The organism is Gluconobacter sp. P5H9_a, from assembly GCF_018812085.1.
Lineage (GTDB): Bacteria > Pseudomonadota > Alphaproteobacteria > Acetobacterales > Acetobacteraceae > Gluconobacter.
Map to the genome: position 1 here is coordinate 1 of NZ_JACRVW010000016.1, position 57671 is coordinate 57671.

General features: G+C 55.2%; 52 protein-coding genes, 1 tRNA gene and 1 riboswitch (1 of these 54 running past the window's edge). Of the genes, 26 read left to right on the forward strand and 27 right to left on the reverse strand.

The window, feature by feature from the left end; genetic code table 11:
• The 8 genes from KP708_RS12705 to KP708_RS12735 all read left to right on the forward strand — a co-directional run.
• Nucleotides 1-1121: ABC transporter ATP-binding protein (locus KP708_RS12705; protein WP_252348099.1), on the forward strand; the 1121-nt coding region annotated here is incomplete at its 5' end.
• 42 nt (nucleotides 1122-1163) lie between these two features.
• Complete coding sequence (locus tag KP708_RS12710) at nucleotides 1164-2351, forward strand: extracellular solute-binding protein (protein ID WP_252347519.1); 1188 nt, start codon at nucleotides 1164-1166, stop codon at nucleotides 2349-2351.
• A complete protein-coding gene (locus KP708_RS12715) occupies nucleotides 2348-2779 on the forward strand; it encodes a hypothetical protein (protein ID WP_215750985.1) in 432 nt (143 codons plus the stop codon). The genes KP708_RS12710 and KP708_RS12715 overlap by 4 nt, the downstream gene beginning before the upstream one ends.
• Nucleotides 2776-3264: a YcgN family cysteine cluster protein gene (locus KP708_RS12720; RefSeq protein WP_215750984.1), complete on the forward strand. Its 489-nt coding sequence runs from the start codon at nucleotides 2776-2778 to the stop codon at nucleotides 3262-3264. The genes KP708_RS12715 and KP708_RS12720 overlap by 4 nt, the downstream gene beginning before the upstream one ends.
• A gap of 4 nt (nucleotides 3265-3268) precedes the next feature.
• On the forward strand, nucleotides 3269-3952 hold the full coding sequence (locus KP708_RS12725) for a M48 family metallopeptidase (protein ID WP_215750983.1): 684 nt from the start codon (nucleotides 3269-3271) through the stop codon (nucleotides 3950-3952).
• A 7-nt stretch (nucleotides 3953-3959) separates the two neighbouring features.
• Nucleotides 3960-4045: transfer RNA gene (locus tag KP708_RS12730), tRNA-Leu, on the forward strand.
• 94 nt (nucleotides 4046-4139) lie between these two features.
• Nucleotides 4140-4469 carry a DUF6538 domain-containing protein gene (locus KP708_RS16055; RefSeq protein ID WP_371822776.1) on the forward strand — a complete coding sequence of 110 codons (330 nt, stop codon included), beginning with the start codon at nucleotides 4140-4142 and terminating at the stop codon, nucleotides 4467-4469.
• 1012 nt (nucleotides 4470-5481) lie between these two features.
• Entirely contained in the window at nucleotides 5482-6288 is an 807-nt protein-coding gene (locus tag KP708_RS12735) for a hypothetical protein (RefSeq protein WP_215751032.1), read from the forward strand.
• A gap of 668 nt (nucleotides 6289-6956) precedes the next feature.
• On the opposite strand, the gene rfaE1 is transcribed toward KP708_RS12735, so the two are convergent.
• The 3 genes from rfaE1 to KP708_RS12755 all read right to left on the reverse strand — a co-directional run bounded on the left by rfaE1 (nucleotide 6957) and on the right by KP708_RS12755 (nucleotide 11266).
• Complete coding sequence (rfaE1, locus tag KP708_RS12745) at nucleotides 6957-8393, reverse strand: D-glycero-beta-D-manno-heptose-7-phosphate kinase (protein ID WP_215750982.1); 1437 nt, start codon at nucleotides 8391-8393, stop codon at nucleotides 6957-6959.
• Nucleotides 8394-8768: 375 nt separating this feature from the next.
• A complete protein-coding gene (locus KP708_RS12750; protein ID WP_252347529.1) occupies nucleotides 8769-9767 on the reverse strand; it encodes an alpha-E domain-containing protein in 999 nt (332 codons plus the stop codon).
• 26 nt (nucleotides 9768-9793) lie between these two features.
• A complete protein-coding gene (locus KP708_RS12755) occupies nucleotides 9794-11266 on the reverse strand; it encodes a circularly permuted type 2 ATP-grasp protein (RefSeq protein ID WP_086633387.1) in 1473 nt (490 codons plus the stop codon).
• 261 nt (nucleotides 11267-11527) lie between these two features.
• Here KP708_RS12755 and KP708_RS12760 point away from each other — a divergent pair, with 261 nt between their 5' ends.
• Both KP708_RS12760 and KP708_RS12765 read left to right on the forward strand, forming a co-directional pair.
• Nucleotides 11528-12376 (forward strand): transglutaminase family protein, encoded by an 849-nt coding sequence (locus KP708_RS12760; protein ID WP_215750980.1) that lies wholly within the window; start codon nucleotides 11528-11530, stop codon nucleotides 12374-12376.
• 39 nt (nucleotides 12377-12415) lie between these two features.
• Nucleotides 12416-13498, forward strand: coding sequence for a putative zinc-binding metallopeptidase (locus KP708_RS12765; RefSeq protein WP_215750979.1), 1083 nt, complete (start codon nucleotides 12416-12418; stop codon nucleotides 13496-13498).
• Here the strand turns inward: KP708_RS12765 and KP708_RS12770 are convergent.
• Nucleotides 13495-14427, reverse strand: coding sequence for a LysR family transcriptional regulator (locus tag KP708_RS12770; protein ID WP_215750978.1), 933 nt, complete (start codon nucleotides 14425-14427; stop codon nucleotides 13495-13497). The genes KP708_RS12765 and KP708_RS12770 overlap by 4 nt on opposite strands.
• Before the next feature lie 107 nt (nucleotides 14428-14534).
• Between KP708_RS12770 and KP708_RS12775 the strand changes: the two genes are divergently transcribed.
• Nucleotides 14535-15557 carry an isocitrate/isopropylmalate dehydrogenase family protein gene (locus tag KP708_RS12775; RefSeq protein ID WP_215750977.1) on the forward strand — a complete coding sequence of 341 codons (1023 nt, stop codon included), beginning with the start codon at nucleotides 14535-14537 and terminating at the stop codon, nucleotides 15555-15557.
• Nucleotides 15558-15589: 32 nt separating this feature from the next.
• Nucleotides 15590-18280, forward strand: a complete 2691-nt coding sequence (gene acnA, locus KP708_RS12780) for an aconitate hydratase AcnA (protein WP_215750976.1) — start codon at nucleotides 15590-15592, stop codon at nucleotides 18278-18280.
• Between the two features lie 58 nt (nucleotides 18281-18338).
• On the opposite strand, the gene KP708_RS12785 is transcribed toward acnA, so the two are convergent.
• Entirely contained in the window at nucleotides 18339-20024 is a 1686-nt protein-coding gene (locus KP708_RS12785) for a Hint domain-containing protein (protein WP_215750975.1), read from the reverse strand.
• 161 nt (nucleotides 20025-20185) lie between these two features.
• Between KP708_RS12785 and KP708_RS12790 the strand changes: the two genes are divergently transcribed.
• Nucleotides 20186-21256, forward strand: coding sequence for a LuxR family transcriptional regulator (locus tag KP708_RS12790; RefSeq protein WP_215750974.1), 1071 nt, complete (start codon nucleotides 20186-20188; stop codon nucleotides 21254-21256).
• Between the two features lie 64 nt (nucleotides 21257-21320).
• Here KP708_RS12790 and KP708_RS12795 read toward each other — a convergent pair whose 3' ends face one another.
• The 6 genes from KP708_RS12795 to KP708_RS12820 form a co-directional block, all read right to left on the reverse strand.
• On the reverse strand, nucleotides 21321-21653 hold the full coding sequence (locus KP708_RS12795; protein WP_211516554.1) for a YegP family protein: 333 nt from the start codon (nucleotides 21651-21653) through the stop codon (nucleotides 21321-21323).
• Nucleotides 21654-21763: 110 nt separating this feature from the next.
• The gene (locus KP708_RS12800) at nucleotides 21764-22426 is read right to left on the reverse strand and encodes a LysE family translocator (RefSeq protein ID WP_252347518.1); all 663 of its coding nucleotides are present in this window, start codon (nucleotides 22424-22426) and stop codon (nucleotides 21764-21766) included.
• Between the two features lie 35 nt (nucleotides 22427-22461).
• Entirely contained in the window at nucleotides 22462-24024 is a 1563-nt protein-coding gene (ahpF, locus tag KP708_RS12805; RefSeq protein WP_215750973.1) for an alkyl hydroperoxide reductase subunit F, read from the reverse strand.
• Between the two features lie 98 nt (nucleotides 24025-24122).
• Nucleotides 24123-24686 (reverse strand): alkyl hydroperoxide reductase subunit C, encoded by a 564-nt coding sequence (gene ahpC / locus KP708_RS12810; protein WP_215750972.1) that lies wholly within the window; start codon nucleotides 24684-24686, stop codon nucleotides 24123-24125.
• 167 nt (nucleotides 24687-24853) lie between these two features.
• Nucleotides 24854-25978, reverse strand: a complete 1125-nt coding sequence (add, locus tag KP708_RS12815) for an adenosine deaminase (RefSeq protein WP_215750971.1) — start codon at nucleotides 25976-25978, stop codon at nucleotides 24854-24856.
• A gap of 119 nt (nucleotides 25979-26097) precedes the next feature.
• Entirely contained in the window at nucleotides 26098-26829 is a 732-nt protein-coding gene (locus KP708_RS12820) for an SDR family oxidoreductase (protein WP_064274703.1), read from the reverse strand.
• A 145-nt stretch (nucleotides 26830-26974) separates the two neighbouring features.
• Between KP708_RS12820 and KP708_RS12825 the strand changes: the two genes are divergently transcribed.
• Both KP708_RS12825 and KP708_RS12830 read left to right on the forward strand, forming a co-directional pair.
• Nucleotides 26975-27907 (forward strand): hydrogen peroxide-inducible genes activator, encoded by a 933-nt coding sequence (locus tag KP708_RS12825; protein ID WP_215750970.1) that lies wholly within the window; start codon nucleotides 26975-26977, stop codon nucleotides 27905-27907.
• Between the two features lie 140 nt (nucleotides 27908-28047).
• Entirely contained in the window at nucleotides 28048-28992 is a 945-nt protein-coding gene (locus KP708_RS12830) for an SMP-30/gluconolactonase/LRE family protein (protein ID WP_215750969.1), read from the forward strand.
• Between the two features lie 15 nt (nucleotides 28993-29007).
• Here the strand turns inward: KP708_RS12830 and KP708_RS12835 are convergent, their stop codons facing one another.
• The 3 genes from KP708_RS12835 to KP708_RS12845 all read right to left on the reverse strand — a co-directional run bounded on the left by KP708_RS12835 (nucleotide 29008) and on the right by KP708_RS12845 (nucleotide 32020).
• Nucleotides 29008-29472, reverse strand: a complete 465-nt coding sequence (locus tag KP708_RS12835) for a hypothetical protein (protein ID WP_252347517.1) — start codon at nucleotides 29470-29472, stop codon at nucleotides 29008-29010.
• A 59-nt stretch (nucleotides 29473-29531) separates the two neighbouring features.
• Nucleotides 29532-30785, reverse strand: coding sequence for a sodium:proton antiporter (locus KP708_RS12840; protein ID WP_215750968.1), 1254 nt, complete (start codon nucleotides 30783-30785; stop codon nucleotides 29532-29534).
• Between the two features lie 149 nt (nucleotides 30786-30934).
• Nucleotides 30935-32020: a DNA topoisomerase IB gene (locus KP708_RS12845; RefSeq protein ID WP_215750967.1), complete on the reverse strand. Its 1086-nt coding sequence runs from the start codon at nucleotides 32018-32020 to the stop codon at nucleotides 30935-30937.
• A 181-nt stretch (nucleotides 32021-32201) separates the two neighbouring features.
• Here KP708_RS12845 and KP708_RS12850 point away from each other — a divergent pair, with 181 nt between their 5' ends.
• A complete protein-coding gene (locus KP708_RS12850) occupies nucleotides 32202-32381 on the forward strand; it encodes a hypothetical protein (protein WP_215751031.1) in 180 nt (59 codons plus the stop codon).
• 14 nt (nucleotides 32382-32395) lie between these two features.
• Here KP708_RS12850 and KP708_RS12855 read toward each other — a convergent pair whose 3' ends face one another.
• From KP708_RS12855 to KP708_RS12870, 4 genes are read right to left on the reverse strand one after another with little or no spacing between them, the layout of a single operon-like run.
• Nucleotides 32396-33052 carry a glutathione S-transferase family protein gene (locus tag KP708_RS12855; protein WP_215750966.1) on the reverse strand — a complete coding sequence of 219 codons (657 nt, stop codon included), beginning with the start codon at nucleotides 33050-33052 and terminating at the stop codon, nucleotides 32396-32398.
• Nucleotides 33053-33054: 2 nt separating this feature from the next.
• On the reverse strand, nucleotides 33055-34137 hold the full coding sequence (gene mnmA, locus KP708_RS12860) for a tRNA 2-thiouridine(34) synthase MnmA (protein ID WP_086633404.1): 1083 nt from the start codon (nucleotides 34135-34137) through the stop codon (nucleotides 33055-33057).
• 5 nt (nucleotides 34138-34142) lie between these two features.
• Nucleotides 34143-34457, reverse strand: coding sequence for a ferredoxin family 2Fe-2S iron-sulfur cluster binding protein (locus KP708_RS12865; protein WP_046900759.1), 315 nt, complete (start codon nucleotides 34455-34457; stop codon nucleotides 34143-34145).
• Between the two features lie 17 nt (nucleotides 34458-34474).
• Complete coding sequence (locus KP708_RS12870; RefSeq protein WP_215750965.1) at nucleotides 34475-35623, reverse strand: cysteine desulfurase family protein; 1149 nt, start codon at nucleotides 35621-35623, stop codon at nucleotides 34475-34477.
• 93 nt (nucleotides 35624-35716) lie between these two features.
• Between KP708_RS12870 and KP708_RS12875 the strand changes: the two genes are divergently transcribed.
• Entirely contained in the window at nucleotides 35717-35878 is a 162-nt protein-coding gene (locus KP708_RS12875) for a hypothetical protein (RefSeq protein WP_215750964.1), read from the forward strand.
• Here the strand turns inward: KP708_RS12875 and KP708_RS12880 are convergent.
• Nucleotides 35875-36966 carry a cysteine desulfurase family protein gene (locus KP708_RS12880; RefSeq protein WP_215750963.1) on the reverse strand — a complete coding sequence of 364 codons (1092 nt, stop codon included), beginning with the start codon at nucleotides 36964-36966 and terminating at the stop codon, nucleotides 35875-35877. The genes KP708_RS12875 and KP708_RS12880 overlap by 4 nt on opposite strands.
• A gap of 137 nt (nucleotides 36967-37103) precedes the next feature.
• Between KP708_RS12880 and KP708_RS12885 the strand changes: the two genes are divergently transcribed.
• The 3 genes from KP708_RS12885 to KP708_RS12895 all read left to right on the forward strand — a co-directional run bounded on the left by KP708_RS12885 (nucleotide 37104) and on the right by KP708_RS12895 (nucleotide 40157).
• The gene (locus KP708_RS12885) at nucleotides 37104-37769 is read left to right on the forward strand and encodes an alpha/beta hydrolase (protein ID WP_064274695.1); all 666 of its coding nucleotides are present in this window, start codon (nucleotides 37104-37106) and stop codon (nucleotides 37767-37769) included.
• Nucleotides 37770-37874: 105 nt separating this feature from the next.
• Nucleotides 37875-38738: an ABC transporter ATP-binding protein gene (locus KP708_RS12890; RefSeq protein WP_215750962.1), complete on the forward strand. Its 864-nt coding sequence runs from the start codon at nucleotides 37875-37877 to the stop codon at nucleotides 38736-38738.
• A gap of 3 nt (nucleotides 38739-38741) precedes the next feature.
• Nucleotides 38742-40157: an ABC transporter permease gene (locus KP708_RS12895; RefSeq protein WP_215750961.1), complete on the forward strand. Its 1416-nt coding sequence runs from the start codon at nucleotides 38742-38744 to the stop codon at nucleotides 40155-40157.
• 59 nt (nucleotides 40158-40216) lie between these two features.
• Here the strand turns inward: KP708_RS12895 and KP708_RS12900 are convergent, their stop codons facing one another.
• Nucleotides 40217-43006 (reverse strand): TonB-dependent receptor domain-containing protein, encoded by a 2790-nt coding sequence (locus KP708_RS12900; protein ID WP_215750960.1) that lies wholly within the window; start codon nucleotides 43004-43006, stop codon nucleotides 40217-40219.
• A 189-nt stretch (nucleotides 43007-43195) separates the two neighbouring features.
• On the opposite strand from KP708_RS12900, the gene tyrS reads away from it, so the two are divergent.
• The 4 genes from tyrS (at nucleotide 43196) to KP708_RS12920 (ending at nucleotide 46803) form a co-directional block, all read left to right on the forward strand.
• Complete coding sequence (gene tyrS / locus KP708_RS12905; protein WP_215750959.1) at nucleotides 43196-44446, forward strand: tyrosine--tRNA ligase; 1251 nt, start codon at nucleotides 43196-43198, stop codon at nucleotides 44444-44446.
• A 94-nt stretch (nucleotides 44447-44540) separates the two neighbouring features.
• Nucleotides 44541-45080 carry a hypothetical protein gene (locus KP708_RS12910; protein ID WP_371822775.1) on the forward strand — a complete coding sequence of 180 codons (540 nt, stop codon included), beginning with the start codon at nucleotides 44541-44543 and terminating at the stop codon, nucleotides 45078-45080.
• Complete coding sequence (locus KP708_RS12915) at nucleotides 45077-46201, forward strand: sensor histidine kinase (RefSeq protein ID WP_215750957.1); 1125 nt, start codon at nucleotides 45077-45079, stop codon at nucleotides 46199-46201. Before KP708_RS12910 ends, KP708_RS12915 begins: the two co-directional genes overlap by 4 nt.
• Complete coding sequence (locus KP708_RS12920) at nucleotides 46198-46803, forward strand: response regulator transcription factor (RefSeq protein WP_215750956.1); 606 nt, start codon at nucleotides 46198-46200, stop codon at nucleotides 46801-46803. The genes KP708_RS12915 and KP708_RS12920 overlap by 4 nt, the downstream gene beginning before the upstream one ends.
• Before the next feature lie 19 nt (nucleotides 46804-46822).
• Here KP708_RS12920 and KP708_RS12925 read toward each other — a convergent pair whose 3' ends face one another.
• From KP708_RS12925 to rpe, 4 genes are all read right to left on the reverse strand, one after another.
• Entirely contained in the window at nucleotides 46823-48049 is a 1227-nt protein-coding gene (locus tag KP708_RS12925) for an SMP-30/gluconolactonase/LRE family protein (protein ID WP_215750955.1), read from the reverse strand.
• A gap of 105 nt (nucleotides 48050-48154) precedes the next feature.
• Nucleotides 48155-49273, reverse strand: coding sequence for a glycosyltransferase family 4 protein (locus KP708_RS12930; RefSeq protein ID WP_215750954.1), 1119 nt, complete (start codon nucleotides 49271-49273; stop codon nucleotides 48155-48157).
• 10 nt (nucleotides 49274-49283) lie between these two features.
• Nucleotides 49284-50951: a heparinase II/III family protein gene (locus tag KP708_RS12935; RefSeq protein WP_215750953.1), complete on the reverse strand. Its 1668-nt coding sequence runs from the start codon at nucleotides 50949-50951 to the stop codon at nucleotides 49284-49286.
• On the reverse strand, nucleotides 50951-51625 hold the full coding sequence (rpe, locus tag KP708_RS12940) for a ribulose-phosphate 3-epimerase (RefSeq protein ID WP_215750952.1): 675 nt from the start codon (nucleotides 51623-51625) through the stop codon (nucleotides 50951-50953). The genes KP708_RS12935 and rpe overlap by 1 nt, the downstream gene beginning before the upstream one ends.
• 161 nt (nucleotides 51626-51786) lie before the next feature.
• Here rpe and KP708_RS12945 point away from each other — a divergent pair, with 161 nt between their 5' ends.
• Nucleotides 51787-53046: an AGE family epimerase/isomerase gene (locus KP708_RS12945; RefSeq protein ID WP_215750951.1), complete on the forward strand. Its 1260-nt coding sequence runs from the start codon at nucleotides 51787-51789 to the stop codon at nucleotides 53044-53046.
• Here the strand turns inward: KP708_RS12945 and KP708_RS12950 are convergent.
• From KP708_RS12950 to KP708_RS12960, 3 genes are all read right to left on the reverse strand, one after another.
• Nucleotides 53040-53621: a YdcF family protein gene (locus KP708_RS12950; RefSeq protein WP_371822774.1), complete on the reverse strand. Its 582-nt coding sequence runs from the start codon at nucleotides 53619-53621 to the stop codon at nucleotides 53040-53042. The two genes, KP708_RS12945 and KP708_RS12950, sit on opposite strands and share 7 nt — an antisense overlap.
• Nucleotides 53618-54847 carry an MFS transporter gene (locus KP708_RS12955; protein WP_211500532.1) on the reverse strand — a complete coding sequence of 410 codons (1230 nt, stop codon included), beginning with the start codon at nucleotides 54845-54847 and terminating at the stop codon, nucleotides 53618-53620. Before KP708_RS12955 ends, KP708_RS12950 begins: the two co-directional genes overlap by 4 nt.
• A gap of 118 nt (nucleotides 54848-54965) precedes the next feature.
• Entirely contained in the window at nucleotides 54966-57047 is a 2082-nt protein-coding gene (locus tag KP708_RS12960; protein WP_215750950.1) for a S46 family peptidase, read from the reverse strand.
• Between the two features lie 138 nt (nucleotides 57048-57185).
• Nucleotides 57186-57318, forward strand: a riboswitch (TPP riboswitch).
• Nucleotides 57319-57399: 81 nt separating this feature from the next.
• On the opposite strand from KP708_RS12960, the gene KP708_RS12965 reads away from it, so the two are divergent.
• On the forward strand, nucleotides 57400-57671 hold the start of the coding sequence (locus tag KP708_RS12965) for a TonB-dependent receptor (RefSeq protein ID WP_215750949.1). The gene runs 2104 nt beyond the window's last position; only the first 272 of its 2376 coding nucleotides appear in the window; its start codon is at nucleotides 57400-57402; its stop codon lies off the right edge, out of view.

The following is a 57671-nucleotide window of genomic DNA, read 5'->3' on the forward strand; positions in this document are numbered from 1 at the left end:
GCCGCCGCCCCGCAGCGCGGTCTGCCCCCGCCCTCAGGCTTGAAGCTTTTCGGGCCGGCTTGCGGGGTGAGGCGTTCGACCTGACCGTTTCTGAAGGCGAGACAGTTACGGCCTATGGAACAGACCAGGCTGCGTTATCCGGCCTGCTAGACCTGATTGCGGGCTTTTCTCCCCCAATGGGCGGCCGCGTGCTTGTGCAGGAGACGGACGTTACATCCCGGCCCGCCGGACAGCGCAGCATTGTCCTGATCAGTGCCCGCGATCCGCTGTTTCCGCACCTCGATACGCGCAGTAACATTGTTTTTGCGCTTCGTGCTCAGGGACAGAGCCGTGCAGAAGCCGATGCTGCCGCAGGCCGCATGATGTCCCTGCTCGGGTTGGACGGACTGGGAAATCTTTCCCCGCAGGACCTCAATCCCGAGCAGACATTCCGTGCAATGCTGGCCCGTGCACTTGTAACCTCACCCGCTATTCTGCTGCTCGACAATCCGTACACAAATCTGGACATACAGGCTGGCAAACGCATCGCCTCCTTACTCTCCAAACTGTCACGAGCGCGAAACCTCAGTGTGCTGCAAAGCGTCACGCGCAAAGAAGACGCCCTACGTGCCGGAGGACAGATTGCCCTCTTTGATGAACAGGCTCTGCTTCAATGCGGAACAGCAGCCGAACTGTATGATCGCCCATCAGACGTTGGTGTAGCGACACTCTTTGGTGAAGCCAACGCCCTGACCGGGCAGGTTCTGGATATTGCGGATGACGTCGCGCGCGTGCAGTTGGCATGCGGTGGCATTGTTGAAGCTCTCGCGTCCGACGATACGCTGCAGGAGGGTCATGCCTGTCTGGTCTGCGTCCGTCCGGATCGGATCTCGCCCTTTTTCGGCAGCCAATCTCTCGGCCTTGACGATGAAGAAGCGCCACCTGTTCGCGGCACACTGACGGACAGCGTTCATCTTGGCGATCATATCAGAATGCGGGTGCGCTGCCCGGATGGTACCGAGATTGAGTTCCGGCGGCCGCCCCTCCAGGCCCAAAAGCTGCCACGAGCCGGAGCCGCCGCGCAACTGGCCTGGCCAGCCGGACATGCAACGGCCTTTCCGCTTCGTGCTGACCTGTATTAAAGTGCCGCCGCATTCGGTCAGGCATCGGCGCCTGACTTCTTCATGCTGATTGAGGACACCATTCTGACCCGGCCCGCTTTCTTTCTGCGACATACGCTCCCGGCACGATGCCGGGCGGGTCTCGGTCGTATCATGCGCCCTGCAGCACTTCTGACGGGCCTGCTTGCGATACAGGTGCTGCCTGCCAACCTGCATGCACACGCAACATCTGCAAGCGGCGTCCATTCGTCAGACGACATTGGAGATTTTTTTTCCCATGTCGGGCATAGCGTCGCCTCTGTCTTCTCGCCATCGGAAGCCTCGGCACACGCACACAAGCGAGCGGCTACGCGCCATTCCACAAAACATCGTCGCACAGCAAAACCCGCTCCCCCTTCCCCGGGCTGGGCTATTCCTGAAGGCGCGGTGACTGCGAATGCTCTGATCACCAGCGACAAGTCCCTGAAGCAGGTTGAATGGGACGGTCAAAAAACAACACTGGATGCAGGCGTTCATTCATCGACCCCAAGTTGGGCCGCTATCCTGCTAAATGGCAGCCAGCTTGCAGATGCGTGCCAAAAAGGCTGGATTCACCCTCTGGGAGGCACTACGGGATGTGGCCTTCCCGGAGGCCAGACAATCATGGCACTTGCATGGGATCGCTCTCGCCTCCCTGCCGCCCCCAACTGGAAAGACTTCTGGGATGTAGCGCGTCATCCAGGACGGCGCGGTCTTTATCTTGGTGCGCGAACAACGCTGGAAATTGCCCTGCTTGCAGATGGCATAGACTCCCGGGACATTTATACCGCGCTTTCAACGCCAGCCGGGATCAGCCGGGCGTTTCACAAACTGGATCTGCTTCGACCTTATATTGTGTGGTGGAAAACACCCGATGATGCAGCCCGGATCATGGAGCAAAGCAGCGCGCTCATGACCAGCGCACCCATGACAGAAATTTCCAGCGTCAGCATGAAAGTCAAAGCGGGGCCAGCAGCATCTCTTTTTGTCGCGCAGCCAGATCAAACTCTTAGCACCGCACTTTATTGGGCAATCCCGGCCAACAATCCGGAAACCGCAGCACAGAAAACCCTGACCCAGTTGCATACTCAGTCTCCCCACCTGAACGACATGCCCGAAAGCGTTCTGGATCCGAGAGGAACTGCTCTGTCCGTCAATGATGCGTTCTGGACCAAATATGGCGATCAGCTGGAACAGCAGTTTCAGGACTGGTACGGCAGCAGCAAGCCATGATGGCCATTTCCATGCGGCTTCACCTGCCCGCCATTATACTTGGTCTCCTCCTTGGTTGTGGCGTCATCACACTGCTGATGCGTCTTTTGCCTGCCAGACACGTGCGCCTTCTCGGCCTGCTGGTTTTACTGCCAGGTCCGGCGCTCGCCTTTGCGCTTCCTGAACTCCAGCGCGCTGGTCTGAGCTTTGTCGGCCGGCATTATGACCTTGTCCAAGGCATTCTGATTTCCCCAGCCATCATGATGCCGTTTGGGGCAACGTTACTTGGGCTCCCCATGGGGACAACGCGTGCGGCAATCGGCCTGGGAGCGGATTTGACGACGCGCCTGAAACTGATTTGGCTTCCTCTGCTTTTACCTGCTGCCCTGCTTTCCCTAACAATAGCGGTTCTGTTGTCCCTCGGCTGTGTGATACTGGATCGGCCATGACTTCAGTTTCTCCTTTCTGGCAAACCACGCCGCTAGATCAGATGACGTCCGAACAATGGGAATCCCTTTGTGATGGGTGTGGGCGTTGTTGCCTGAACAAGCTTCGTGACGAAGATACGGACGAGATCGTCTACACGACCGTTGCGTGCCGACTTCTGGACACGCAGACCTGCCGTTGCACAGACTATCCAAAACGCCATCGTAAGGTGCCGGACTGCGTCACATTAACTCCTGAACTGCTAGCCGAAATCGACTGGCTTCCTCCAAGCTGCGCCTATCGATTGCTGCGTGACGGATTTGATTTGCCTGAATGGCACCCCCTGCGCTCCGGGACACGCGACAGCGTTCTGATGGCTGGCGCTTCTGCGGGAGGGCGTTGCGTGAGTGAACGCCGCGCTGGTCCACTGGAGAACTACATTGCCGCATGGCCAGGAGAATGGCCCGCGAACGCTCCGGCCTGCGTCTCCAGAAAACGCTCCGGCTAACCCCATGCTTCCGCCGACCGTCCCTCTCGTATGGAGACGTTCGCCTCGTGCACGCCGCATGACCCTCCGCATTGATGCTCAAGACGGCAGTGTCGTTGTTACAATGCCGGAGCGCATCAGCCAGCGGCAGGGTCTTGCTTTCGTCCATCAGCATATGGACTGGATTACGTCCTCTCTCGCTACCCTGCCTGAAAAACGTGTGCTGGCTGACGGGCACGAAGTCATGATCGAAGGATTGCCAGTTCCCATTCTGCATGAGCCAGATGCCCGCCGTGGCACATGGCTGGATTCAGATGGCCTTCATGTCAGCGGTGATGCGGCTCACACCGAACGTCGCGTAAGGGACTTTCTTCACAGCCTGGCCAAAGAGCGCCTTTCAACGGCTGTGGCACTTCACAGTAAAAGAATGGGGCTTGTGCCGTCCCGCGTCGATTTGCGGGAAGTCCGGTCTCGATGGGGCAGTTGCACCCGAAAAGGACGCATCATGTTGAGCTGGCGTCTGGTCATGACGCCGCTGGAAATTCGAGATTACGTCGTGATCCATGAACTCGCTCATCTTCAACATTTTGACCACAGCGCTGCTTTTTGGGGCTTAGTTGACAGATTTTGCACAAATGGACGCACGGGACGTCTTGCAGCAGAGCGCTGGCTGAGCCAAAACGGGACCGCCCTGCTGCGAGCAGCATGAGGCGTGTGCGAGCTTGGCGGAATGGTAGACGCACGAGACTTAAAATCTCGAGTCCGTAAGGGCGTGCGGGTTCGAGTCCCGCAGCTCGCACCACATATAAGTTATTGAAAATAAACGGCTTTTAGGGTTTTCAGCAACCCGAAGCCCCCATTCTTCTACAAAGGGCTTCTACAAAGAGAGCCCTGTTGTGCTGATTCGTCTGCAATCCGGTTTCCATTTCAGACGCGGGATTCCCGTTCGTTTTAGGGCTGCTCTGGGAAAACGGGAAATCTGGCATTCACTGGAGACCCTCGACAGAGATCTTGCCAGAACCCGTGCCTGTGCCATGTATGGACTGACCTCTCAGCTTTTCGAGTTCATCAGTCTGGCCATGTCTCCATCGGAAGAAACATCCTCGCTCAACAAGGCGGTTGGAGACCTTTCAGGAGGCTCCTGGCCACATCTGACCTGCATCCTGTCCAGCAGGACCTGTTCCAGTCCATTGTCCAGACCTACGACAGTGAGATTCAGGCTCTGAAGGCTCGCTATAAAACTATGAATGCCGAGCACCCTCTGGCACGAATGGAAGACCATCAGCGGGTTTCCAGCGTGCTCGAGAAGATTGGTCCCGAAATCAATACCCTGACAGACATCATTCACAAGCAAGAAAATCCGCGAGAACCCCGGGCGAAGAGGCGCTGACAAAGCCGTCAGAGCAGGTTGCCGGACAGAAACACACAAAGCCATTCAGCCGACAGTAGAGCTGTTTTTACAAGCTTTTTTGAGATCCTCCGGTTTCTATCATCAAGGATAAAAGGCCGGAAGGTTTCCGGGCTTACTCTTTTCTCTTCCCGCTTCACTCCGACAAAGGTAAATCAGCCTGACGCTGGAAAGAAAGCTGAACACGCCGGAGAGGACAGGTGCCCCAAGAAGAATGGCGAAACACGATTATTCCCGTTCCCACCGAACTAATAGAGTCCGATACTCTGAACTCGAATAATAGGGCATGTGATTTCTATTTCATTCCAGATCTCGATACCTCGAAACAGGATATCAGAAGCATAGCTTTTGGGCGACCCGTTTCAAGGATGAAAACTCGATTTGAACGTCCGGCTAAAATTACGTTCCGCTCATTCCGAAGTAGCGTTTTCCACACAGTTGCAAATTGCGCCTGCGGATATGCGGGGACTCTGGATAGATCAGCTTCTGATATATGAGACAACGCCTAAAAGCCAAGACACCTCGACTTGCCTAGGCCGCATTACGCCAGCTGTCGTATGTCAAAAAAAATTGATACCCTACATCTCAAGGTATGCTATGGATCTCGGCCCACAGTATGAGGCATATGAATGTATATTTCTTTCCATTGCGTAGATTGCTGCCAATAAATTATCTTATACCCACCAATTAATCGTCTTTATCGACAATAAATAAAAATGCATATATTGGATTAAATACAAATGAATAGAAAATCAAACATAAAAATAAGGCATTTAAACGTTATAAAAAATATATATAATATACAAAATCTTAAAAAGACCTCAGAAGTCATGTCTTTAACACCGGCAGCCATCTCTAAGACCTGTATAGAATTTGAAAAAATTATAGGAAAAACTCTTTTCTCAAGAACCATACATGGGTTGGTTCCGAATGAAATTGCTAAAAGAGTTGTCGAATCAAGCATCTTGATCGAAAAAGAAATAGATAGGATGATCCTAGATATAGATAGTATATACAACAAGAAGAGCTATATCAATATATCCTTCCAATCGAATTCTATTGTTTCAGAGATGATGAAATGTGTGCTGTCAATTGCTTCATCAAAAAATATAAATTTTACAGTTAATTATGGATCTCGAGATGAATTATTTTCTTCTTTATCGAAGGGAAAGACAGATATAATATTTGCTAGTGCCTATAACGAAATAATAGATGATAGAATCAACTATAAACATATTGTCAGCGACAAGTGCGTTATAATTGATAGAAATGGAGCTTATTCTATTAAAGAAATTATTGAAAATTGGCATGCCGTTCAAGAAAAAGTATGGATTTTGCCAGTCCGAGGGACTGCGATGCGTGATAGGTTTGATTCTATTCTTGAATATAACGGATTAAAAACCCCTGAAAATCTTATTGAATTAAATTCAATCCTAGGAACAGCCAGTTTGATGAACAGTCCGGAAACTATTGGAATGTCTACAATATCTCACTTAAAATCGATAAATTTCCAAGACAGTAAGATTCTTGAGGAAAAATCCGATATAACACTTAATGTTGGCGTGTATTGGAGACGAGATTCAAAAAAAATAATTTCAGATGCAGTAGATTTTTTTCAAAATAATATAAATGTATAAATAGAACTTAATATGCCAATAATACCACTTGGTGTGTGGGGTAAGAAACTATCGTATTAGAGTATTACTTCTGAATCTGCGGAGGAGATAAGAGGAAATAATCTGAGTAACTCTAAACTCTGTTTTCCTTAATGAGGCTGACCGATGACTGGCAGCATATGGTCGACAGCACCTTATTCTGTGTCCATTCAGAGGCTACTGGGGCACAAGAGGAAAGCTCATACGGAAGCCTCTGGTCGATCACCCAGAGACTTTACGAGAAAAATCCATGTCCGCTGTGATAATCAGGGACGTCCTCTTGGCTTTGTACTCACCGGCAGGCAGGTCTCGGACTACAAACCCACAGACGCCCTGATGGAAATTTCCGCTTCCAGACCCCAGGGTAATGCTGACCGACCGGAGCTATGACAGCGACAGCTTTTGCCAGGATCTGTTGGTCCACGGGATCCTGGCGGTTATTCCTGTACGCAAAAGCCGAAGTGCGCCTCAGAAAACAGACTGACAGCGTTACCGGAACCGCATCGAGCGGATACTTGACAGGCTCAAGCAGATGCGCCGTATCGCCACCCGCTACGACAAAACCGCCCTGTTTTTCATACCCTTCCTCAGTCTCGCCGCAGCAAGGCTCGAGGGGCAGATCTTTTGTCAACGTGACCTGAGAATTTAGGTCAGTTCGGCGCTTTCAGTTTTCTGACGATGTTGCTGGTTGAACATCCATCTACAAGATTGGCCAGAACCACTTTTCCACCAGCCGCCTTGACTACGTCCCCACCGACCACATCTTCTTCCGCGTAGTCAGCGCCTTTTACCAACACGTCCGGAACAAGTGTCTCGATCACATGAAGTGGGGTATCCTCGTCGAAGATCACCACAAGATCGACGTCACGCAAGGCACTCACGACCATAGCGCGTGCGTCTTCTGACTGCACCGGGCGTGTCTCCCCTTTCAGTCGTCGAACAGAGGCATCACTGTTAAGCCCTACGACCAGCTTATCACCTTGAGCCGCCGCAGCCCGCATAAGAGACACATGCCCTGGGTGAACAAGATCAAAACAGCCATTTGTGAATACAACACTGGCGCCATGTCTACGCCAGTTGGAAACTATGGATTTGGCCATTTCCAAAGATGCAACCCGGCCATCACTTCCCATGTCCTTGCTTAATGCGTGGCTGAGTTCGTCACGGGAAACGGCAACTGTTCCCACCTTACCCACGGCAATGGATGCTGCCAGCGTCGCCATAACCACGGCCGTATCCAGATCATGGCCTGCAGAGATCACGGCAGCTACAGTTGCAAGAACTGTGTCGCCAGCACCTGAAACATCGAAAACTTCTGATTTGCGCACGGATTGATGAAAGACATGTCCATCGCGTTGCCACAACGTCATACCTTCTTCCGAACGCGTTAACAGGACGTCTCCACCAAATTGCCCTGAAAGAACACTGGCGGCGCGCAGAACATCGTCATCCGTCTTCAAGAACAGCCCTGTGGCCTGAGCGGCTTCAGCCCGATTAGGGGTTACAAGAGAGGCGCCACGATAAATCGAGAAATCCCGACTTTTGGGATCAACGATGACTGGGATATTCTTTTCCCGTGCAGCCTCGATAATTGCTGACAAAACCTGCGGAGAGAGAACTCCTTTGGCATAGTCAGAGCAAACAAGAACAGAAGCGCCCTCTAACGCCCTAAGAGTTGCGGCAATGATGGCATTCTTGATATCCGCATCGAAATCAACGACGACTTCTTCATCAATCCGAACAATCTGCTGGTTAGAGCTCATCACACGAGTTTTGGAAATTGTTGGCCAGTTGGGCACTTCGACAAGAGCACTCATGTCGATATCGGCATAAGACGCAATTGAACGCCGCAAGGTATCGGCGTTTTCGTCTCGACCAACAACGCCAATCAGATTGACCGGGCATCCAAGAGCAGCGGCATTGACAGCCACGTTTGCTGCTCCTCCAGGTACGTTAGAGCCCCCGGAGCGCAGAACAACAGGAACAGGAGCCTCAGGAGAAATTCTATTGACTGCCCCAGTTATATACCGATCCAGCAATACATCGCCGACAACAACAATTTTTTTAAATAAGAAATTTTCGATCATGATCTATAAATAATCTTTGATACTGTGGCCAGTTTTTGCGAGATCACAAATAATATATTGATTTTTCCATTCAAAGTCTATCCAGCAGTTTCAAGATAGGATCGTCTCTTGTCACTGCATGAATTTTGGAGCCTTTTAAAACTTCTCTGCCTCTGAATGCCTGGCTCTACCACTAAAATGCTTGTGATACGCCTGCTGCAGACTTCATTTTCCATAAAGCGAGTCACCTTAAAACTCCGATTATGAAGGCTCACTTCGCTCGCAGGGTTATATCATGTGTGACCAAGTCGTGTCTCACTTCACTCTGCAACAGCGTTCTCAGCGAAAAAGGCTGACTAGGTCTGCCTCCTCCGCATAACAGAATGGCTCGCTCTCTCATTGAGCGACGCAAGCGCCTGACACATGCTGAGTAGCTACTCGCGGCCAATAGGCGACCGTCAGTTCGCTTTGGATTGCTTCAATCTGCGACTGTATCCAGTGCATGTATTCATGCAGCCCACGAATGATAATCTCTTCTGCGGTCTGATCTTCGAGACTTGCCCGTAAATCAGCCAGACGCTCTTGCACGGGATAGCATTGCTTGCGCAAATTGTAGTGCGTGGACAAGGCCCCCAAAACACTATCTGTCTGTCGTAAATTCAAAGCGAGAGAGCGTGGAAATCCTTCGTTCTTCAGCAGAAATCCAACTACATTTGCTGGCGTTGTCGTGACCGGCTGCAAACGTCGAAATGCATGATATGCCGCAGCGGACCGCAGGACAGATGCCCACTGCGTTGTATCAATTTCAGAGCCAACCTCTTCCTTGGGAAGGAGCGTATGATATCGCGTATCTATGAGGCGGGTAATCTGGTCGCTCCGCTCCAGATGCCGTCCCAGAAGGTAAAAAAGCCATGCCTGATCGCGGTATAAGGTGCCTTCAGTGACGCCCGTATGGGTCTGGCAATCCTGCTTGATGCGATTACACAGCGCAGAAAGGCCAGTCCTGCGGATATCGGACGCCTGAAGGTCAAGTATCCATCGTGTAAAGACGTTCAACTGCATCCACATTTCTGTAGAAATCAATGGGCGAACCGACCGGGCATTTTCCCGGACCGCATTGGCCATTGCTTTAATGGAACTCGAATTTGCAACATCCGTAATGTAAAACTGTAGATAATCCTGCTCGGTAGCCGCTGGATAAAGAGCGCTGAACCGCTCTTCGTCCGAATTGATCTGAACGATTGTATCCCAGGACGTCCGTCCGTCCGGACCTCGTACGAACGCCTCGGTCACCTCAATCAGGCGTGCCAGATTTTCAATCCGCTCCATGTAGCGCGCCAGCCACATCATGCTTTCGGCATAGCGGGACAGAAGGGTATTCAGGCCAGGAAGCATGCCTGATGCCGTTGGGGAAAGCTGTGTCATACGGACATCACCCATGTATCCTTCGATCCCCCGCCCTGAGAGGAATTAACAACCAGAGATCCTTTACGGAGAGCCACACGCGACAAGCCCCCCGGCAGCACCCACGTCGTTTTTCCAGTTAATGCGAAAGGACGCAGATCAACATGCCGCGCCTCCACGCCTGCGTCACACAGGGTTGGTGTTACCGAAAGATCGATCACCGGCTGGCTGATGTAATTGGAAGGGTTCTCCGTCAGTCGGCGCCTGAAGTCCTCGAGTTCGCTCTCCGTTGCGTGTGGCCCTATCAGAAGCCCGTAACCCCCGGACTCCCCGACAGGTTTGACGACAAGCTTCTCCAGATTGGCCAAGGTAAAGGCCAGCCCCTCTGGCTCAGCACAGATGTGCGTTTCAACGCTTCCCAGAATGGGTTCTTCTTCCAGATAGTACCGGATAATCCGCGGCATATACGCGTACACGGCCTTGTCATCCGCAACCCCGGTCCCGAGAGCGTTGGCAATCGTCACGTTGCCTTGACGATAGGCTTCCACCAGTCCGGGAACGCCCAGAAGACTTTCCGGATTGAAAGCCAGCGGGTCCAGGAAAGCGTCATCAATGCGTCTATAGATCGAATGCACCGGTCGGAGCCCAGCGACAGTTCGCATGTAAACATGATTGTTTTCAACGAGGAGATCGCGCCCCTCAACGAGAGGAACACCCATCTCGCGTGCCAGAAAGACATGCTCGAAATAGGCTGAGTTATAGATCCCCGGAGACAAAAGAACGACCTGCGGGTTGGTTACGCCTTCCGGTGCGACATCGCAAAGCGCCCGATGCAGACGCAGCCCATAATCCTCTACCGAACGAAGAGGCATCCCTGATGCCAGATCCGGCATCAATCGCAGCATCATGTGTCGGTTTTCAATGACGTACGACACGCCTGACGGGGTTCTGGCGTTGTCTTCCAGAACAAGGAACTGCCCGCTGCGATCGCGGATCAGATCCGTTCCATTAATATGGACATACACGCCACCCGGGACATCAACGCCGACCATAGCCTGACAGTAATTGGCATTTTTCAGAACCAGATCCGCGGGAATAATACCGTCCTGCAGGATCTTGCGATCATGATAGATGTCCCACAGGAAAAGATTGATCGCCTTGACGCGCTGCTGCACGCCTTTTTCGATAAACGCCCATTCGTCAGCGGTCAGAACGCGGGGGATCACATCAAAAGGTAAAACCCGGTCAATGGCCTCCCGGTCAGAGTAAACCGTGAAGGTGATACCAAGACGGTACAACTGGGTTTCCGCATTGGATGTACGGTGGCGGAGTTCCTTGATGTCGAACTGGGACAGCCTTTCCTGAACCAGTTGCAGGGCCTCAGGTAACGCCTCTCCCCGGTTCATCAGTTCACAGAAAAACGCGGGCTTGAGATAAGCGGAGAAAATGCCGGCTTCCTGGACCTGGGATTGCAAGACGTTGGACCTCATCTGTTTGCCCCGTTTCCTTACCCGACAGCTGTATGAACCATACCCGGCCGGATCATTACGATTATTTATTAACCTATCAACTCCCTTCTGTTTGCCAAGCAATAAAAGCAGCGAGCAGTTTTGTTTTTCCCAGAATATATCAAGAGAGTTGCCGTTGCCGTTCTTCCTGTTACGATAAAGGAAGGATAATCCCGAGCTAACGGGACATCAGGGGAGCAGGGAACATCAGGTCATGAGAGTGGATCGCGGAAATCTGCCACAATGAACACGCTCGTGACGCTTCGCCACCACACGTCCTATCGCTATGACCGCCCCGTCTTCCTGGGCCCTCAGACCATCCGGCTGCGGCCGCCCGTTAACGCACGCAGCCCCGTCCTGACCTATGCCCTGAACGTCGGTCCGGGCGAAGGTCAGATCGCGTGGCGGTTGGACGCCCACGAAAATACGGTTGCCGAAGCCATCTTTGCCGAGCAGGTCTCCCACTTCGATATCGAAGTCCGTATGACTGTGGATATCACCCCCTATGATCCCTTTCAGAAGAGCGATCAGCCGCTTTCACAAACACCCGATAATCCTGCCTACAGAGTGGCTACGTCTGATCCAGACCTGCTGGACGGCTTTCTTGACGGTCAATTCCTTTCAGCGGGAGAAACAGATCTGGCTCGCCTGATCTGGCTCAATCGCAGACTGGCACAATCTCTGCATTATAAGACGCGCATGGAGCCCGGCACCTGGGCTCCAGCTGAGACCCTCTCCCGCCTGACAGGCTCCTGCCGGGATAGTGCGTGGTTAATGATTGCTTTTGCACGCAGGTTGGGCTTTGCAGCTCGGTTTGTCTCCGGATACCTTATTCAGCCAAAGCCATTGGATACAGGCAGTCAGACCTTGACCTGTGACTTGCACGCCTGGGCTGAAATCTGGGTGCCGGAATCAGGATGGTTCGGATTCGACACGACTTCGGGTCTGGTCACAGCCCAGAACCATATTCCCCTCGCCGTTTCGGCGACACCGGAAGAGGCTGCCCCTGTTTCAGGGCTTCTGGATCACTGTCAGGCGCGGTTTGATGTCTTGATGGAAGCACAACATTTGCACAGAGAGACCAATACCTGACATCATGCTTCGCAAGAGCTGCAATAAGGTGCCGAAACAGTGAAGCTTTTCTCATGTCAGTGCTGCCAGCAGGCTCTGTATTTCGAAAATATTACGTGTGAATCCTGCCATCATCCCGTGGGCTATCTTCCCGGTTTGGCAACGCTGACTGCGCTGGAACCGACCGGAACGGGCCGCTGGCACCCCGTGGAAGAACAGGTCCAGCATGCAGAACTCGTCTACTGTGCGAACCATGCCTATGACGCCTGCAATTGGCTGACGACACCAGACAGATCCGGCAGGCCCGCCGTCTGCTTTGCCTGCCGCTTCAACCGGACAATTCCCAACCTCGACAATCCGAAAAATCTCGAACGCTGGCGGAAGATTGAAGTCGCCAAACACCGACTGTTTTACACACTGCTTCGCCTCAAACTTCCGATCCGGAGCCGTTGGGAAGACCCTCATAACGGCTTGGCATTTGATTTCCTGGACGATGCCGCAGACGGCTCTGCCCCCATTATGACCGGACATAACAACGGCCTGATTACTTTAGCCATCCGTGAAGCGGACGACGCCGAACGCGAGCGGATGCGGGTGGAAATGGGCGAGTATTACCGCACGCTTCTCGGTCATTTCCGGCATGAAATCGGACACTATTACTGGAATGTTCTGGTCCGGGATGCGGGGCGGCTGGAGAGTTGCCGCGCGGTGTTCGGGGATGACCAACAGGACTATCAGGAGGCCCTGCAAAATCATTACAACAACCCACCGCCGGAAGACTGGCGCGAACGGCATGTCAGCATGTATGCAACGTCCCATCCCTGGGAAGATTTTGCAGAAACATGGGCCCATTACCTCCATATCGTTTCCACTCTGGAGACCGCATGGGCCTATGGCGTGACCATTCATCCTGTTCTGCCGGATGCATCGCCCCTCTCAACCAACGGCCCCGGAAACGACCCGTACCTGACGTCCACATTTGACGAAATCATGGAGGCCTGGGTCCCCCTGACATCAGCGGTCAACAGCCTTAACCGCTCCATGGGCCTCTCAGATTTTTATCCATTCGTGCTTACATCCGGGGTACGGGAAAAGCTGGCGTTTATTCACTCGCTGATCCGGGAGACACAGGCACTCGGTTAGGAAAGCGTCTTTCCTGCCCCGAATTGACGCGTGCGCATCTGCCGAGCCTGATGGATGAAGTACAGCTTGGCGCCCGTCATGCGGACAGACCTGAACACAAGATAAACCGGCGCGGTCAGCGCCGTGCGGGACGAAAGCGGAATATAGGTGATCTGCCCCGCATGGTGCTGCTGCATGGAATGGGGAACGACCGAAATCCCCAACCCCCCGGCTACAAGACTGAGAGCCGCCATGAGCTGCGGCCCTTTCTGGCGGATATTGGGCATAAAACCTGCCCCGAGGCAGGCATCCACGATCGTCTTGTACAGACCGTTGTTGTACTGGCTTTGATAAAGAATGAAGTCTTCATTCTCCAGATCAGCCAGTCTGAGCCCCTCTGGTGGAGGATTGTCCGCAAGAGGATGGGCCTTGGGCACAGCCACAACCATGGGCTCTTCCAGAATCAACTCCACCATAACGTCCGAAACATCCGGGATGGACGCACGGACAAACGCGACATCCACCAAATCATCTCGCAAGGCGCCGAGCAGCTGACTGGAATTCCCCTCTGTCAGGCCAAGCGTGACATCCGGCCAGCTTTCGCGAAAATACCCCAAAACAGCTGGTAAACTGGGGTGGCACATTGCTGAGTTGGTGAAGCCGACCGATAGCTCCCCGCTCTCGCCCCGCACGACACGACGGACATCTTCAACCGTCTCGTCTACACGGTCGAGAATATCATAAGCTCCCTTGAGCATACTGCGTCCGGCAGCCGTCAGGCGCATCCCTTTGGCATGACGCTCAAAAAGTTGAACACCCATGGTTTCTTCGCAGGAGCGCAACATCCGCGTGAGAGGAGGCTGCTGAATCCCCAGCCGTTCTGCGGCTCGTGTCAGGGTGCCTTCCTCCGCGATGGCAACAACGGCGCGGAAATGACGGAGCTCAACCATGCGATACCTTTAAGGTATGATGAAACCTGTATGGAAATATTGGATCTAACAGTTTTCCTCTCTAAAGTCCGCACGCCTTCTCACATACGGACAGACAGGACGCCCCCATGACCGACAAGATCCCCGCTACCCTTCTCGCCGGTGATGGTATCGGGCCAGAAATCATGGCGTCTGTAACAACAGTGCTTGATGCTCTGGGAGCGCCTTTTGTCTGGGACCATCAGAGCGCAGGCATGGGCGCTCTGGAGAGCCAGGGAAGCGCCCTGCCTGATGCGACGCTGGAAAGCATCGCCCATACGGGCCTGGTGCTGAAAGGCCCGTTGACAACACCTGTTGGCAAAGGCTTCCGCTCTATCAATGTGACACTCCGTCAGCAGTTCGATCTGTATGCGAATGTTCGTCCGACGCAGACAATCGTGTCAGGCGGTCGTTATGAGAACGTCGATCTGGTCGTGATCCGGGAAAACGTTGAGGGCCTTTACGCCGCCATGGAACACTACATGCGCGTTGGGGACGATCCGGAAGCTGTGGCATACGGCGCCGGGTTCAACACGAGAGCGGAATGTAACCGAATCGTAAGGTTTGCATTCGAGTACGCTGTGAAGAACGGCCGCAAGAAGGTTACGCTGGTTCACAAGGCCAATATCCTCAAGATCCTGAGCGGCATCTTTCTGCATGAAGGCCGCCGCGTAGCCGCAGAATATGAAGGCCGCGTGGAGCTTGAAGAGCGCATTGTCGATGCCTGCGCGATGGAACTTGTCATCAAGCCGGAAAATTACGACGTCCTCGTCACGACCAATCTTTTTGGCGATATCCTGTCTGATCTGGCTGCAGGGCTTGTCGGCGGCCTAGGCATGGCACCAGGCGCGAATATTGGCGAGAAAATGGCTGTTTTTGAAGCAGTTCATGGATCCGCACCCGACATTGCAGGTCAGGGCATTGCTAATCCGCTCGCACTGATGATGGCAGCCAGCATGATGCTGGCTCATGTGGGACGTCAGGACCTGTCCGCCCGTCTTGATGCCGGCATGAAGCAGATCCTGACGACAGACAATATTCGCACCCGCGATCTTGGTGGCACGGCCACAACAGAAGACGTCACGCAGGCCCTCCTGCGCGCCATTCACTGAACAGACGACACGACCAGCAGGGAACAAACATCATGAAACAGGTTGGACGCGATCTTCTGGGCAGCCAGCGCGACCTGTCCGTTGACGGACAGACCTATCGCTATTTCTCTCTTCCTGTCGCAGCGGAGAAAATCGGGGACATTTCCCGCCTTCCCGTCAGCCTCAAGGTTCTGCTCGAAAACGTCCTGCGTTTCACGGACGGCACGAGCTACAAAGCTGAAGATGCAAAGGCCATTGCAGACTGGCTGCAGTACGCGGGTTCAACGCAGGAAGTGCCGTTCAAGCCATCCCGCATTCTGATGCAAGATTTCACAGGCGTTCCGGCTGTCGTCGATCTGGCCGCCATGCGCGATGGCATTCTGGCGCTCAATGGAGACCCGCGGAAGGTCAATCCGCTTGTGCCGGTTGATCTTGTGATCGACCATTCCGTCATGGTCGACGTGGCAGGCCGCGCAGACGCCCTTCAGCAGAACGTCTCGCTGGAATTCGAGCGGAATGGCGAACGTTATGCGTTTCTCCGCTGGGGCCAGCAAGCGTTCGACCAGTTCCGCGTTGTGCCGCCGGGTGCGGGCATCTGCCATCAGGTCAATCTGGAATATCTGTCCCAGGTCGTCTGGACTAGCACGATCGACGGCGTAACCTACGCCTATCCGGACACGCTGTATGGCACGGATTCCCACACCACCATGGTCAATGGACTGGGTGTTCTGGGCTGGGGCGTCGGCGGCATTGAAGCCGAAGCCGCGATGCTCGGCCAGCCCATTTCCATGCTCATTCCGGATGTCGTCGGCTTTCGTCTGGACGGCAAACTACCAGAAGGCACGACTGCAACAGACCTTGTCCTGACCATCACGCAGATGCTGCGCGCCAAGGGCGTTGTCGGGAAATTTGTCGAGTTCTATGGCCCCGCACTGGACCATCTGCCTGTCGCAGACCGCGCCACCATTGCCAATATGGCCCCGGAATACGGCGCAACCTGCGGCTTCTTCCCGGTCGATGCGCTGGCACTGGATTACCTGCGCCAGACCGGCCGTGACGAACACCCTATTGCGCTTGTTGAAGCCTATCTGCGGGCGCAAGGCATGTTCCGTGATGCGTCCACGCCAGAGCCAGTCTTTTCCTCCACGCTCTCACTGGATCTCAGCACCGTTACGCCGTCCCTCGCAGGACCAAAGCGCCCACAAGACCGTGTAGAACTGCGCTCTGCCTCCGAGGCTTTCGAGCAAGCCCTGACAGAGACTCTCGGCGTCAAACCGGAAAATACCATCGTCACCGCTCCGGTCGCTGGAACGGATTACGCGCTGGAACATGGTTCGGTCGTTATCGCGGCCATTACATCCTGCACTAACACGTCCAATCCGGCCGTTCTGATTGCCGCAGGACTGGTTGCCCGTAAGGCACATGCGCTCGGCCTCAAGCCCAAGCCATGGGTCAAAACCTCTCTCGCGCCAGGGTCGCAGGTCGTGACCGATTATCTGGATCGTGCAGGTCTAACGGCAGATCTGGATGCCTTAGGCTTTGAAACCGTTGGGTATGGCTGCACGACCTGCATCGGAAACTCAGGCCCATTGGCCCAGCCGATAGTTGATGCCATTGAGGGACATAACCTCGTGGCAACATCTGTCCTGTCTGGCAACCGCAACTTTGAAGGCCGTATTTCACCCAACGTTCGCGCAAACTACCTTGCAAGCCCGCCACTTGTGGTTGCTTACGCGCTGCTCGGGACGATGCGTCAGGACATTACGACAGCCGTTCTGGGCCACACGCCGGACGGCAAGGCCGTCTATCTGAAGGATCTCTGGCCCTCCAACCATGATGTTGCAGAGCTGGTTGGGTCTGCAGTTACCCGGGATGCGTTCGTTGAGCGGTATGGTCGTATCACGGAAGGCACGCCGGAATGGCAGGCGCTTGGAACAGCCAGTGATTCAGCCACTTTCAAATGGCAGCCTGGCTCCACGTATGTGCAGGATCCGCCATATTTTTCTGGCCTGACAGCTGACCCACAAACAACGAGTGACATTTCAGGCGCGCGCGTTCTGGCTCTGCTTGGTGACAACATCACCACCGATCACATCTCGCCTGCCGGTTCGATCGCGACGTCCTCCCCTGCAGGCAAATACCTTCAGGAGCATCAGGTCGCGGTTAAAGACTTTAATTCCTATGGATCACGCCGCGGCAATGACCGCGTGATGGTCCGCGGCACCTTCGCCAATATCCGTATCCGCAATGAAATGGCGCCGGGTACCGAAGGTGGCATGACACGTCATCAGCCGGATGGGGCACTTATGTCCATCTATGATGCGGCCACGCGCTACGCTGACGAAGGAACACCGCTTGTCGTGTTCGGCGGCAAGGAATACGGCATGGGCTCATCCCGCGACTGGGCCGCGAAAGGCACGCGTCTCCTTGGTGTCAAAGCTGTCATCGCCGAGAGCTTTGAGCGCATTCACCGTTCAAACCTTGTGGGAATGGGTGTTCTGCCACTGACGTTCGAACCTGGAACGACGCGCAAGACACTGAATCTGGATGGGACTGAAACCATCAATATTGCGGGCATCAGTGATCTGACTCCTCGCAAAACATTGGTTATGACCATCACCCGTCGTGATGGCACACAGGAAAACGTTCCCCTCCTGTGTCGCATCGATACGGTGGACGAAGCAGATTACTATCGCCATGGCGGCATCCTGCCTTACGTCCTGCGCGGTATGGCTGCGGCCTGAACAAAAAAGGCTCTGCCCCCAACAGGGGGGCAGAGCCAAAACAGGAAAAGACCGGGCCTCAGGCTGTCAGAGACAGACCTGCGTTGTTCTGAGGGGCCAGTTTGTAAGGTCCGCCAGCTTTGATCTGCAGAGCAAGAATGGCAATGCTATTGGAAGGGCGGCTGCCAAGCGGCAGAAGGCCACGACCGGCTGTCCAGCGCATGTTACCCTTCTCCGGATTGCTCCAGCCTTCCAGCGTCTCAGTCTTCAGATGAGCTGTAATCCGGTGAGTACGGCTCTCTTCAAACAGAGTGATATCACCAATCAGAACGCCGAGGTTGCGTCGGTCATCTACAAACGGGCCGATAACGTCACTCGGGCGGCTGGTTCTGGAGACAATCCGCACGCTTTTGACGTTAGCAGGGATCATGAACATGACACGGTCATTGGCTTCACGGGTCTTGCGAATAATCGTGCCTGTGTCCGTCACCAGGTGAAGATCGGCATCTTCCGTAAGAGGTGCATCTTCGGCAACCGTCTCTGAGCACACCTTGCTGGCACGCGCATCTAACTGGTGGAATAGCGGCTCCACAAACTCACGCCTGATATCCAGCGGCGCATTACCGTCTTCAGCCCATGTTTTAGCACGACCACCCAAGGCGACGACATTGCCGCTTTGAGTAAATGAACGACGATTTCCTGTGTCCAGATAGCTCTCTGTAAGAACGCCATTCGCGGTGATAACAGAGTGCTGCTCCGTCTCTACGTGGTAATAGTCGTAAGACGTGATGCTCTTGTCGTAAAAAATGGAGCGACCATTTACGAGCATCCGCACAGGTACGAATTTACCGTCGAAGAACAGGCAATGCTCAGCAGTGATCAGTAGGTCTTCATAGGGAGCACCATCTGAGATGGCATCCTTCAGAACACGGACCGGATAACCAGCTTTGTCATCAGGCAGTCCGGGGCAGACAAATGCCTTTTTGGTGCCAACCCACACGACTGGGCGATTTACTTGGGCCTGAGCCTGCCAGTCATAAACGGTAACTTCGTCGCCAATGCAAATATCTTCAACAGCGACCTCTCCCTGCGCAGTGCGGACCATTGATCCCCGCAAAAAGCACACGACAACCAGTGTTTTCAGATAAGTTTTTCCGTTGATCGTCGACACCGTAAAGGTCGTTCCTTCATTCGCTTCGGGAAGCTGGAATGAAGACGTTCCAGAAATTGGCTGCCCCTGACTGGTCAGCGTGTAAACTCCATTCACATACGTGTAGCCATCTGCCGAAAGGCCATTCAAAATAATTGTGTCATTTTCCTTAATATTTGTAATATACCCGATAATGCTTGGCGTTGTTCCTGCAGCGATTTCAATTGTACCGCCGCCGCCTTCATCAAACTGGATAAGTCCGACGGTTGTGGTCGCATATCCACCAAGAACTACCGTTCCACCGTTCCCGATAATTATTTTAGAATTATTCGAAACTGCGACAGTGTTATCAAGAGATAGAGATGCTCCGTCGCTTACAATAACTACAGCTGCGTCGGCAGTCGTTCCGACCTTCCAAGTAGATGCGCTTACATCAGAATTATTGTTTATAATAACAGATCCTGTAGTAGCTTTACTCACATCTGCTACCGGAAGCCCCGTATAGAACGCTGCTCCAGTTATACTTCCTGAATTATCTATGGTTATTATGCCGTTCTGGGCCGTAAGAACAGCTTGATCTCCCCCGTCTGGGGTGAAAATTACTGACGCTACCATTGTTTTCTCCTGCCTCTAGCCAGATGAGATCTGCAACTCACCGCGCCTGTTTTTTTGAAGCATGAGAATTTTGGCCACCACTCCCATATGGTAGTGGATGTTTGCTTTTTTTTGAATATTTTTGTCTGATGATTCCGACTTCAAAAGAAAGAATCCATCAAATGGAAAATCATATTTTTATTACAAAAAATATCTATAAAACTATTGAAGACCGCTCCGAATGGAATGAAGCCTTAGTAAATATCGCAAAATACTGCACAGACAGCAGTTTTGGCGGCGCATCTTTAATTCCATTAGACGAAGACATGTCTGAATGGCGGTTTGGCTCCAATCAGGATCCGAAAACAGAAGAATTATATTACAATCACTGGCGAAACAAATCACCTCTGTCTGTCTATACAAGAAAAAAAATAGAGAATGACTTCCTGTATGTTGATGACAGCTTCTTATCTGACAAACAAATCGACAAAATACCGTTTTACATGGAATTTTTAAGGGAATTTGGTGTTCGAAGAATACATCATGCCATGTTCAAAACTGAAAATGGGAATAGGTTCCTACTGTCAGTACAGTCCCCAGACGGGTTAACAATACAATCAAGCGCAATCATCAAGCAAAACCTGACACGAATAATTCCGCACGTTATTCAAGCAGTTGGAACCGGAATTTCCTTTAACAAGAGCAAGAATTTTCATGAAATATTTGAGAATTCCTTCAAAGAAATGCCGTTTGGAATTGCTCTGATTAATTCAGAAAATAGAATTGTATATGCGAACAATAACCTAGTCCGGATGGAATCCGATGGAATCTTTATAAAAAACAACACAATCCAAGTGAAGAGTTCTGATGGTAACAGTAAATTTTCTCGCCTTCTCTCTGGATCCGGCGATATTCATAATCCCATAAAAATAAAAACCGAAACAGATAAGATTTTTTTTGCAAAAGTAATAAACGTTTCATCTAAAATGGAACAAACCAGAATGGTTATTTTTTCCATCCATAGAGTCAATTCTGAAACGGAAGCTATCCTGAGCAACCTTTTTCTTACAGCGTCTCAATCAAAAATTGCCTGCCTGATCGCGAATGGGAATTCCATTAAGGACTCTTCTTTGAAAATGAATATCACCGAAGGAACTGCCCGACAGATGGTCAAAGATATTTTTGTCAGGTTAGGCGTTAATAGCCAGAGCCAACTTACGGCTTTTGTTAAAAATATAAGCTTTATAGCCTGAATTTTATTACATACCCCTGCATCAATAGTACCAAAATGATGCAGAGGCAGGTTAACAGATCTTCTTATGCAGCATCCACGGTCACAGCTGACGGTGCATTTTTCTTAACGGATTCAATCCCGGCATTCCGCGCACTTTCACTGCTGTACGCCTGACTGCTGCCAATCACCTGCCCGTTTGAAGCCTTCAGATTGAAGAATGGCTTTCCAGACGCTGAAATCTTGCGCTCATAATGGGCGTCGTCAGGGGCATGCTTCTGAACGGAAGCAATACCATTCACCGCACTGGCTTTCTGCTTGTACCCTTCACTGGCAAGAATATTCTCTCCGTTCGCTGCTTTCAGGCGAAAACGATATTCGCCAGCAGTGTCGGTATAGAGTTCAAATTTTGCACTCATGATCGAGCTCCTTTCAGAACAGCATTCATCAGCAGACCCCGCATACCAGATTCAAGAAGACCTGCTGCTGTGAGCCTGCCACAAAAAGTGCTGAAAAATCGAGTCCGCTCTCAAGCCCGACGGGCAAGTGCCAGCTTAAGGCTGAACAGCAGGAACACACTGCCGGTCAGGCGGTCCATACGTCGTACGACAGTTGGGCTGGACAGAAAGCGTCCAAGAGGAATGGTCAAGGCGACCAGCAGTCCAAGCCATGCAAAAGACAGCAACGCCTGAATGGCGGTTAGCAGAAGCGAAAATTCGCGCACGTTGACATGGGGCGGAATGAACTGCGGCATAAACGTCATGTAAAAAACGCCAACCTTGGGGTTCAGCAGATTGCTCAGCAAACCGCGCCGAAAGGCCAGTCCTGCCTCTGGACGGTTCGTCGGCTGCTCAATGGCTGCTTCAGCCTCTTCTTTCGACAGGGATGATCGCGGATGTAGCAGCAGCTTGATGCCTATCCATCCCAGATAAAGCGCACCTGCCCATTTGACGGCTGTGAATGCCGTCTCCGAAGCCGCCAAAAGGGCGGTCAGGCCAAAAGCCGCTCCCAGGCCCCAGACGCCAAGCCCAAGGCAGATTCCCATAACGGCTGCCAGCCCGGCTTTCCAGCCAGACGTCGTGGCCGTCCGGAGGGTCATGGCGGTATCCAGGCCCGGCGTAATGGTAAAAACGGCGGCAGTCAGTGCGAAGGCAAGGAGGGGGAGCAGATAAGGATGCATGACCTGAACCATATACATCCTTTTCCTTCTCCCCAAGGCCTCACCAATTATGCCTGCACAGGCAAGCGGATCAGGTAGTCAAAGGCAGACAGGGAGGCCTTTGCGCCCTCACCCATGGCAATGACAATCTGCTTGTAAGGCACTGTCGTCGCGTCCCCCGCAGCGTAGATCCCCGGCACTGATGTTGCGCAATGATCGTTGATTACGATCTCACCATACGGGCTCAGATCCAGGGTCCCCTTCAACCAGTCCGTATTTGGCAGCAGACCGATCTGAACGAATACGCCGTCCGTCTTGATGTGGTGCAGGCCGCCATCAGCATCGCTGTAAGTCAGGCCCGTGACTTCCTTGCCGTCACCCTCGATCTTCGTGGTGAGCGCACTCATCAGAACCTTGACATTGGGCAGGCTCAGCAACTTATCCTGCAACACCTTATCCGCCTTCAGATGCGCACCGCGCTGCAAAAGCGTAACGTGTGAGACGATATTTGCCAGATCAATTGCAGCTTCAACACCGCTATTGCCGCCGCCCGTCACAACAACAGGGCGCCCCTTGTAGAACGGGCCATCGCAATGTGGGCAGTAGGCCACGCCCTTGGTGCGATATTCTTCTTCACCCGGAACGCCAAGCTGGCGCCACCGTGCACCGGTTGCCAGAATGACCGTCTTGGAATGCAGGCTCGCCCCACTTTCCAGAGCGATCTCATGCAAGCCACCAATCTGAGCCGCCGGAACAAGTTTGGCAGCTTTCTGGGACGCGATGATCTGCACATCATACTGGCGCACATGGGCTTCAAGCGCAGCAGATAGCTGTGGGCCTTCTGTTTCCTTGACGGAAATGAAGTTCTCGATGCCAGCCGTATCCATCACCTGACCACCGAAGCGGTCCGCAACGAGGCCCGTTCGCAAGCCTTTACGTGCAGCATAAATCGCTGCGGATGCACCCGCCGGGCCCGCGCCCAGTACCAGAACATCAAATGGTGCAACGTCGTTCAACTTGGCAGCCGCACGCTCGACAGAAGACGCATCCAGCTTTGCCAGAATATCCGCGACTTCCATGCGGCCAGAGGCAAATGGCTGCCCATTCAGATAGACCTGCGGCACAGACCGAATGCCAAGGCGTTCGACTTCCTCCTGAAAATCCGCCCCATCAATCGCGACATGATGGATTTTCGGATTCAGGACGCTCATGGCGTTCAGCGCCTGCACCACATCCGGGCAGTTCTGGCAGGACTGGGAGAAATAGGTCTCGAAATGGAAATCCCCGTCCAGCGCTTTGATCTGCTCAACAAGATCAGCGTCGATCTTGGGCGGATGACCGCTCACCTGAAGAAGCGCAAGGACCAGCGAGGTAAACTCATGCCCCATCGGGAGGCCGGCGAATGTCACGGCTTCAACCGAACCGGCCCGGCGAATCAGGAAGGATGGGCGGCGGGAAGCAGTTCCGGCGTCGGAGAACGTCACCTTGTTGGACAGGCTGGCAATGTCTTCCAGCAATCCACGCACTTCGGCGGAGCGCTCGTCGGTGCCAAGGGTAGCTTCCAGCACGACGTCACTGCGCAGATATTCCATATAGGCGCGCATCTGGGTTTTCAGGTCGTCCTGAAGCATCGTTTTCTCCAGCAATTTAAAATTGGTGAAATCTTGTAGAGCCCTGCCCCGATGAAGGGGCAGGGAATGGTGAGGCGATCCCGCCTCACCCGGCAAAATCAGATCTTGCCAACGAGGTCGAGAGAAGGCTTCAGCGTTTCGCCGCCTTCCTTCCACTTGGCCGGGCAGACTTCACCCGGATGCGTGGCGACATACTGAGCGGCCTGGATCTTCTCCAGCAGTTCCGTCGCGGAGCGGCCAACGCCACCAGCCGTGATTTCGATGTACTGAACCTTGCCTTCCGGATCGAGCAGGAACGTGCCGCGATCAGCCAGGCCAGCTTCTTCGATCAGAACACCGAAGTTGCGGGAGATCACACCAGTCGGGTCGCCCAGCATGGTGTACTTGATCTTGCCAATAGCCGGGGACGTGTCGTGCCAGGCCTTGTGCGTGAAATGCTTGTCCGTGGAAACGGAATAGATTTCAACGCCCAGCTTGTCGAAAGCGGCCTGATTGTCAGCCAGATCTTCAAGTTCCGTCGGGCAGACGAACGTGAAGTCTGCCGGATAGAAGAAGAAGACGGACCACTTACCACGGACGTCTGCGTCCGTGACCGTCAGGAATTCGCCGTTGCGGAATGCATCGGTCGAGAACGGGGTCAGTGTGGAGTTAATGCGAACCATCAGAAGGTCTCCTGCTTTGTCGCTCGTGTTAGGTTGCGGAACCTATGTCCCACAAAATGAGAAGGTCAGGAAACAGTTCCTGTCAATATGATTGATCGGTCAAACCGAACAGATATCAAACCCTCATCACCACTACCTATTTCATATCAGCCCCGCTGACCAGTCCTTCAAGCCCATTGACGACGAAAGGCTTCCAGCTTTCCCAGATAGATTTTGCGCTGCGCCGGGCTGATCCAGGCAGCCTCAAAACTGTTTCGTGCCAGCTTGAGAAGATCTTCTTTGCTCAAAGCGCCATCGCCCTGCGCCACGACAAGGCTCTCCGCCACATAATTGCTCTTCATGTAGGCGGGATCATCTGAGGCGACCGTAACTTTCAGACCCTGATCCAGCATTCCGCGAATGATGTTGATGTTTTCACCATTTTCCCGCAGCCAGCCACAGGCAACCGGGCAAACGGTAAACGCTGTGCCTCTGCGTTTTGCCACAGCCACCAGATCCGGACGCTCCAGAATATTGCCGCCATGATCAATGCGGTCTGCCTGAATATCTTCCAGCACTTGCCGGATGTGTTCATGCGTATCGAGCTGGTTCAGGTCACAATGCATTGTCAGGTGAAAACCGGCTTTACGGGCGCGGGCAAACACCTCACGGAATTTGTCAGGGGGATTATTCTTCTCGTCAGAGTCCAGTCCAATCCCGACAATATGCTGCCGGTAGGAAAGCGCTGACTCCAGTGTCTTCATAGCAGACTCAGTCGTCAGTTCCCGCTCGAAGCAAAGAACAAGCTGGGAGTCGATCTGTAGATTGCGGCGACCATCAGCCTGCGCCCGCGTAAGGCCATTCATGACCGTAGCGAACGGGATGCCACGGTCCGTATGCATCTGCGGATCGAAGAATATCTCCGCATACAGCACATTCTGGGAGGCTGCTTTGGTCAGATAGGCATATGTGAGGTCATAGAAATCCTGCTCCTTGAGCAGAACAGTTTTGCCTTCATAGAAAATCTTCAGAAAGCTCTGAAGGTCGTGGAAGTTATAACTGGCCCGCATCTCTTCAACCGTGCTGTACGGCAGGGAGACACCATTGCGCTGGGCCAGGCGGAACTTCATTTCCGGCTCAAGCGTGCCTTCAATATGCACATGCATTTCGGCTTTTGGCATTGCATAGATGAAGCGGGTCATGTCATCGCCCGCTCCATCTGAAGCTGCCGCAGCCGATGCACGGCCGGTCAAAGCGATACTGGCTGAAAACAGCATTGTATTTGCCAGAAAAAACCTGCGCCCGAACGTCATCCTGTTTTCCTTTAGCGTTTACGCGGCATCCCCCTGCCCACGACTTTCGCAGGGAGAATGTTGCGCATCCGCTCCGATAACAAGGAGAGAAAACAGGATAGACTGCACGTTAATTTAGATCAGGCCGTCAGACCGCCATCTACCGGGAGGGACGCGCCCGTAATGTAAGAGGCTGCAGGGCTTGCAAGGAAGCCTACGAAATCCGCAATATCAGCAACCTTGCCGTAGGAATTCGTCGCGGTGAAACTGCTGATCAGGGCCGCACCTTCGCCATCAGCCGGGTTCAGATCCGTATCAATCGGACCTGGCTCGACCACATTAACGGTAATCCCCTTCGGCCCCACATCACGCGCTACGCCGCGGGCAAAGCCTTCCAGAGCCGCCTTGGTGGCGGAGTAAAGGGAAATACCTGGGAAAGGTGCGCGGGCACCAAAAGCAGAGCCGATATAAATCAGGCGACCACCCTGCCCCAGATGTTTCACCGCTTCCATCGTCTCGATCATAACGGCACGAACATTTAGGTTCAGCACCTGATCGATTTGCTCAACAGTCATCTGATCGATCGGCCCGTAAGGATAAATCCCAGCGTTGCAAACGAGCGCATCCAGACGGCCAAATGTTTCCACGGCCTTCGTGACAACAGCGCGGTTACCTTCCGCTGTTCCGCCATTGGCCTTGATGGCAACAGCCTTGCGGCCCTTGGCTTCAATCTTGCTAACGATATCCGCAGCAGCCTTTTCGTTGCTGGCATAAGAGATCGCAACGTCATATCCGTCTGTGGCCAGACGAAGGGCAATTGCGGCCCCGATACCACGGGAACCACCGGTCACGAGAGCAGCGCGCTGTGTCATGGAGTCTTCATCCTAGCTGTGGAAATTCTTTGAAACCTTATACGCTTCATAGGCAGATGTGTCTTGCCGAAGCCGATGACGCTTTCATGAAAATATAGGAAAAACCGCACTTCCATATTTTGGTGTTCGGTATTATCTATAATTCATGAGTTACGTTCCCCTTTCCGGCCTGTCCCTGCGAGATATCGAATATGTCGTGGCAGTGGATGACCTGCGCAATTTCTCCCGCGCGGCAGAACGCTGTGGTGTGAGTCAGGCGGGCCTTTCAGAACAGGTCCGTAAGCTGGAGCAGCTTCTCGACGTCACGCTGTTCGAGCGTTCGCGCAGGCATGTCGCCCCTACACCTGATGGGGAGCGCCTGATTGCGCTTGGCCGTGAAGTTTTAACGGCAGCCCGGAATCTTCTGGAAGTCGCACGGGCGCGCACCAGCCCGCTGGATGGCATTCTGCGCTTGGGCGTCATCCCAACGCTTGGCCCGTATTACATCCCCGGCACGCTCCCCCATTTGCGGCAGTCCTATCCGAACCTGAATCTGCGCCTGACAGAAGGAACGACGGATACGCTGGTCCAGTCTCTGCGAAACAACGAACTCGATCTGGCTCTGATGGCGCTGCCTGCTCCGTCGGAGGCGCTGGAAGCCCTTCCTCTTTTCGAAGAGGCTTTTCTGGGGGTTTTTCCGGTTACGCACGAACTGGCTGGCAAGAACAGGATCTCCCTGAAACAGCTGGGTCGACCTGATCTTCTGTTGCTGGAAGACGGCCACTGTCTTCGCGATCAGGCACTCTCCATCTGCCCCACCATTCCCAGACAGCGCGAAACCAGACTGGCCACGAGCCTGGAGATGCTCTGGCACATGATTGGTGCAGGTGAAGGCTTCTCACTCATTCCCCGGCTTGCTCTGCGCAACCGGATGGATTTTGAGAACCTCATCACCGTCCGCCCCCTTTCCGAACCCGAAGCAAGTCGGACAATCGGCCTCGTGTGGCGCGCCTCAGATCCACGTGCCAGCACATTCCGGGAGCTTGGCGCCTTTCTGCGGCAGGCGACCCCGGAAGGATGCAAAATGTATCCGGCATGAACCCCGTGAACATCACGGCGTTTTTGTAAGACACCTTAATTCACCGGAAGTTTTATTCCGGGACAGCCAATCACCTTACAGATTAGTGCCACTGATGTGGTCGAGAAAGTCGGAATGTGTAGCCAGAAAAGACGTAACACGTGAAGAATGTCCTGATCGGCACATTCCTGCGTTTACCGGGGGCTCCAGAAATCTCAGACCCCCTGCCAGGCATCCGGATTAATGACCCGGCACTTGCGGCCGTTCTGGACTTCGACATTCCGCTTCTGCTGCTCCACGAGGGCACAACACTTGGCGATAGTCCCATCTGGGACGAAAATCGAAACAGACTTGTGTGGTCGGATGTTGTATCGCGCAGGGTCATGGCATGGCACCCCGATGGGCATGTTCACACCATTCTTGATCCCACGTGGTTTATCAACGGCAATGCCCTCCTCCCGGAAGGCACGCTGGTACACTGCGAACAGGGACGACGCTGTATCAGTTTTTCACAGGACTCTCAGGAAGCACTCCCCCTCATCACGCACTATGAGGGCGGCCGCCTCAACGCCCCGAACGCCATTATCACCGGCCCCAATCATACACTCTGGTTTACCGACCCCGTATTCGGCATCCACTCCGCAAGAGAGGGGTATATAGCGCGCGCCGAACTACCCCATCGCAGTGTCTACCGATATGACCGGAAGACTGGCGATCTAACGCGCATGGCTGATCTGGATCAGCCTGATGCTCTGGCATTTTCGCCAGACAGGAAAACGTTATACGTAACGGACACATCCAGAAAAATCGGCGGGCAAGGCTGCCACATCCATGCATTCGATGTTGGCCGCCATGGAAAACTGACGGGAAAACGCCCCTTCTACAGCACAGAAAATGGTGTCCCGGATGGCCTGGCCGTAGACCGTCGCGGATGGGTCTGGACCGCAGCAGACGACGGAATTTACGTCATCGACGCGTCAGGATGTACCCTGGGTTTCGTCCCTCTTCCCTGGCCACCTACAAACTGTGCATTCGGAGGCCCAGAGAACAGACGTCTGTTCATCACCTGTCGTGAAAGACTGGTGGCTCTGGATCTGCGAGACTGATCCAGAGCGGCGTTCTTAATTGGATGTGTCGCAGGCTTTCTTGCTTCCCGGAAAATCGGAGCATCCAGCTTTATTGACGCCCCACTGATAATCCTTTTCCTCACTCGCCATACCGTTTGGCTGAACCTGTGTCAGCACGGCAGAGAGATCCGAGACATGGCCTGAAGTATAAGTCAGTTCCACATAGCCATTATAGGCTCCGGGCGTTCTGTTCGCGCTCTCGAAATATGTTGGTTTGTGATCCTTGCCTGGGACGCCCAGAAGGGACGTCACCTGCGCTGGTGTCGCTTTTTCCAGGCTTTTCAGCAGATCTTCCGTGAAACTGCGGCATGTTACTTCCGGTCGTTCATCTTCACCCGGAAGAGCTGTCCAGCATCCCGCCTGCCCAGGAAATCCACTGGCCGCAGATGCACTGCCAGACGCTCCCATAACAGCGCCAGCCACCATCAGCACACCCATCATATGCTTTAAAGTCACCATTTTACTGCACTCCTGCCGATCCATTTTCCGTCTGCCAACATCTCTCAGCAGGCATAAACTCAATTGGTGGCTTTCGGATAAAGCCGATTGACCACCTTCTCCATCGTCAGTCCCTGCACGATGATTGTAAAGACCACTACCCCGTAGCACACCGGCAGCAGCGTCTCCCTCAGCCCCCCAGGAGGCAGCCCCAATGCCAGTGCGACTGAAATCCCGCCCCGCAGCCCTCCCCAGGTCAAAACGCCGAGAGCCCTGCCACGCTCACCCTTTTTCAGATGAACCGGTATCGTGGACAGGAACACGCTCAACCCGCGGACAATCACAGACAGGGGAATGATGATGAGCGTCGCCACGAGATTGGGCAGATGCGGCGTGATCTCAAGAAGTTCGAAACCGATCAGCAGGAACAATAGCGCGTTCAGAATTTCGTCGATCAGGCCCCAGAAGGTGGTGAGTTCCTGCCGGGAGTGCTCGGGGATTGCACGCTTGCCGGCATCCGTGGCCAACCACATCCCAGCCACAACGACGGCGATAGGGCCGGACATATGCAGAGAACTGGCAAGACTGTAAGTTCCCGTTGCCAGGGCCAGAGAGGCCAGCAGATCTATCTGCATGTCCTCTACGCCCCGAATGATTTTCAGAGCGATCCATCCCAAAACGCCCCCCAGCAGGCCTCCACCGACTGCTTCCACCAGAAAGCGCACGACAAAATCCGTCATTGCAACGCTGTGCACGTCTCCGGTCGCAAGGCCGATGACGGTCCCGTACATCACGATGCCAACACCATCGTTAAACAGACTTTCCCCGGCGAAAGTCGCCTGAAGGGCTTCCGGCAACCCCAGACGACGCAGCATTCCCACGACGGAAACCGGGTCAGTTGGGGCAAGAATAGCGCCCAGAACGACACACCAGCTAAAGGGAACATTCATGCCCAATAGCGGGAAGACAAACCATGCTGCGCCTGCCAGCAGCCCCACTGCCAGAACTGTGCCCAGAATGGCCAACGCGGCAACAGCTTTTCCCCGTGAGAGCAACAATCCGAGATTGACCTGCATGGCGCCAGCAAACAGCAGGAAAGACAGCGCGCCCTCCAGAAGAGTTTCCGGCAGATTGACCTGACCGAGAAGAGTGCGGGGGATGTGCTGAAGGTCGTAGCCTGGCACCAGAGGGTTGATCAGCATGATCAACAGGGAGATGACCATGCTGATCAGAAGGATACCGATCGTCAGAGGAAGCTTGAAAAGACGCTCGTTCAGAACCCCGAAACACGTTGCTCCCAGCATCAGCAAGGCAAAGAGACCCAGCGAGTTCATCCGTTCTTCTCCTCCTGACAGTGCATCATGCACTGACCTTCCGTCGCCAGCCATCAATTCCGTTGCGACGCATTTTTATACGGTCCGTCAGAAACAGAAGCTTCTGTAACAGGCAGAGTTTCCTGCGAAAGATTTCAACATACTGCGGGTCAGGATTTTGATGTACCGTTATTCTGAAGACGCGACAGGCGGTTAGCGAGAAAGCCCGCCACCGCGACTTCTTCAGCAGACAGTCCATGCTCCGGCGTATCCAGAACATCCTGGGCCCGTTTCTGAAAGGCTGCCCTTAGGGTTCCATCCAGATGCCCATCCACCACGCAGGGATTGATATAGCTCTTGCGACAAACCGCAGGCGTATTTCCAAGCCGGGCAGCCACGGATTTCACGGCCTCAACAACCTGCTTTTTGGCTTTTGCCTTGGTATCGTACCCACTGAAGGCACAGAGCGTGACGGCGGCAAGCTGCGTAGCGGCCCAAGTGCGAAAATCCTTGGCCGTAATGTCTTCACCAGTGATGGTCTGAAGGTAGTCGTTCACGTCCTGTGAATGCACATCGTGGCGTTCACCGTTCTCATCCAGATACTGGAAGAGACGTTGCCCCGGGAGATCTTCGAGCCGTGACACAAGCCGCGCCAGTCTAGCGTCAGACAAATCCAGATGCTGCTCAATCCCATGTTTGGCCCGGAAATCAAGCGTGACGTGCTTTCCGGTCACATCAACATGCCTGTGCCGCAGCGTCGTCAGACCATAGCTACGGTTTTCACGCGCGTACCGGTCATTTCCGATCCGGGCCATCGTCCGTTCCATGATAAAGACAATCGCGGCCAGAACACGGTCCCGGTCCAGCGTCTTTCGCGCCAGATCTTTTGCAACCTGCGCTCTCAAGGCAGGAAGATGCTCACTGAATACAAGCATTCGACCGAACTTGGCGACGTCCCGTGTTTCCCGCCATTTAGGATGATAGCGATATTGCAACCGCCCCCGCGCATCTGTGCCAACGGCTTGGAGATGACCATCGGGATCAGCACAGATCCAGACATCGCGATAAGCCGGAGGAATTCCCAGACGTTTCAGGCGCCCGATAACGTTCTGGTCCGTGATGCGCTCCCCGGAAGGATCGTAATAGGCGAAGCCTTTGCCGGCTCGTCTACGTGTAATTCCCGGTTCCGTCCTGTCCACATAATGCAGACCCGCGCGCCGGGCCTGTTTCTGCTCAGGTGAAAGTCTTGCTGTCACGGTTTCGCGGTTCCCTGTCCGTCCAACTGTAACAGCGTGCTGCTGGAACCGGAGTTTCGTCAGATCTGCTTACGCTTCCTGATACTTCCTGACATGACACCTGCTTTTCCACAGGTGACTTACAAGGAGGACATTACGGGTAGGGCATACAGATGTGAAACGACTGTTGTTGGGATGCAGTATGCTCCTACTCGAAAGCTGCGCATCGCATGCACCATCCGATATGTCCGAAACTGCTGACAGCAACGACGGCCCACCGTTCAATCAGACGGGCGGTGGCCCTGGTGGTGGCGGTAACAGCATCTGGTCTGATGTGTTTCGCACCGCCCTACAAACTGGAATGGGCTTCGTTCACCACTGAACGAAGCCAGACCCTTACTTGTCTTCGTAGCTTAGTCGCCACTCAGCAGGCTCTGCATCCGCTAGGCTGTACCATTCCTTCATGAGCGGATGATGCAGTATGGTCTGAACCCAAGCTTTCACACTAGGGTCAACATTAAGTTGATACGTGTGAATCCGGATAGCGACTGGCGCATACATGCAGTCAGCCACCGTCAGGACGTCCCCGAACAGATACGGCGTGGCCGTGCCCGAGCGCAGAAGTGCCCCCTTCAGATTCTCACTCAGCAGAGCAACATCCTTGGCCAGGTCTTCGCTGATCTCTGCGAGAGGTGCAGGAACGCGCTCCACATCCATCGGGCAATTCTGCCGGATTGGGCGGAAACCGGCGTGCATTTGGGCGCTGATGCTGCGAGCATGAGCACGCACCACACGGTCCTGCGGCCAAAGAGACGGCTCATGCTCGGCGCAGTATTCGCAGATGGCCAGACTTTCCCAGACATGCGCGCCATCATGCTGCAAATAGGGCACCAGCTTGTTGGGAGACAGTGCGTGGATTTCCGTGGTCTTGCCACCGCCCTTTAGAGCAATGACCTTCTCTTCCACATCCAGCTTCGCCAGCTTCACAGCCAGCCAGCCCCGCAGAGACCAGGACGAATACCGCCGCGACCCGATCAGAAGTGTCCCTGCCATGCTTATGCTCCCGCCAGAATAAACCCGCCGCCCAGAACACGGCTCCCATCATACAGAACACAGGCCTGCCCCGGGGCCGGCATGGCTGGCTCCAGAAGCTCAACGAGTGCCTCACCATTCGCCAATGGCTTCACAACCGCATCCCGGAGCTTCTCACGAGCGCGGATCTGCACACCACAGGAGACACCTTCAGGCGGTGCATCAATCAGCCAGTTCATGTCCCGCAGACGGATCGCCTTGCGCGTCTCAACTTCGGTCGCCTGAACGCGAGGTCCAACAACAATCCGGCGCTTTGGCACATCAATCCGCGTTACCATCTGGCGTTCGCCAACGGCTGTATGGATGTCTCCCAGCCGCTTGCTCTGACCAACCGTATAGCGCGCAACGCCTTCATGATGCCCAAGGACCTTACCCTGTTCATCCACGATTTCGCCTTCACCCCGAATTTCAGGACGAAGCTTTTCCACGATATCGACGTAAGACCCGCTTGGCACGAAGCAGATGTCCTGACTGTCCGGCTTGGCTGCAATTTCCAGTCCAAGCTCCTGCGCCAGTTCACGCACATGCGCCTTGTCCGGCATCTCGCCGAGCGGGAAGCGCAGGTAATCAAGCTGGTCTTTCGTCGTCGCGAACAGGAACCAGGTCTGGTCCCGCTCTGCGTCAACAGGGCGATGCATTTCAGCACCAGACGGACCTTCAACACGCCGGACATAATGCCCGGTCGCCATCGCTTCACAGCCCAGATCGCGGGCCATGCCCAGAAGATCCGTGAACTTCACGCCCTGATTGCAGGCCACGCACGGCACGGGGGTTTCCCCGCGCGCATAGGCGTCCGCGAAGTTCTCAATCACGCTATCCCGGAAGCGGCTTTCCGCATCAATGACGTAATGCGGGAAATCCAGCTTATCCGCTACGGCGCGGGCATCCATGATGTCGCGTCCGGCACAACAGGCGCCCGGCTTGGACGCCTGGCCGTGATCGTAAAGCTGAAGGGTCGCGCCGATCACCTCGTGGCCCTGCCTTTTGAGCAGCGCGGCCACTACGGAGCTGTCCACGCCTCCCGACATGGCAACGAGGATACGCATGGTCTTCAGCCCGCCTTTGGAAGCTGAACGGTCAGGCCGTCCAGATCTTCGGTCATGACAATTTGGCAGCCCAGACGGGACGTCTGCTCAAGGCCGAAGGCCAGATCCAGCATGTCTTCTTCATCGTCGGTCGGCTCGGACAGCTTGCCAGCCCATTCCGGGTCCACCACGACATGGCACGTCGCACAGGCCAGGGAGCCTTCGCAGGCGCCTTCGAGGTCAATGTCATGCTTGTGAGCGATTTCCAGCACCGACAGGCCGACAGGCGCGTCAACTTCACGGCGGGAACCGTCACGTTCGATAAAGGTCATCTTGGGCATGGGCTGTCCGTCTTGTTTCAGTCTCTTGAAGGTTGGCAGGTACGGACAGCCTCGATCAGAAGAGCCGCCGCACGGTCAATACCGGGCTTGGAGGTAGAGCGTCCGACCGACAGGCGCAAGCACTGCGATGCTTTCTCTGCAGAAAGTCCCATCGCCGTCAGCACATAAGAGGGGGTAATTTCTGCGGCCGAGCAGGCTGACCCCGTAGACATGGCAACTTCCGGGACCCGTTCAAGGATGTCCGTCGCCCGCACGCCTGCCGGCAGACAGAAATTCAGCGCACCCGGCAGGCGCGAAACTTCACGTCCATTCAGTTCACATCCCGGAAGTGCCGTTTCAATCTGCCGCCACAGATCATCCCGCAGGGCGGAAATCTGCAAAATATCCGTATCCAATCTTCGTTTCGCCAGCTCCGCAGCTTTCCCGAACCCCACGACAAGAGGGGTGGGCAACGTGCCTGACCGGAAGGCCCGTTCCTGCCCTCCCCCGGAAAAGAGTGGCTGTAGTCGCACACGGGGCCGACGCCGCACATACAGGGCACCGATCCCCTTGGGACCATACATTTTGTGCGCGGAAAAAGACGCCAGATCGATACCGTCCAGTGACACAGGCAACTTCCCGGCCATCTGCGCCATGTCCGTGTGAAACAACGCCCCAGCCTCATGGGCGATTCGTGACAGGAGTGGAATGTCCTGCAGGATGCCCGTCTCATTATTTGCCGTCATGATGCTGACAAGCAGTGTCGGCACCGTCAGTGCCTCCCGCAGAGCCTCGGGATCAACACGCCCTTGCCCGTCCACTCCCAGAATAAGAGGGTCGAAGCCTTCAGTCTCCAGATCCCGCACGGATTCCAGAACGCATTTATGCTCAGTGGCAACGGTAACAACGCGACGACGCTCATTGCCCATGCGCTTCAGGTGGCGAGCGGCTCCCTTAATGGCAAGATTGTTTGCTTCCGTGGCTCCAGACGTAAAAACAAGTTCCCGGGCTTCAGCGCCGATCAGGTCAGCGATAGTCTGACGAGCTGCATCGACAGCCTGCGCCGCTTTCTGACCCGGGCCATGAACACTGTGTGGATTACCAAAATCCTCCGCGAACCAGGGCAGCATGGCCTCCACAACCTCAGGGGCGCAGGGCGTTGTGGAAAAATAGTCCAGATAAATCACGCTATACCTTCCACTGACCAACACAAATCGTTACGGTTCCAGATATAAATGGGCTTTTCAGCCTCGAACCCTGTTTCAGGCAGAGGATGCCTCATGGACGCGATCCCCCTTGGCAGCACTCTGTTTGCCATAGCCTTCGGTATCCTACTCCTCAGCCTCATTTCTCCTTTAGGCCGATGGATCAACGCCCCCAGCGCCCTTCTAGAGCAGGCCCGGAAACTCAGGCTGGAAAATGACCACATGAGCGCCCCTTAACGTTTGCTCAAACGACGCGCCATACGCTCATAGGCATCACAAAACGCGTCAACCTGCCTTGCCCTCACATTCCACGGCAACGACACTCGTATTGCCTGAGATGCTCCAGCCGTTTCTCCCATCGCCGTCAGAACATGGGACGCCGCCACCTTTCCAGAAGAGCATGCCGATCCGGCAGAAACACAGAATCCTTCCAGATCAAGCGTCATGAGCTGCACCTGTGCGGCAACCCCGTCGAGGATCAGGCAGCTTGTATTCGGCAGGCGAGCGACCTCACGCCCGGCAACACGGGCTCCCGCCGCCATCGCCACCTGTTCGACGCGCTCGCGCAATGCCTCAATAGCGGACCAGTCCTGGGCCTGCGCCTCATCGAAAGCAGCAGCCATGCCCAGAATAGCTGGTAAAGGCTGCGTTCCTCCTCGCCGACCGCGCTCCTGACCACCGCCCACCATCAGGGCATCAATCGGTTCATCCAGTGGCAGCAGCAACGCGCCTGCGCCTTTTGGTCCGCCCATCTTGTGCCCCGAGAGAGCAACGCTGCACTCAGTCAGGCTGAAAGGCAGTCGCCCAGCGCTCTGAACCGCATCCACATGCAGATGTGCACCCGAGTCGCGGCAAAGTGCAGCGACATCCTCCAGTGGCGACAAAACCCCGGTCTCGTTATTGGCGGCCATGACACAGACAAGTGTTGGTGCCCCATCCGCGAGACGCTGACGGAGGATTTCAAGGTCCAGAATGCCCCGGTCATTCACCGGAACAACGTCCGCATCCGGGGCGGCTTTACGAACGGCATCGTGCTCCGTTGCGCCGATCAGGATCCGACGCCCCTGACCGAACGCATGAATGGCCATTGCATCAGCTTCCGTGCCACCTGACGTGAACACGCAGGTCCCGGAAATCCGCCCGAAACCCGCACTGATACGACTACGGGCATCTTCAAGACATCGCCTGGCTTCGCGCCCTTCCGCGTGGACCGAAGACGGATTGCCGGACAGCAGCAGACCGTACAGCACAGCCTCCCTCGCTGCGGGGCGCAGAGGCTCGGTTGCATTGGCGTCAAGATAGGTCGGAGCAGATGCGTTCGTCATGTTCTCTAGATCGTGCAGAGTTGCAGGAATCGCAATCCCGAGTCGATTTTGGTGGAAATTCTGGCTTTCAACTCGATATACAGACGCCCACCGGAAGGCAGGGCCGTAATCCTGCCGGACATAGAGCGAGAGTATTCATGCCTGAAGTGATGTTCGCCGGCCCAGATGGCCGGCTTGAGGGTCGTTACCACCACTCCAGCGAACCAAACGCTCCCCTTGCCCTGGTGCTGCACCCACACCCGCTTCACGGCGGCACCATGAATAATCGTATTACGTACACGATGTATCGCCACTTCGAGAAGATGGGCTTCTCGGTCATGCGCTACAATTCGCGCGGCGTCGGCCGTTCGCAGGGCCGCTACGATGGTGGCATTGGCGAAATCTCCGATGCGGCCGCAGCACTCGACTGGATGCAGATGGTCAACCCGAACTCCAGCGAACTGTGGATCGCCGGATACTCGTTCGGGGCGTTCGTCGGCATGCAGCTTCTGATGCGCCGCCCGGAAATCAGTGGTTGGATCAGTGTTGCACCTCCGGCCAATGATTATGACTTCGGCTTCCTTGCACCTTGTCCGTGTAGTGGTCTGATGATCGCTGGCGGCAAGGACGAAATGGCTCCTGAGCCAGGAATTCGCAAGCTGGTCGACAAGCTCAACACGCAGAAGAATGTGACGGTCGATTATCGTATCTTCGATGATGCCGACCACATTTTTGCCAAGCAGGCTGAGCGCGTCGGAGAAGCACTGGAAGATCACGTCATGACCATGCGTGGCCGTAAGGCGCTCGCACTGGCCGCTGACTGAACAAATCTGACGGTTCCATGAAGAAAAAGGCCTGCGCCCTCCGGGACGCGGGCCTTTTCTTTTAGGGCTCTTGCCGGTTCATATACATTATGTAACGATTGTTACATGAGCACCCGGCAAGATGTCCTCCCCGTCCGCGTGACGGACCTCTCCAAGCGCTTCGGCAGCTTTACAGCTCTTGATGGCGTATCGTTCACTATAGCACCTGGCGAAACCGTCGCGCTGCTTGGAAAAAACGGGGCCGGAAAATCCACCCTCATCGGATGCCTGATGGGCTTCCTTGTGCCGGATACGGGCTCTGTGGACCTGTTCGGTCAAAACGTTCTGGAACTCCCGAGAGAGCTGAGAGCCCGGACAGGCTTCGTTCCGCAGACCATGACGGGATTCGCGGCGTTCACTGTTGGTAAGCTCATTGATTACATTGGTGCGTTCTACGGTACACTGCCACCGATTGATCCCGCCGTTCTTCGCTGGGCCGATCTTGATCCCAAGAAAATTGTCAAAAACCTTTCCGGTGGTCAGCGCCAGCGCCTCGCAATCCTGCTGGCCATGCGTCACGAGCCGGACTTTCTGGTGCTGGATGAACCCGTGGCCAGTCTGGATCCGCACGCCCGACGGGATTTCATGAATCTTTTGGGAGATTACGCCCGCCGCACAGGGGCCAGCGTCCTGATTTCCTCGCATATCCTGTCAGATCTGGAACGCCTCTGCTCCCGCCTTCTGTTCCTGCGTCAAGGTCAGGTTGTGCTAGATGTTCCCACCCCCGTGTTCCGCGCCACAACACGCTGGCTGGATCACGCAACACCGCACATCCTCGATAACGTCCCCCTCCAGATTATCGGCCAGCGCGAAACGGGGCTTCTGGTGCATGGATGGTCAGAAGACATCCTACTGCCTGAAGGAACTACGGTGTCTGTTCCTGATTTCGAGGATGCCTTCCTTGAAATCACCGCGACGCGAGCTTCCTGATCCATGACGTGGCTTCGTCTCTCCCCACTGGAATGGTCAGACCTGCGCCGGGCGCTTGGCATCTACGCCACGGCGACGTTCCTGCGCGGCAACTACATGATCTTGATGCTCGCCTGCTGGATGATTGCCGCTCTTTCCACTCTCTGGGACCTGCATGGTCTGCTCAGACATGAAACGTTGGCGGAGGCTTTGTCGCACACCAACGTTTTCTATGTGATCCTCGTCGTGATGGTCGTTCAGAGTGTGCTCCAGCTTCATACGAACAATCAGATCAGCGGCTCACAGGCTCCATCCATCCCTGGACTGGCCCTTGCCGAAGCACGGGCCGCCAGCATTGTCGCAAGCGTGATTATTCTGGGGCTCGCCGGCCTGATGAGACTGCTGCCGGTTCCTTTCCACGACGCCCTTTTCTTTATCCTTTTCAACGCCATCCCCTCAACTGTGCAGTGGTACGCTCCCCCGCGTGAGCAATCTGGCAAAAAACGGGTCGCCATTCTTCTCTTCGGCGTGGCCTTGATGGTTGGGCAGTTTGCACTGGTACTCGTCTCAGATGCCACCTACTGGATGCTGACACGCCCTGCTGTTCTGACCCTTCCCGCCAGCATCATTCTGTTCATGGCACTGATCGGCAGTATCCTGTCCCTCCCGAACCGGCTGTATGGCAGCAAACCCCTTGCACCGGCCACTCATGAGACAGGGCAGTCTCTTCCGGCAGAGACAACACATTCCAGTCGCGCAAGACCTCCCACACAGCGTTCTTTGACGCCTTATCAACTCCGTCAGATGCTTCTTGCGCCCGTCACCCCCGTCACTTTCAGAACCGACATTCTGGTCAGCCTGTTTCTCATTCCAGTGACACTGTCTGTCTTTGCAATGATAGAGGCGTTTCTCGCCCATCGCAGTTTCAGTTCGGCCTGGGTCAAGTCCGTGGGAACGGGCTGCGTCATGCTGGTCATCGGGGACAAGTGGCTATTGGACCGACAGCACTGGCCGCTCCTTCTTGTTACAGGGCGTTTTGGCAGCAGACTGGAGTTTGTACGGGCCGTTTTCAGAGCCAAACTCTCCCGAATGCTGATCATCACCCCCATCCGGGTGCTTACCCTTGTCGTACCTTATGCAGTCCTGAAGCCTCTGCTTCCTGCAACTGCCATCTTTGAGGCGCTGGACCTGATCGTACTTGTCGGCGGCATGACCCTTTGCTCCGCCCTGCCGTTCGTGATCATGCGCGCGCCCCCAAAATCAGTCGTTTTTGCCTTTAATCTCGCCCCGCTCCTTCTGATCCAGATGTGTTCGCCTTTTCTGCTGAGTGTCAGATATGCCGCATATCTGGCTATCACGGCGCTTGTTCTCGGGCTCCTCAGCTACTGTTTTGCACCCTATCGACTGAGCCGGTCAGACTGGCCTTACGAAAACGAATAACTGATCGGAACAGAAATTCTGGCGCCAAGACATTTTCAGCGAATACCTCCGGACAGTCTTCAGAAATCAGCCCCAACCTGCGCAAACACATAGCGTCCGGGAATAAATCCTGAATATTGCATGACCGCGGTGTTGGACGCCCCGTCCACGACAAAGGGCGGCTGCCGATTGAACAGGTTGTTGATACCCGTATTAAACGTCCATCGACCCGCCCGATATCCCACCGTCACATCCTGAAGGAAAACGCCCGGCGAGCGCGTACGCCCAGCCGTCTGCGGCGCCAGATCGTTCGTGCCATCATTCCAGTGCATGCCGCCAATATACTGCACCATGTAGGTCAGGCTGAACGCGCCATGCTGCCAACTGACCGTGGTGTAACTCCGCTCACGCGGCATGCCGCTTCCAGCCAGATAGAGCAGTCGACCTGTGTAATTCCGCCATGCGCCACCCGGCGTGTACTGCTGGAAATACCCAATCAACTGCTGATAGTTTTCAGACAGGGACAGACTGTCACGCCGCCCCAGACGCATCCGATATGTCAGGTCGATATCCAGACCATTTGTCCGCAGGCCACCAAGGTTCTGCTGAACGGCAGAAATGGCCGTAAGCTGCCCACTTGTGGAACGAGGCGAAACCAGGGAGCAAAGCTGTGGTTCCGTTCCCGTATAGCATCCGTCCAGAATATACTGCGTACTCGGCGCAGAAATCATGTTCTGCAACGTGTAGTGCCAGTATTCGACGGATAGCGAGAGATGCGGCACCCAATGCGGCGTGACGACTGTTCCAATTGTATAGGTGCGACCCGTTTCCGGCTTTAGAGCCGCATTTCCGCCCGACAGCGTGGGCAACTGCCCCACGAACGCCGAATTGAACGTCTCGGGATTGATCCCTTCAGACACGCACCGTGCCCGGACCGTACCGGCCCGCGCACCATAGGCTCCGGCCTGACTGCATGGATCGGACGCAGACGGATAACTCAGCGTGCGGCCACCGTAGAGGCTATAGATACTCGGCTGCCGGTAGGACGTTCCGAGAGTGGCGCGAAACGCGATGTCCTGAACCGGTGCCCAGTGCAGCCCGACCTTCCAGTTCTTTGTCGTCCCGAATGTATTATAGGCCGAGACACGGCCCTGAAGATCCACCGTCAGGTCCCGGGCCAGAAAAGCATGTTCGAGAAGCGGGATTTTCCCTTCGACATATCCTTCCGTCACATGGAAGCCACCCCCCGTATAAGCCGTGGTTGCACCCGTTGAGTCGCCACGTTCGACTATGGGGTCCGGCTTGTAGCTAAGCTGTTCGCTTCGGTGTTCCATCCCGAAAGCCAGACCGATCTGACCGCCGTGACGGTATGGCAGGCTCAAAACATGATTGTTATGAAAGCGCAAATTGACGTCCCGCATCTGGTAATCCGCGTGGTCGCGCTGCGTAAACCGGACGTAATTTGCGGCCTGTTCCGAATACGGCGCGAACGGGTTTTGCAGAACGCAGCCTGAAGCAGCCACGCAGATATCTGGGTTGTATCGCACCGCACTCGACGAACGGGATGGATCGAGCTGCTCCGTGCCTGTCGTTTCCAGCAGATGGCGATAGTTGACCATATTCTGCGTCTGCGCCGTCAACTGACTGACGCCGTAGGTCATGGACGCATCATACTGCCAGTCTCCGACAATGCGTCCTTTGGCACCGCCAATGACCGTCCAGGTATCCACAGCAAAATCATTTTGCCGGTATCCGACATCTTCCATCCGCTTCGTCACAGCGTAATCCTTACCCCATGGATTATCAGAACTATCCGCTGGAATGATCCAGGAAGACGGAAGACTGGAAGGCGGAATGCTCCCTTGCACAGGAGAAGGGGATAGCTGCCGGGAGGCCGTAGTGTGACTGTAACGAACGTTGGAATACAGCGTGATGTGGGAGTTCAGATCGTAATGGACATCACCAGACAAGGCCGCATTCTGATGATAGTTCTGAAGCATTGAGCCTTCAGCGAAATTATACAGATCTGAAGACTGGAAGGCCCGAAAATTGCCGTTCCCGTCAGGGACCATGCGCTTGCCTGTCACCGGGTTAAACGCCACGCCTGATGGGATGATGGAGGAGCCAAAACCTGGCGCTCCAGAAGCCGGATTGTCATTCTGCGGCAGCGCAGCCCATCGTCGATCCCGTGAAGAAATCGGTCCAGTCGTATCGTACTGACCAAACAGGGTGACGTTGCCGCGCCCATGATCGAAATTGAAGCCCTTGTAACCAGAAATCAGACCGGATCGACTGTCTCCATATTGCGTGATGCCGCCCTTGATCGTCAGGTTTCCACCCGTCAGATCATGTTTCAACCGGATATTGATGACGCCCGAAACGGCATCTGCTCCGTATAGCTCGGAACCCCCATCCTTCAGGATCTCGATCCGGTCGATCTGCTGCACGGGGATGGCGTTGAGATCGACACATTCAGATCCGGCATTCATCGCCGTGCGCTTGCCATCAATCAGAATTAGAACACGTCCTTGCCCCAGATTACGCAGGTCTGTGCAAGACACGCCGCCACCGCCGTTCGTGCGGGTATTGGGTGTTCCCGATGAGCCGACAGAGGGCAGACGCGTCAGGTAGTCGCCGAGGGAAATGGCCGAGGTTTTCTGGATATCCTTCGCCGAAATGATCTGGACCGGATTGGCTGTCTTGTTCCCTCCTCCTCCAAGATAGGATCCCGTTACAACAATATCTTCGGACTTCGAGGACTTGAGTGTCTCCGTCCGATCATCTGCAAAGACGACAGGGCTCCACATCATGCTGCCAATCAGAGCCGGGTAAAAAGGACGAACAGCATTCCGAAAAGGGCGGACAGACATGGGAAATACACACTCAGACATTATGTTACGATATAACATATCTTTAGTGATCGACAGGGCTGCCCTTCAAGCGACAAACAATGACCACCGTGTTGCGTCCAGTGTCACCCGGCAGACGGTCGTGCTTTGCGCGATGTTATGATAGAGAGACCTTCCCCTTTTCCGACAGCGCAGCAGCAAGACCGATCCATGCCAAAGAGTCCGTTCCTTCTCGAAGCCCAGGCACGTGGCCTGATTTTCCAGTGCACCGACCTCGACGCCCTCGATGAAGCCATGCTGGCTGGACCGATTACTGCCTATGTCGGCTTCGACCCGACAGCAGACTCCCTGCATGTGGGGAATGCCATGTCCATCATGGCGCTGCGCCTGTTGCAGAAGCATGGTCATCGCCCGATTGCCCTGATGGGTGGCGGCACGGCAAAGATTGGTGATCCGTCTTTCCGTGATGAAGCCCGTTCGCTCATGACCAATGAGACTATCGCGCACAACATCGCTGGCATTGAGCAGTCCCTGCGCCAGTTCATCACTTTCAGCGATGAAGATCCGTCCAGCGGCGCCATCCTCGCCAACAATGCGGAATGGCTGGACAAGCTGTCCTACATCAATCTGCTACAGGACGTCGGCGTTCATTTCTCCATCAGCCGTATGCTGTCTTTCGAGAGCGTGAAGCAGCGTCTGGACCGTGAGCAGGGCCTGACGTTCTTGGAGTTCAACTACTCTATCCTTCAGTCCTACGATTTCCGTGAACTGAACCGCCGCCATGGAGCAGTGCTTCAGATGGGCGGTTCGGACCAGTGGGGCAACATTGTTGCCGGTATCGACCTGACGCGCCGCACTGATGGCAAGCAGGTGTTTGGTCTCACCACGCCTCTCGTCACCACGTCGTCCGGCGTGAAGATGGGCAAGTCTGCACAGGGCGCCACATGGCTCCGTGCCGAGAAGCGCTCGGTCTTTGACTACTGGCAGTTCTGGCGCAACACGGAAGACGCCGATGTCGGCCGCTTCCTCAAGCTCTTCACGGATCTGCCTGTGGAAGAATGCGAGCGTCTGGGCGCACTTGAAGGGGCAGAGATCAACGAGGCCAAGAAGATCCTCGCCACGGAAGCCACTGCGATCTGTCACGGACGCACGGCTGCAGAAGAGGCTGCCGAGACGGCCCGCAAGGTCTTCGAACAGGGCTCCACAACGGCCGCTCTTCCGGAAATCGATCTTCCCGCCAATATGCTGGCCGAAGGTCTTCCGGCGTTCCGCGTCTTTCAGGAGGCCGGTCTTGCCGCCAGTGGTGGGGAGGCCCGTCGGCTGATCCGTGGCGGTGGTGGCCGCGTCAATGACGTCGTCATTTCCGATGAGAACCAGACCTTCACCCTTGAGGATCTGCGCGAGGGTACGCTGAAGGTCTCGTCCGGCAAGAAGAAGCACATTCTTATCCGTCCGGTCTGAACCTGACAGATGTCATGACCTAGTCATGACGTCCTTCACTGTTTCGGATCATGGCTTGTGTCATAATCTTTCCGAAACAGTGGAGTCCGCGGTCGTGACAAGTCAGAAAAACTGGAAAGCTCTTTCCACCGATGCCGCCGGACTGCTGTTCGCAGTCATCTGGGCAACACGCGGTGCCATGGCAGCGCATGTCTCCACAATGGCCATCCCGATTGCTGTCATCACGCTTGCTCTGCTTGCCGGGTTTGCCAGACGCGACCTGATCCAGTGTCGCCCCGAGCGCATTTGGGACGCGGCCCTGCTGCGCCGTGTGAAGATCATGCGCATCATTGCCATCACTGTAATGATTACGTCCGTCCGCAGCACGCATCATCCGGAACTGCTTTACCCGCTGCTCGGATGCATTATTGGCCTTTCGTACATCCCTATGGGCCGCGCGATGCACGAACCCATTCACGTCATCATGGGTTTTGTGATTGTCAGCGTGTCAGCTCTTTCTTTCCTGCTTCCAGAACCGCTACATCTTGAAGTCGCAGGCTTTGGAACTGCTCTGGCCATCTGGGTCGGTGCCGTCATCCGTCTGCGCAATTCCGGAACCCTGTCCTTTCTGCCGAAGAACGCCTTGCCCTCATGACAGAAATAGAGACCTTCATTCCGCTTCCTGGAAACAAGGAAGACAACTGGCCGAGCTTCAACCGGTATCGCGTCTCTTATCTCGTTTATCTTTTGATTTACCCTATTCCCTGGCTGATCCACGGATCACCCACTCTTTCGGCAGCCCTGTTTTCTGCGGGCGCAACAGGCGTTTTCCTGCTGCTGTATTTCGCGCCCTACCGCAATGACCGGTATTATGGGCTGCCAGAGATTATCTTCACGGCCCTTATCGGCTTTGCGACTGCATGGACGCAGGGCGACTGGCTGGTCTTCAATATTTATGCCACTGCCATGTGCGCCTGTTTCAGGCAGATGCGGCAAGCTGTCCTGACAATTGTATGTTTGCAGATCGCCCTGTTCGCATTTGTCTGGCTTCAGGACAAATCCATGCTCCACGCGAGCATCGGGGCCTTCTTTAGCATCATCACCTATGTCGGGACGTGGATGCAGTGGAAACTCGGCCTGCAAAACCTGCAACTCCGCAAGGCACAACACGAAATCCGAACTCTGGCCGCCACAGCAGAGCGCGAGCGTATCGCCCGCGACATGCATGATCTTCTGGGCCATTCCCTGACGGTCATTTCAGTCAAAGCCGAGTTGGCCAACCGCCTGTTCGAGACACAGCCCGACCGCGCGCAACGGGAACTTCAGGACATCACACAGATTGCCCGAACGTCTTTGAAAGAAGTCCGCGAGGCTGTCACCGGCATGAACGGTGCGTCCCTTCAGCATGAGTTGGAGCGCGCCCGCAAGGCGCTTGAAGCAGCGTCCATCAGTCTGACCATCCATCACGCTGAGCGTCTTGAAGATCACCCACAAAGCAGCGTTCTGGCGATGGCATTGCGAGAGGCCGTCACGAATGTGATCCGTCATTCCGGTGCGCGACATTGCACCATCAGTTTTGACTGTGATGCTGCGGGTCAACCCTGTGCCATTCGCATTGAAGATGATGGCGCCCAGCAGTCAGGCCGGTCTCCGGCCCCTCCGCAGGAAGGGAACGGCCTTCGTGGCATGAGAACACGTCTTGCCGCTGCGGGTGGCTCCTTGATGCTAAGCCACACCTCCAGCGGCCTCCGACTCACAGCGAGTATTACCCCATGATTCGCCTTATTCTGGCCGAAGACCAAGCCATGCTTCTGGATGCTTTTGAAGCGCTTCTTGGCCTTGAAGAAGACATTCAGATCGTGGGGCGCGCACCAGATGGACAACGGGCGCTCCAGCTCGCGGCCGACCTGCGCCCGGATGTCATCATTACGGACATCGAAATGCCGAACATGACAGGCATTGAACTGGCAGAAAAAATCCGGGAGCAGGGCCTTCCAAGCCGCGTCATGATCGTAACGACTTTTGGCCGTGCCGGATATCTGCGCCGTGCCCTTCAGGCAGGCGTGAGGGGATACATGCTCAAGGATGCCCCGATTACGCAACTTGCAGACGCTATTCGGAAAGTCGCTGCTGGTGGCCGGGCCATTGCATCAGATCTGGCAGAGTCTGTCTGGGATGCCCTGCCCGACCCGTTGTCAGACCGTGAACGGTCCATGCTCCGTCTGGCGGAAGCCGGGCGCACGAACAAGGAGATTGCCGAAGAGTTCTCCCTGTCCGCCGGGACAGTCCGTAACTACTTCTCGGAAATTGTTCAGAAACTCGATGCCCGTAACCGGATTGAAGCCGGGCGCGTCGCCCGGCAGAACGGCTGGCTCTGACACCAGCCGCAACGACGGTTCAGGACGGCGCAAATCCCTGCACGCCAACCTGCAGCACAAACAGTGATCCGGCTGCGCACATGAACAGATGGTCGCGTTTTGGGCCACCGAAAGTCAGGTTTGAGCACCCCTGTGGCAAGCGAAGCCGACCAATGAGCTTGCCCGCCGGATTAAAAACAAACACCCCGCACAAGCCGAGTGGACCCGACGCGCCACACCACAAGTTCCCGAATACATCCACACGAATGCCATCCGGGTTCATCTGCGCGCCGTTCAGCTTCATGTCCGCAAAAATGCGGCCTTTGGTGAGGCTGCTGCCATTCACGTCATAGACGTGGATCGCCTGATCGCCACCCCCTTTCTGCCCCGGCCCTTTAGGCGTCGAAACGACGTAAAGCTTTTTGTAGTCGGGAGAAAAACACAGGCCGTTCGGATCAAATAGATCCTTTTCCTGCAAAACGGCCTGAAGGGTTCCATCCGGGGCGATGCGAAAGACATGGTCACTCTGCCGTTTAGTCCCGCCAATTTCACCCGTCAGTTCACGGCCAATATTCCAACGAATTTTTCCGTCCGGATTGGTGGGCCCACCGGGTTCATCTGCATGACCTTCCGTAATGTTCGTGCCGTAACCGGGGTCCGTGAACCACAAGCTCCCGTCGGGGTGAGGCACAACATCGTTGGGGGAATTTAACCCCTTCCCGTCGAACTTATCCGCGAGAACCTTAACACTTCCGTCGTGCTCCCACCGCACGACGCGCCGGAAAAAGTCTTCACAGACAACAAGCCGACCATCGAAATCAAAACAGTTCCCATTGGCTGCATAGCCATCGGGGCGGAAATCCGTGATTTCTCCGGTTTCCCAAATATAGCGTAACGCACGGGAGCGAATAACATCACTGAGAACCAGAAAGCGCCCTTCACTGCTCCATGCAGGGCCTTCCAGCCAACCGCCCTGATCCCACACGCGACGAATGGGGGCCGCGAAATACGTCAGATCACGAAACGAGGGATCAATCGCAATCACGTCAGGATCGGGCAGATAACTGGGACCTGCTTTTTCGCCCCACGCTCTAGGTGGCTGGCTGACAACACTTGGCGGCTCTATTGCCCCCTGTGGCTGAGCCGCTTTAGCTTTGGCGGCACCAAGACAGACCAGCCCCGCAGCCCCCGAAAGAACCGTGCGGCGCGCCAGAAGAACACCTGACCGGCTATTCCCGTCAGTCTGAACACTCGTTTCGTCAGACATCGTCCCTCTCCAAATAGAACGTGCCTATTCTCGTTGTTTTCCTGAAAGGCGAAAATCAAAATTTTGGAATAACCAGGAAATACCAGAGAATTTCGAGAAAAACGTCTATCGCGCTTCAGCCTCGATCAGACGCACCACGAGGTCCATGAGCCTTTTTTCGCTATAGGACGCAACTGCGCGCTGACGTCCCCGCTCTCCCATAGCACGCGCCAGAGGTAGATCCTGTGTCACTGTTCTCAGCGCGCGGGCCAATGGCGCAGAGAGGCCGGGAGGCACCAGAAATCCGGTCTGTCCATCCACGACCTGTTCTCGTGGACCGCGAACATCAGTCGCCACCACAGGCAACTCCGTCAGCATCGCTTCAATGACGGACATGGGAAGCCCTTCAAAGTGGCTCGGAAGCGCAAACACGTCTGCGGCGGCAAGAAGATCCGGCACATCTTCCCGATAACCCAGCATCCGCAACCTCGGGCCTAAAAGCTGTCTGGCCCTGTCAAACGCGGGTCCAAGAGCATCGCCATGATCAGATGGCAGCCGTTCCCCCACAACCCAGAGTTCAGCTCCTGGCACATCTTCCATGGCTCGGAGAAGCTCCGGATGGCCTTTGTGGCGCACCAGTCGCGAAACCACGATGACCACGGGGCGATCCTCCGGAACACCCAACTCCCTACGGATACGGGCCCGCACCAAGGGATTGGCATGATAGCGCTTGGGGTCACGGCCATTACCAATAGCAACGGGATGCGCATTCAGGTGCAGGCGTCGTGCGTCCCGTGCCTCTTCAACCGAGACGGTCATGTACAGATCCGTGATCCGACCTGCTGCCCATTCCAGAACAACAGAGAGCACCCGGCGGGCCAAAGATCCAGGTTGATTGAACAGGAAACCATGACAGGTGTAGGCAATGATCCTGACACCACACAGACGTGCAGCAAACCTCGCCAGAATGCCACTGATGGGCATATGTCCATGCACGACGTCAGGCTTCTCCTGGCGAATAAGCCGGATCAGCGCAACAAACGCGCGAAGCTGCGCAACCGGTGACAATGACCGCGCCATCGGCACGGCATGAACGACAAACCCATCTGCACGTACTGGCGCCAGATGGGTGCCTTCCGCACAGGCCCCCTGAACCTCATGCCCGGCGGCACGAAGCGCCTTCATTAAGGGAAACAGGAACTGGCGCAGGGAGAAATCAACGTTTGTGATTTCAAGGATTTTCACAACAGCACCTTTATTCCGGGATACGTTCCAGAAGCCAGGTTACTGTCTGGGAGACAACCTGAAGTGGTTTTGAGGGTGCCGCAGGTTTGGCACTTTCCTGCGCTTCTCCCCCATTCTCGGCTGTCTCTTCCGCCGCAGAAACAACGCGCCTGAGAGAAGCAATAACGATCTGCTTGGTCTTTTCACGCCGACCGCGCGCCAGATAGACGTCATCTTCGAGCAGCAACATGCCGCCCTTCTGACGAAAGCGCCAGATCATGCCGCCCACCTGAAGAATGATATCTTCGTCGTCCCGTGTGACATGCACGTCCGGATGAATATGGAACCGCAGGGCAAACGGCGTCTCGCGCTCACCTTCAAGAACTTCCTGCCCGCGCAGGTCTTCTCCGTCCGCCCCAAGGTAAAGACGTCGCGTCCACTTCATTCCAAGCGGTGGATGGTATCCGTCATGAGACAGATCCAGCCAATGGGCTTCCCCACTGCTTTGATGCTCGCATGTGACATGCGCCGGACGCCGCGTGACATGTCCGTCAGGCCCGAAGTCTGAGGACGACAGACCATCCGCGACCAGAACCGTATGCGCTGCACTGGCCCTCAGCGCCTGCGCCCATGCCCCCACCTGCGCACTGCCGCAATTAACGAAAAGACGATGCCGCTGGTTTGAAAACTCGAAAGACAACGTGCCAGCATGCGCTGCCTGATCATAACTGGTCGGTGGAGGCGCGCCGCTATCCACAATCAACAGAGACTTCCCGAGAGCCAGCCGGGTAAATTTCCCCTGATGCATGGCGGGTGCAATCAGCTTCTGCCTGGAGCCCTGCGCCAGAACATCTTCTACCATCGCGCTGTAACGCTCGTTGGAACCATTAAAAACGGCCAGGCCACCATCCCCATGACGCATGGCACGCAACACCGGGCAGACTCTGTCCAGGGCAACGTCAATAAAGGGCGGTACGCTCGAATGCGCTGTGCGGAACATCACGGACATTTCTGCCAGCTCACGCGCCGTCTGATATTGTGCTTCCGGAGACCGCTCAGCAACCGTCCCATCGGAAAGAATCAGACGTTCAATTTCCGCTGGAAGGTAACGCAGGAAGCGCGTCATGAACCCGCTGTGATCCGGCATAGCCAGAGCAGCAGCAAGCAGGCCACGCAGGGCCGTCAGCCCGCGCCAGCCTTGCGGTTCCAGCGGCAAAAGGGCGGCAATGGTCCGCCCCTCTACCAACATCCGGTCCATGATTTTTTGCTGAAGTTTACGATCCGCCGAAGCCAGGCAGAACTCGTGGTTTGCCAGCCAGGATGAGAGGCGCGCGCCTGTTACGCAGGCATCCTTGACCAGCGGATCCGTTGGAGGATGCGATACCCAGTCCGCGACAAGCGCGCGGGCCGTCATGCGGGCATCGTCACTGCCTAATGCGCGCAGATCCCGCAGCCATGCAAAACTTTGCAGCCACTGTTTTGCCGGTTCCGGCCAAGGGCCACGTTCCCACTTTCCGCGCGGCAGATCGTAGTCCTGCCGCTCAAACCGAAAGCGACCCGCGACAAGGCGGGCGCCCTGCTCGGCGTCCCCCTTCCACGGGTCACGATAAATATAAACCGGTCCCTCTGAAGTTCCGCCACCAACGGGCAGTCGTGCGAGTGAAAGTCGTGCGTCCTGAATCCAGCGACGAATGGGCATCAGGCGCTGTCTTCCTTGAACGGGCCTTCAAGTGCATGAATGGCTGAATCACGGTCCGGCTTACCAAAGATGGCAGACCCTGCCACCAGCATCCGCGCGCCGGCAGCCACCACTTTTGGTGCCGTAACCGGGTCAATGCCGCCATCAACCGCCAGAACAATATCGCGTCCGCTGGCTTCAATCATGCGCGACAGGGTTCGGATTTTTGGCAGCTGGCTTTCCAGAAAGCTCTGGCCGCCAAACCCGGGATTCACTGTCATGACCAGAATGATGTCTACCAGATCAAGCACCTCTGATAGTGCTTCAGGCGGCGTCCCCGGACAGATCGCAATTCCCGGCCGGCAACCGAGCGCACGGATGGTCTGAAGAGTCCGGTGAATATGGGGAGCGTTTTCCACGTGCACCGTAATGTGATCCGCACCAGCCTTGGCTGTTGCTTCCAGATACGGATCAACCGGATCGATCATCAGGTGCACATCGAACTTCGCATCGGTATGCTTTCGCAAGGCCGAGATCACCCCAGGACCGAACGAGATGTTCGGCACAAAATGACCGTCCATTACATCCAGATGTAACCAGGGCGCGCGGGAGATGGATGCAATCTCATCTCCAAGACGGGCGAAGTCGGCAGCCAGCAGGCTGGGGGCGACAATGATCGGGGATCGTTCTGTCATGTTGTTATGTATCGGCAAAGCAACCTCCAGACGCAAGACAGTTCCGCACATCCCCGCGCGTTCGTGAGCGCGTACCGCCGACGAGACCCTCAGGAACCCAACCGCTGCTGATGCGTCCTCATCAGACTGTCTGACTACTACCACCGTAGTATGGAGTTTTTATGACCGATCGCCTCTCCCCCATTCTGCTTAGTAGAGACGCCTGGATCCGTCGACCATCTCACCGGGCATGGCTCGAAATGCAGGGCCGTCGGTTGCTGGATTTCAGCAAGGAAGGTTGTATCGACGGGGGTTTTGCAGGGCTGGATATGGAAGGTCATCTTCCTGAAGGCGCCAAGGCAGAAGCAACCCTGACTGCGCGGTGCGTCCACGCTTATGCGACTGCGGAACTCCAGGGCATTCCAGGAAGCGCGCCGCTCGTCGCACATGGCGTGAATGCGCTCATGACATCCTTTCGGGACCAGCAGCACGGGGGCTGGAACCACTTCGCGGATCAGCCTCATGAGCGCAAGCAGGCCTATCTGCACGCGTTCGTCGCACTTGCCGCGTCCTCTGCTGTTCTGATCGGTGTGGAAGGTGCCAACGCACTTCTCAAGGATGCCATCCATCAGATCGAGACGCATTTCTGGTCTGAAGACGAAGGCGTCATGCGCGAAAGCTTCGCAGATGACTGGTCAGACGAAGAGAACTATCGCGGGGCCAACAGTAACATGCATTCCACAGAAGCCTTCATGGCTCTTGCGGATGTTACCGGCGATGTGAAGTGGTTGCGCCGCGCGCTGCGGATTGTCACCCGGTTTGTGCATGAATTGGCCCCACAGCAGGGCTTCGCAATGCCCGAGCACTTCAACCAGAATTGGGATCTGCTGCAGAATTATCATGAAGACAAACCTACGGACGATCTACGCCCCTACGGCATGACACCGGGTCATTTCGTTGAATGGTCTCACCTGACCGTGAAACTGGAGGCAGCGCTGCTCCGCAGAGGCGAAACAGCTCCGGGCTGGATGCTTCATGACGCACAGGCGCTCTTCGAAACCGGCATGAAGTCAGGCTGGAACGTCGATGGTCTTCCCGGAATGGTTTACACAATCGACTGGGATCACAAACCCCATGTGCCTTCCCGCGTCCATTGGGCTCATGCAGAAGCTCTGACGGCGGCAATCAACCTGTATAAGCGCACAGGAAATCCACATTACGAGCACTGGTATCGCACGATCTGGGACTATATCGACACAACCCTGATTGATCGGGATTTTGGAAGCTGGTTCAACGAAGTGAGCCCGGAAGGCGAGCCAACAGAGCATATCTACAAAGGTAAAGGCGACCTTTACCACGCCTACCAATCCACTCTGGCACCGATCATGCCACTGGCTCCGTCACTCGCAACAGCGATCGAACAGATTGGTGTGCCCTACTGAGCAGGGGTCGGTTTCGTCACCCAGTATACCGGGAGCGCCACGGCCTCCCGGAACAGATAGTAGAGTTCAGGCAGCCGAAAGACTTTTGGATAAGCGCCTGACACGTCTTTCACGCCAGCATGCCGCAATGCCCATTCTGCCCGCATGATATGAAACCACTGCGAAACGACAACCGCCCCTTCCGGCGCTTCCTGCGCAACATGCAGAGCCGTTAGCCAGGTATTGTTTCCCTGTGAATCAACAATGATCGCTTCTGCCGGAACACCGTGATTTTCCAGCCAGTGCGCCATGATTTCAGCTTCATCCTGATGATTGGCAGTTTCCACAGCTCCACTCACCATCAATTCCCGAACGCGCTTTTCTTTCCAGAGTAACAATCCGGTTTCCAGACGGCCCTGCAACGCTGGCTTCGGCACGCCCGCATCCGTGACGGCTGTGCCAAAAATGACGCCCATTTCTGCGGGGCTGGCAGAAGCACGCATACCCGTTACGGCAACGCATGCGCACCAACTCGCACATATAATACCGCCAGCCAACGCCGCTGCCGCAATCCGCTTTCCCCAGCCAACGGTCACGAGTGCTTCTCGCCCTGCTGCTCCCGCATGCGCAGGATGTATAACAACGCCACCACTGCCGCCAAAAAGCCTGACAGTGCTCCGACACCCAGGGACCACCGTGGCCCAAAATAATTGGCAACCCATCCCACAACAGGGGCACCAAATGGGGATGACCCTGCAAAAACAGCAAACCGGATGGCCAGCACGCGCCCTCGCATGGATGGGTCGCTCGAAAGCTGCATGAAGCTGTTACTAGTGGCTGTAAATGTCAGAGATGATACGCCGGTAATGAGTAACGTGCAGGCAAAAAGCCAGTATGTTGGGGCCAATGCTCCCAACAGACAACCCACACCAAAAATCAATGAACCATTCAGCAGAACGTCAAAATCTGCCTTTTTACGACCTGCTGCCAGAAAGCCCCCCAGAATGGTGCCCACGGCCATGGCGGAATTCAGAATTCCATAGCCATGCGCGCCGACGTGAAACACGCCAACTGCCATGGTCGCAATAAAGATCGGGAAATTGAGACCAAACGCTCCGATAATGAATAACATAATCAGAATGGTCCGAAGGTCTTCGCGCGCCCAGACATAGCGCAGTCCGCTGGTCAGGGCATTGCGCTCGGTTTCCCTCGCCCTGGCATGCCGAAACAGGTCTTCGCGGCGAATAAAGAGCAAAGAGCCCATGACGCCGAAAAACGAAAACCCGTTCAAGACAAACGACCAGCCTGAACCAATTTCCGCAATACAGAACCCTGCCACCGCAGGCCCGATCATACGTCCAGCATTATAGGACATGGAATTGATGGCCACGGCATTTGGAAGGTCAGTCTCTCCCACCAACTCACCAACAAACGTCTGACGAACAGGACTGTCAAACGCGGCGACACAACCACTCAGGAAAGCAAACAGATCCACCTGCCAGAGACGGACCGATCCCGTAACGACAAGAAGACCCAGTGCAACAGCCAGCACACCCAGAGCACCTTGTGTAAAAAGCAGAAAGCGATGCTTCTCAACCCGGTCAGCAATCAGTCCGGTCCAGAGCATAAGCAAAAGAGGCGGGGCAAGCTGGAGGGCCATCACGATGCCAATGGCCATGGCATCGTGATGGGTCAATTCAGTGAGAACAAGCCAGTCCTGCGTCGTGAACTGCATCCATGTTCCGATGTTGGAGAACAGTGCTCCCCAGACCCAGACACGATAATTGCGCCGCCCCAGAGAGCGGAAAGTGTCACCCAGCATCAGGGGACACTCCAGGCTGAAAACAACAGGAAGACGGACAGACTGGCATCCACCCACTGTCAGGAATCTTACATTGGATGTCGAGGGTTATTCCGTAGGAATGACCCTCACATCATGATTACAGGTGTCCCTGTTCCAGTTCCTGAGCAAGGGCATCGGCATGATAGACGGTCTTGAGTGCAGCCATGATAGCGCTCGTATCCGTCGAAACCGCTCTATTGCGCTCGCCATCGTAATAAAGATCGCCAGCCAGACTATCGAGATTCCCGTCGAAAATCAGACCTACCACATTGCCCTGCCGGTTAATGACCGGCGAGCCTGAATTTCCACCCACAATATCATTCGTCGAAACAAAATCGAGATTCGTGGACAGTGCCAGATGAGGCTTCGCATCCAGCCAGACCTGCGGCAGGCGGAACGGATCGCTCCCGGTCGCATGTCTGTACATCCCGGCAAAGTTTGTGAAGGGCGCAATGGTCTTGGCACCATCCTGCCAACCTTTGACGGTGCCGTAAGACAGTCTTGGTGAGAATGTAGCATCCGGATAAAGCGTATCTGCCTTTCCTTCTGCCTGAGCGCGCGCAAACTGGGCACGGGCAATCGCACCCTGAGCTTCGTGCATTGGTGCTTCGATCTGATCACGGCTTCGATTGCGGATCACATCCAGAACCGGCTGCAACTGACGTGCCAGAACAATCATCGGGTCCGTAGATGCCTGAATGGCCTTTGCACCGCCCTTATACAACGCAAGGCGCTGCGCAGGATCAGCAAGCTTCGTTCCCTGCATCAGCTCCGCAGCGCGTTCATCGGGGCTTTTTGTGCCGAGAACCAGATGCACGGCAGCATCATCCTCACCCAGCATCTGACGCATCGTGGTCATGCCCAGAGCCAGCGTCATGGTTTCCAGATCGACATGCACAGGCACTTTGGCAGAAATTTCAGCTTCAAGCTCAGCCAGTTCGGCATCGTGGTAGCCCGCACGACGCTCGGCATCCGGCTTCTGTCGCTCCTGCGCGGCTGATACCAGCATGACAGCATCACCCAGCAGGCCATGAACTGTACGGGCAATGGCAAAGTCATGGACGTAAGACTGGCGCTGTACGGCCAGTGCAGCCTCCACTTTTTTGAACGGCTCGCCATAGGTCTTGCGGCGCTCGGCATCCGCATCAATCCAGGCCTGAAGAGCGCGATCTTCCGCTTCACGCTTTTCCATCACGTCGGGTTCCCGCAGAGCCTTCACGGTGCCCGACAGAGATTTCAGGCCGTTCTGAACGCCGAACAGCGTATTTTGCGCTTCAATCAGATGTTCCTTGCTTTCACGCGAATACTGCCAGAGCGCGCCTTCACTGGTAGAATACACCCCAATGATGGTTGGCAGGATAACGTCCCGCTGAAACGTCAATGCACTGGCCGGAAGAGACCGCTGCGTTCGCCCCGGATTACCAGACGTGAACACCAGCTCTCCTGCTTTTGGCCCTTTCGGATCAAACTTGAAGAAAGGTGTGTGGACCGGCTTACCGTCCTCAAACACCCGCAACATCGACAGGTCGATATCATAACGTGGGAAGGTAAAATTGTCCGGATCGCCGCCAAAGAATGCGATATCCTGATCCGGGGCCATCACAAGACGCACATCCTGATACCGACGATAGCGATAGAGCGCAGTTTGACCACCGTGATAGAGCGTCACAACATCACACCGCCAGTGTGTTGCATCTCCGCCCGCACATTCCTTCGTCAGAACGCTACTGGCAGCCTGAAGCGCCTTTGCATAATCCGCCCCGTGCTTGCCTGAGGTCATATCAGCGACACGGCCTGTCACGTCTTTCACCTGATCCAGACGATCCAATTCCATACCCGGACATTGCGGCTCTTTGGAAACATCTGCTGCCGAAAAACCATCATGAAAATAATCATGCGTCTTGTCCGACAGGTCGGTCAGGCAGGTATTGGCACAATGATGATTTGTCATCACCAACCCATCACCAGAGACAAAAGACGCCGAGCATCCTTCTGCCAGACGTGCTGAAGATTGAATGACATGATTGATCCATTCAGCGGAAGGCTCAAACCCATATTGCTGCTTTAACTGACGGGCTGGCAGATGATCGAACGTCCACATTCCTTCCTCAGCCTGAGCTGAACCGAGGGCTGTGCCTGCAATGAGCAGAGCAGGTAACAAGCGCTTAACAACACGCATGACAGATCCTAAAAATGTTATCTTATAACAATACTCTATCCTGCTCTGCCTCGGCGCTCCATCCCTGCCGACGAAATTTTGATACCCCCACGCAATACGGAATTTATTGACATTCGCTCGCAGCCCATGAAGGAGTGCATCTTCACCTTGGGGCGCCCTGACAAAGGGCTGAGAGACTGCTGAGGGTATGTGCTTTCGAGACATACCAGCGCAGTGACCCATCGAACCTGATCCAGTTCATGCTGGCGGAGGGATGGTGGCTACTGACAGATCCACAGACTGGATTTTCGGTGTCTATCGTCGTCCCCGCCTTGCAGGGGGATCGCAGCATTGCAGGCGGGACAGCACCATCATGACCACCAGATTTCCGCGCAAATCCCGTCAGGTTCCTGCCGTCCTGCTCGGCTTGACCGTCTGTGCTGGTACGGTGCACGCAGCTGACACCACAGCCCTCACCCCACCTGCCTCTGTTGCTCCAAAAACCGAACACATAACCGTTCACCGCATCTCTGACAGCGCACCCGGGCACCAGCCCGGCGGCGGACTGATCCGACCGGAAAACAGCGTGCGCTCCGTCAGCTCCGTCAGCCGTGATTACATGGACAAACAGCCTCCGATGGCGAC

Excerpts from the sequence above, each read along its gene's own strand:
- KP708_RS12710 (WP_252347519.1), top strand. The coding sequence starts at position 1,164 with ATGCTGATTGAGGACACCATTCTGACCCGGCCCGCTTTCTTTCTGCGA.
- KP708_RS12715 (WP_215750985.1), top strand. The coding sequence starts at position 2,348 with ATGATGGCCATTTCCATGCGGCTTCACCTGCCCGCCATTATACTTGGT.
- KP708_RS12720 (WP_215750984.1), top strand. The coding sequence starts at position 2,776 with ATGACTTCAGTTTCTCCTTTCTGGCAAACCACGCCGCTAGATCAGATG.
- KP708_RS12725 (WP_215750983.1), top strand. The coding sequence starts at position 3,269 with ATGCTTCCGCCGACCGTCCCTCTCGTATGGAGACGTTCGCCTCGTGCA.
- KP708_RS12735 (WP_215751032.1), top strand. The coding sequence starts at position 5,482 with ATGTCTTTAACACCGGCAGCCATCTCTAAGACCTGTATAGAATTTGAA.
- rfaE1 (WP_215750982.1), bottom strand. The coding sequence starts at position 8,393 with ATGATCGAAAATTTCTTATTTAAAAAAATTGTTGTTGTCGGCGATGTA.
- KP708_RS12750 (WP_252347529.1), bottom strand. The coding sequence starts at position 9,767 with ATGCTTCCTGGCCTGAATACCCTTCTGTCCCGCTATGCCGAAAGCATG.
- KP708_RS12755 (WP_086633387.1), bottom strand. The coding sequence starts at position 11,266 with ATGAGGTCCAACGTCTTGCAATCCCAGGTCCAGGAAGCCGGCATTTTC.
- KP708_RS12760 (WP_215750980.1), top strand. The coding sequence starts at position 11,528 with ATGAACACGCTCGTGACGCTTCGCCACCACACGTCCTATCGCTATGAC.
- KP708_RS12770 (WP_215750978.1), bottom strand. The coding sequence starts at position 14,427 with ATGGTTGAGCTCCGTCATTTCCGCGCCGTTGTTGCCATCGCGGAGGAA.
- KP708_RS12775 (WP_215750977.1), top strand. The coding sequence starts at position 14,535 with ATGACCGACAAGATCCCCGCTACCCTTCTCGCCGGTGATGGTATCGGG.
- acnA (WP_215750976.1), top strand. The coding sequence starts at position 15,590 with ATGAAACAGGTTGGACGCGATCTTCTGGGCAGCCAGCGCGACCTGTCC.
- KP708_RS12785 (WP_215750975.1), bottom strand. The coding sequence starts at position 20,024 with ATGGTAGCGTCAGTAATTTTCACCCCAGACGGGGGAGATCAAGCTGTT.
- KP708_RS12790 (WP_215750974.1), top strand. The coding sequence starts at position 20,186 with ATGGAAAATCATATTTTTATTACAAAAAATATCTATAAAACTATTGAA.
- KP708_RS12795 (WP_211516554.1), bottom strand. The coding sequence starts at position 21,653 with ATGAGTGCAAAATTTGAACTCTATACCGACACTGCTGGCGAATATCGT.
- KP708_RS12800 (WP_252347518.1), bottom strand. The coding sequence starts at position 22,426 with ATGGTTCAGGTCATGCATCCTTATCTGCTCCCCCTCCTTGCCTTCGCA.
- ahpF (WP_215750973.1), bottom strand. The coding sequence starts at position 24,024 with ATGCTTCAGGACGACCTGAAAACCCAGATGCGCGCCTATATGGAATAT.
- ahpC (WP_215750972.1), bottom strand. The coding sequence starts at position 24,686 with ATGGTTCGCATTAACTCCACACTGACCCCGTTCTCGACCGATGCATTC.
- add (WP_215750971.1), bottom strand. The coding sequence starts at position 25,978 with ATGACGTTCGGGCGCAGGTTTTTTCTGGCAAATACAATGCTGTTTTCA.
- KP708_RS12820 (WP_064274703.1), bottom strand. The coding sequence starts at position 26,829 with ATGACACAGCGCGCTGCTCTCGTGACCGGTGGTTCCCGTGGTATCGGG.
- KP708_RS12825 (WP_215750970.1), top strand. The coding sequence starts at position 26,975 with ATGAGTTACGTTCCCCTTTCCGGCCTGTCCCTGCGAGATATCGAATAT.
- KP708_RS12835 (WP_252347517.1), bottom strand. The coding sequence starts at position 29,472 with ATGGTGACTTTAAAGCATATGATGGGTGTGCTGATGGTGGCTGGCGCT.
- KP708_RS12840 (WP_215750968.1), bottom strand. The coding sequence starts at position 30,785 with ATGAACTCGCTGGGTCTCTTTGCCTTGCTGATGCTGGGAGCAACGTGT.
- KP708_RS12850 (WP_215751031.1), top strand. The coding sequence starts at position 32,202 with ATGCTCCTACTCGAAAGCTGCGCATCGCATGCACCATCCGATATGTCC.
- KP708_RS12855 (WP_215750966.1), bottom strand. The coding sequence starts at position 33,052 with ATGGCAGGGACACTTCTGATCGGGTCGCGGCGGTATTCGTCCTGGTCT.
- mnmA (WP_086633404.1), bottom strand. The coding sequence starts at position 34,137 with ATGCGTATCCTCGTTGCCATGTCGGGAGGCGTGGACAGCTCCGTAGTG.
- KP708_RS12865 (WP_046900759.1), bottom strand. The coding sequence starts at position 34,457 with ATGCCCAAGATGACCTTTATCGAACGTGACGGTTCCCGCCGTGAAGTT.
- KP708_RS12875 (WP_215750964.1), top strand. The coding sequence starts at position 35,717 with ATGGACGCGATCCCCCTTGGCAGCACTCTGTTTGCCATAGCCTTCGGT.
- KP708_RS12880 (WP_215750963.1), bottom strand. The coding sequence starts at position 36,966 with ATGACGAACGCATCTGCTCCGACCTATCTTGACGCCAATGCAACCGAG.
- KP708_RS12885 (WP_064274695.1), top strand. The coding sequence starts at position 37,104 with ATGCCTGAAGTGATGTTCGCCGGCCCAGATGGCCGGCTTGAGGGTCGT.
- KP708_RS12890 (WP_215750962.1), top strand. The coding sequence starts at position 37,875 with ATGAGCACCCGGCAAGATGTCCTCCCCGTCCGCGTGACGGACCTCTCC.
- KP708_RS12895 (WP_215750961.1), top strand. The coding sequence starts at position 38,742 with ATGACGTGGCTTCGTCTCTCCCCACTGGAATGGTCAGACCTGCGCCGG.
- KP708_RS12900 (WP_215750960.1), bottom strand. The coding sequence starts at position 43,006 with ATGTCTGTCCGCCCTTTTCGGAATGCTGTTCGTCCTTTTTACCCGGCT.
- tyrS (WP_215750959.1), top strand. The coding sequence starts at position 43,196 with ATGCCAAAGAGTCCGTTCCTTCTCGAAGCCCAGGCACGTGGCCTGATT.
- KP708_RS12915 (WP_215750957.1), top strand. The coding sequence starts at position 45,077 with ATGACAGAAATAGAGACCTTCATTCCGCTTCCTGGAAACAAGGAAGAC.
- KP708_RS12920 (WP_215750956.1), top strand. The coding sequence starts at position 46,198 with ATGATTCGCCTTATTCTGGCCGAAGACCAAGCCATGCTTCTGGATGCT.
- KP708_RS12925 (WP_215750955.1), bottom strand. The coding sequence starts at position 48,049 with ATGTCTGACGAAACGAGTGTTCAGACTGACGGGAATAGCCGGTCAGGT.
- KP708_RS12935 (WP_215750953.1), bottom strand. The coding sequence starts at position 50,951 with ATGCCCATTCGTCGCTGGATTCAGGACGCACGACTTTCACTCGCACGA.
- rpe (WP_215750952.1), bottom strand. The coding sequence starts at position 51,625 with ATGACAGAACGATCCCCGATCATTGTCGCCCCCAGCCTGCTGGCTGCC.
- KP708_RS12945 (WP_215750951.1), top strand. The coding sequence starts at position 51,787 with ATGACCGATCGCCTCTCCCCCATTCTGCTTAGTAGAGACGCCTGGATC.
- KP708_RS12955 (WP_211500532.1), bottom strand. The coding sequence starts at position 54,847 with ATGCTGGGTGACACTTTCCGCTCTCTGGGGCGGCGCAATTATCGTGTC.
- KP708_RS12960 (WP_215750950.1), bottom strand. The coding sequence starts at position 57,047 with ATGCGTGTTGTTAAGCGCTTGTTACCTGCTCTGCTCATTGCAGGCACA.